The organism is Halobacillus rhizosphaerae (assembly GCF_046719735.1).
Taxonomy (GTDB): domain Bacteria; phylum Bacillota; class Bacilli; order Bacillales; family Halobacillaceae; genus Halobacillus_B; species Halobacillus_B rhizosphaerae.
The window spans coordinates 1-57,671 of the sequence record NZ_JAUTWQ010000024.1 but is presented as its reverse complement, the minus strand read 5'-3'; the positions used below and the strand labels follow the sequence as shown (position 1 = coordinate 57,671).

58 protein-coding genes, 1 tRNA gene and 1 pseudogene (1 of these 60 running past the window's edge) are annotated in these 57,671 nt (G+C 40.8%); 33 read left to right on the top strand and 27 right to left on the bottom strand.

Annotated elements, in window-relative coordinates:
- The 6 genes from Q7A53_RS18910 to Q7A53_RS18885 form a co-directional block, all read left to right on the top strand.
- On the top strand, positions 1–1,717 hold the 3' portion of the coding sequence (locus Q7A53_RS18910) for a heavy metal translocating P-type ATPase (RefSeq protein WP_411790766.1). Its footprint begins 833 nt before the window's first position; the window shows 1,717 of its 2,550 coding nt (coding positions 834–2,550); the start codon falls outside the window, past its left edge; it ends in the stop codon at positions 1,715–1,717.
- Positions 1,718–1,985: 268 nt separating this feature from the next.
- The gene (locus tag Q7A53_RS18905) at positions 1,986–2,210 is read left to right on the top strand and encodes a hypothetical protein (protein WP_411790765.1); all 225 of its coding nucleotides are present in this window, start codon (positions 1,986–1,988) and stop codon (positions 2,208–2,210) included.
- A gap of 575 nt (positions 2,211–2,785) precedes the next feature.
- Complete coding sequence (locus Q7A53_RS18900; protein WP_411790764.1) at positions 2,786–4,261, top strand: PTS mannitol transporter subunit IICB; 1,476 nt, start codon at positions 2,786–2,788, stop codon at positions 4,259–4,261.
- Positions 4,262–4,451: 190 nt separating this feature from the next.
- A complete protein-coding gene (locus Q7A53_RS18895; RefSeq protein WP_411790763.1) occupies positions 4,452–6,548 on the top strand; it encodes a BglG family transcription antiterminator in 2,097 nt (698 codons plus the stop codon).
- Positions 6,549–6,565: 17 nt separating this feature from the next.
- Positions 6,566–7,003 carry a PTS sugar transporter subunit IIA gene (locus Q7A53_RS18890; RefSeq protein ID WP_411790762.1) on the top strand — a complete coding sequence of 146 codons (438 nt, stop codon included), beginning with the start codon at positions 6,566–6,568 and terminating at the stop codon, positions 7,001–7,003.
- Between the two features lies 1 nt (position 7,004).
- On the top strand, positions 7,005–8,138 hold the full coding sequence (locus Q7A53_RS18885; protein WP_411790761.1) for a mannitol-1-phosphate 5-dehydrogenase: 1,134 nt from the start codon (positions 7,005–7,007) through the stop codon (positions 8,136–8,138).
- A 988-nt stretch (positions 8,139–9,126) separates the two neighbouring features.
- Here Q7A53_RS18885 and ade read toward each other — a convergent pair.
- Together ade and Q7A53_RS18875 are read right to left on the bottom strand one after the other, a co-directional pair.
- Complete coding sequence (gene ade / locus Q7A53_RS18880; protein WP_411790760.1) at positions 9,127–10,908, bottom strand: adenine deaminase; 1,782 nt, start codon at positions 10,906–10,908, stop codon at positions 9,127–9,129.
- An 87-nt stretch (positions 10,909–10,995) separates the two neighbouring features.
- A complete protein-coding gene (locus tag Q7A53_RS18875; protein ID WP_411790759.1) occupies positions 10,996–11,361 on the bottom strand; it encodes a PilZ domain-containing protein in 366 nt (121 codons plus the stop codon).
- A 254-nt stretch (positions 11,362–11,615) separates the two neighbouring features.
- On the opposite strand from Q7A53_RS18875, the gene Q7A53_RS18870 reads away from it, so the two are divergent.
- The gene (locus Q7A53_RS18870) at positions 11,616–13,403 is read left to right on the top strand and encodes a M3 family oligoendopeptidase (RefSeq protein WP_411790758.1); all 1,788 of its coding nucleotides are present in this window, start codon (positions 11,616–11,618) and stop codon (positions 13,401–13,403) included.
- Positions 13,404–13,428: 25 nt separating this feature from the next.
- Positions 13,429–13,728 (top strand): 4a-hydroxytetrahydrobiopterin dehydratase, encoded by a 300-nt coding sequence (locus Q7A53_RS18865; RefSeq protein ID WP_411790757.1) that lies wholly within the window; start codon positions 13,429–13,431, stop codon positions 13,726–13,728.
- A gap of 193 nt (positions 13,729–13,921) precedes the next feature.
- Here the strand turns inward: Q7A53_RS18865 and Q7A53_RS18860 are convergent, their stop codons facing one another.
- The 3 genes from Q7A53_RS18860 to efeO all read right to left on the bottom strand — a co-directional run bounded on the left by Q7A53_RS18860 (position 13,922) and on the right by efeO (position 17,960).
- On the bottom strand, positions 13,922–15,709 hold the full coding sequence (locus tag Q7A53_RS18860; protein ID WP_411790756.1) for an FTR1 family iron permease: 1,788 nt from the start codon (positions 15,707–15,709) through the stop codon (positions 13,922–13,924).
- A 37-nt stretch (positions 15,710–15,746) separates the two neighbouring features.
- On the bottom strand, positions 15,747–17,015 hold the full coding sequence (gene efeB, locus Q7A53_RS18855; RefSeq protein WP_411790755.1) for an iron uptake transporter deferrochelatase/peroxidase subunit: 1,269 nt from the start codon (positions 17,013–17,015) through the stop codon (positions 15,747–15,749).
- A 69-nt stretch (positions 17,016–17,084) separates the two neighbouring features.
- Entirely contained in the window at positions 17,085–17,960 is an 876-nt protein-coding gene (efeO, locus tag Q7A53_RS18850; RefSeq protein WP_411790754.1) for an iron uptake system protein EfeO, read from the bottom strand.
- 248 nt (positions 17,961–18,208) lie between these two features.
- Between efeO and Q7A53_RS18845 the strand changes: the two genes are divergently transcribed.
- A complete protein-coding gene (locus Q7A53_RS18845; protein ID WP_411790753.1) occupies positions 18,209–18,670 on the top strand; it encodes an SRPBCC family protein in 462 nt (153 codons plus the stop codon).
- A gap of 156 nt (positions 18,671–18,826) precedes the next feature.
- On the opposite strand, the gene Q7A53_RS18840 is transcribed toward Q7A53_RS18845, so the two are convergent.
- The 3 genes from Q7A53_RS18840 to Q7A53_RS18830 are packed head-to-tail and all read right to left on the bottom strand — an operon-like array spanning position 18,827 to position 21,227.
- Positions 18,827–19,750, bottom strand: a complete 924-nt coding sequence (locus Q7A53_RS18840; RefSeq protein WP_411790752.1) for an RluA family pseudouridine synthase — start codon at positions 19,748–19,750, stop codon at positions 18,827–18,829.
- A gap of 28 nt (positions 19,751–19,778) precedes the next feature.
- Positions 19,779–20,414, bottom strand: coding sequence for a response regulator (locus Q7A53_RS18835; RefSeq protein WP_411790751.1), 636 nt, complete (start codon positions 20,412–20,414; stop codon positions 19,779–19,781).
- Positions 20,415–20,420: 6 nt separating this feature from the next.
- On the bottom strand, positions 20,421–21,227 hold the full coding sequence (locus Q7A53_RS18830) for a sensor histidine kinase (protein ID WP_411790750.1): 807 nt from the start codon (positions 21,225–21,227) through the stop codon (positions 20,421–20,423).
- A gap of 193 nt (positions 21,228–21,420) precedes the next feature.
- Here Q7A53_RS18830 and typA point away from each other — a divergent pair, with 193 nt between their 5' ends.
- The gene (typA, locus tag Q7A53_RS18825; protein WP_411790749.1) at positions 21,421–23,262 is read left to right on the top strand and encodes a translational GTPase TypA; all 1,842 of its coding nucleotides are present in this window, start codon (positions 21,421–21,423) and stop codon (positions 23,260–23,262) included.
- Between the two features lie 62 nt (positions 23,263–23,324).
- Here typA and Q7A53_RS18820 read toward each other — a convergent pair whose 3' ends face one another.
- From Q7A53_RS18820 to Q7A53_RS18800, 5 genes are all read right to left on the bottom strand, one after another.
- Complete coding sequence (locus Q7A53_RS18820) at positions 23,325–24,086, bottom strand: FixH family protein (RefSeq protein WP_411790748.1); 762 nt, start codon at positions 24,084–24,086, stop codon at positions 23,325–23,327.
- A 348-nt stretch (positions 24,087–24,434) separates the two neighbouring features.
- Positions 24,435–25,094, bottom strand: a complete 660-nt coding sequence (locus tag Q7A53_RS18815) for a hypothetical protein (protein WP_411790747.1) — start codon at positions 25,092–25,094, stop codon at positions 24,435–24,437.
- Positions 25,095–25,399: 305 nt separating this feature from the next.
- On the bottom strand, positions 25,400–26,083 hold the full coding sequence (gene bshB2, locus Q7A53_RS18810; protein WP_411790746.1) for a bacillithiol biosynthesis deacetylase BshB2: 684 nt from the start codon (positions 26,081–26,083) through the stop codon (positions 25,400–25,402).
- Between the two features lie 174 nt (positions 26,084–26,257).
- Positions 26,258–26,581, bottom strand: a complete 324-nt coding sequence (locus Q7A53_RS18805; RefSeq protein ID WP_411790745.1) for a hypothetical protein — start codon at positions 26,579–26,581, stop codon at positions 26,258–26,260.
- Between the two features lie 118 nt (positions 26,582–26,699).
- On the bottom strand, positions 26,700–26,840 hold the full coding sequence (locus Q7A53_RS18800) for a hypothetical protein (protein WP_411790744.1): 141 nt from the start codon (positions 26,838–26,840) through the stop codon (positions 26,700–26,702).
- 571 nt (positions 26,841–27,411) lie between these two features.
- Here Q7A53_RS18800 and Q7A53_RS18795 point away from each other — a divergent pair.
- Positions 27,412–29,046, top strand: a complete 1,635-nt coding sequence (locus Q7A53_RS18795; protein WP_411790743.1) for a cell wall-binding repeat-containing protein — start codon at positions 27,412–27,414, stop codon at positions 29,044–29,046.
- A 46-nt stretch (positions 29,047–29,092) separates the two neighbouring features.
- On the opposite strand, the gene Q7A53_RS18790 is transcribed toward Q7A53_RS18795, so the two are convergent.
- The 4 genes from Q7A53_RS18790 to Q7A53_RS18775 all read right to left on the bottom strand — a co-directional run bounded on the left by Q7A53_RS18790 (position 29,093) and on the right by Q7A53_RS18775 (position 30,666).
- Positions 29,093–29,215, bottom strand: coding sequence for a hypothetical protein (locus tag Q7A53_RS18790; RefSeq protein WP_411790742.1), 123 nt, complete (start codon positions 29,213–29,215; stop codon positions 29,093–29,095).
- A 189-nt stretch (positions 29,216–29,404) separates the two neighbouring features.
- On the bottom strand, positions 29,405–29,719 hold the full coding sequence (locus Q7A53_RS18785; RefSeq protein ID WP_411790741.1) for a DMT family transporter: 315 nt from the start codon (positions 29,717–29,719) through the stop codon (positions 29,405–29,407).
- 11 nt (positions 29,720–29,730) lie between these two features.
- Positions 29,731–30,072, bottom strand: coding sequence for a DMT family transporter (locus Q7A53_RS18780; protein WP_411790740.1), 342 nt, complete (start codon positions 30,070–30,072; stop codon positions 29,731–29,733).
- Positions 30,073–30,075: 3 nt separating this feature from the next.
- Positions 30,076–30,666, bottom strand: a complete 591-nt coding sequence (locus Q7A53_RS18775; RefSeq protein WP_411790739.1) for a TetR/AcrR family transcriptional regulator — start codon at positions 30,664–30,666, stop codon at positions 30,076–30,078.
- A gap of 249 nt (positions 30,667–30,915) precedes the next feature.
- Here Q7A53_RS18775 and Q7A53_RS18770 point away from each other — a divergent pair, with 249 nt between their 5' ends.
- From Q7A53_RS18770 to Q7A53_RS18760, 3 genes are all read left to right on the top strand, one after another.
- Positions 30,916–31,131, top strand: coding sequence for a DUF3006 domain-containing protein (locus Q7A53_RS18770; RefSeq protein WP_411790738.1), 216 nt, complete (start codon positions 30,916–30,918; stop codon positions 31,129–31,131).
- 343 nt (positions 31,132–31,474) lie between these two features.
- Complete coding sequence (locus Q7A53_RS18765; protein ID WP_411790737.1) at positions 31,475–33,634, top strand: ATP-dependent helicase; 2,160 nt, start codon at positions 31,475–31,477, stop codon at positions 33,632–33,634.
- Between the two features lie 16 nt (positions 33,635–33,650).
- Positions 33,651–34,745, top strand: coding sequence for a mechanosensitive ion channel family protein (locus Q7A53_RS18760; protein ID WP_411790736.1), 1,095 nt, complete (start codon positions 33,651–33,653; stop codon positions 34,743–34,745).
- A 307-nt stretch (positions 34,746–35,052) separates the two neighbouring features.
- Here Q7A53_RS18760 and Q7A53_RS18755 read toward each other — a convergent pair whose 3' ends face one another.
- On the bottom strand, positions 35,053–35,520 hold the full coding sequence (locus tag Q7A53_RS18755) for a hypothetical protein (protein WP_411790735.1): 468 nt from the start codon (positions 35,518–35,520) through the stop codon (positions 35,053–35,055).
- A gap of 310 nt (positions 35,521–35,830) precedes the next feature.
- Here Q7A53_RS18755 and Q7A53_RS18750 point away from each other — a divergent pair, with 310 nt between their 5' ends.
- Complete coding sequence (locus Q7A53_RS18750) at positions 35,831–36,235, top strand: GNAT family N-acetyltransferase (protein WP_411790734.1); 405 nt, start codon at positions 35,831–35,833, stop codon at positions 36,233–36,235.
- Positions 36,236–36,625: 390 nt separating this feature from the next.
- Here the strand turns inward: Q7A53_RS18750 and Q7A53_RS18745 are convergent, their stop codons facing one another.
- The gene (locus Q7A53_RS18745; protein ID WP_411790733.1) at positions 36,626–37,399 is read right to left on the bottom strand and encodes an SDR family NAD(P)-dependent oxidoreductase; all 774 of its coding nucleotides are present in this window, start codon (positions 37,397–37,399) and stop codon (positions 36,626–36,628) included.
- Between the two features lie 351 nt (positions 37,400–37,750).
- On the opposite strand from Q7A53_RS18745, the gene trpE reads away from it, so the two are divergent.
- From trpE to Q7A53_RS18710, 7 genes are read left to right on the top strand one after another with little or no spacing between them, the layout of a single operon-like run.
- Positions 37,751–39,259 carry an anthranilate synthase component I gene (trpE, locus tag Q7A53_RS18740; RefSeq protein ID WP_411790732.1) on the top strand — a complete coding sequence of 503 codons (1,509 nt, stop codon included), beginning with the start codon at positions 37,751–37,753 and terminating at the stop codon, positions 39,257–39,259.
- Positions 39,256–40,275: an anthranilate phosphoribosyltransferase gene (gene trpD / locus Q7A53_RS18735; protein ID WP_411790731.1), complete on the top strand. Its 1,020-nt coding sequence runs from the start codon at positions 39,256–39,258 to the stop codon at positions 40,273–40,275. Before trpE ends, trpD begins: the two co-directional genes overlap by 4 nt.
- Positions 40,268–41,029: an indole-3-glycerol phosphate synthase TrpC gene (gene trpC, locus Q7A53_RS18730; RefSeq protein ID WP_411790730.1), complete on the top strand. Its 762-nt coding sequence runs from the start codon at positions 40,268–40,270 to the stop codon at positions 41,027–41,029. Before trpD ends, trpC begins: the two co-directional genes overlap by 8 nt.
- Positions 41,026–41,685: a phosphoribosylanthranilate isomerase gene (locus Q7A53_RS18725; RefSeq protein ID WP_411790729.1), complete on the top strand. Its 660-nt coding sequence runs from the start codon at positions 41,026–41,028 to the stop codon at positions 41,683–41,685. The genes trpC and Q7A53_RS18725 overlap by 4 nt, the downstream gene beginning before the upstream one ends.
- A complete protein-coding gene (gene trpB, locus Q7A53_RS18720) occupies positions 41,666–42,871 on the top strand; it encodes a tryptophan synthase subunit beta (RefSeq protein WP_411790728.1) in 1,206 nt (401 codons plus the stop codon). Before Q7A53_RS18725 ends, trpB begins: the two co-directional genes overlap by 20 nt.
- The gene (gene trpA / locus Q7A53_RS18715) at positions 42,861–43,661 is read left to right on the top strand and encodes a tryptophan synthase subunit alpha (RefSeq protein ID WP_411790727.1); all 801 of its coding nucleotides are present in this window, start codon (positions 42,861–42,863) and stop codon (positions 43,659–43,661) included. Before trpB ends, trpA begins: the two co-directional genes overlap by 11 nt.
- A gap of 36 nt (positions 43,662–43,697) precedes the next feature.
- Positions 43,698–44,279, top strand: a complete 582-nt coding sequence (locus Q7A53_RS18710; protein WP_411790726.1) for an anthranilate synthase component II — start codon at positions 43,698–43,700, stop codon at positions 44,277–44,279.
- Between the two features lie 170 nt (positions 44,280–44,449).
- On the opposite strand, the gene Q7A53_RS18705 is transcribed toward Q7A53_RS18710, so the two are convergent.
- From Q7A53_RS18705 to Q7A53_RS18685, 5 genes are all read right to left on the bottom strand, one after another.
- Positions 44,450–46,114, bottom strand: a complete 1,665-nt coding sequence (locus Q7A53_RS18705; RefSeq protein ID WP_411790725.1) for a peptide ABC transporter substrate-binding protein — start codon at positions 46,112–46,114, stop codon at positions 44,450–44,452.
- Between the two features lie 314 nt (positions 46,115–46,428).
- Positions 46,429–47,265 (bottom strand): alpha/beta fold hydrolase, encoded by an 837-nt coding sequence (locus tag Q7A53_RS18700; RefSeq protein WP_411790724.1) that lies wholly within the window; start codon positions 47,263–47,265, stop codon positions 46,429–46,431.
- A gap of 19 nt (positions 47,266–47,284) precedes the next feature.
- The gene (locus tag Q7A53_RS18695) at positions 47,285–47,710 is read right to left on the bottom strand and encodes a PH domain-containing protein (RefSeq protein WP_411790723.1); all 426 of its coding nucleotides are present in this window, start codon (positions 47,708–47,710) and stop codon (positions 47,285–47,287) included.
- Between the two features lie 119 nt (positions 47,711–47,829).
- Positions 47,830–48,825 (bottom strand): hypothetical protein, encoded by a 996-nt coding sequence (locus tag Q7A53_RS18690; RefSeq protein ID WP_411790722.1) that lies wholly within the window; start codon positions 48,823–48,825, stop codon positions 47,830–47,832.
- Positions 48,812–49,174 carry a PadR family transcriptional regulator gene (locus tag Q7A53_RS18685; RefSeq protein ID WP_411790721.1) on the bottom strand — a complete coding sequence of 121 codons (363 nt, stop codon included), beginning with the start codon at positions 49,172–49,174 and terminating at the stop codon, positions 48,812–48,814. The genes Q7A53_RS18690 and Q7A53_RS18685 overlap by 14 nt, the downstream gene beginning before the upstream one ends.
- A 149-nt stretch (positions 49,175–49,323) precedes the next feature.
- Between Q7A53_RS18685 and Q7A53_RS18680 the strand changes: the two genes are divergently transcribed.
- Positions 49,324–49,914, top strand: coding sequence for a phospholipase D-like domain-containing protein (locus tag Q7A53_RS18680; protein WP_411790720.1), 591 nt, complete (start codon positions 49,324–49,326; stop codon positions 49,912–49,914).
- Between the two features lie 135 nt (positions 49,915–50,049).
- A tRNA-Ala gene (locus Q7A53_RS18675) sits at positions 50,050–50,122 on the top strand.
- Positions 50,123–50,179: 57 nt separating this feature from the next.
- Here the strand turns inward: Q7A53_RS18675 and Q7A53_RS18670 are convergent.
- Genes Q7A53_RS18670 through Q7A53_RS18660 form a run of 3 tightly spaced genes read right to left on the bottom strand, consistent with a single transcriptional unit; the run spans position 50,180 to position 51,936 of the window.
- Complete coding sequence (locus Q7A53_RS18670) at positions 50,180–51,178, bottom strand: tyrosine-type recombinase/integrase (protein WP_411790719.1); 999 nt, start codon at positions 51,176–51,178, stop codon at positions 50,180–50,182.
- A complete protein-coding gene (locus tag Q7A53_RS18665; protein WP_411790718.1) occupies positions 51,115–51,414 on the bottom strand; it encodes a hypothetical protein in 300 nt (99 codons plus the stop codon). Before Q7A53_RS18665 ends, Q7A53_RS18670 begins: the two co-directional genes overlap by 64 nt.
- A 12-nt stretch (positions 51,415–51,426) precedes the next feature.
- On the bottom strand, positions 51,427–51,936 hold the full coding sequence (locus Q7A53_RS18660; protein WP_411790717.1) for an ImmA/IrrE family metallo-endopeptidase: 510 nt from the start codon (positions 51,934–51,936) through the stop codon (positions 51,427–51,429).
- Between the two features lie 231 nt (positions 51,937–52,167).
- Between Q7A53_RS18660 and xerA the strand changes: the two genes are divergently transcribed.
- The 9 genes and pseudogenes from xerA to Q7A53_RS18615 form a co-directional block, all read left to right on the top strand.
- Positions 52,168–53,010, top strand: coding sequence for a site-specific tyrosine recombinase/integron integrase (xerA, locus tag Q7A53_RS18655; RefSeq protein ID WP_411790716.1), 843 nt, complete (start codon positions 52,168–52,170; stop codon positions 53,008–53,010).
- A 229-nt stretch (positions 53,011–53,239) separates the two neighbouring features.
- Entirely contained in the window at positions 53,240–53,722 is a 483-nt protein-coding gene (locus Q7A53_RS18650; RefSeq protein ID WP_411790715.1) for a hypothetical protein, read from the top strand.
- A gap of 110 nt (positions 53,723–53,832) precedes the next feature.
- A complete protein-coding gene (locus Q7A53_RS18645; RefSeq protein WP_411790714.1) occupies positions 53,833–54,300 on the top strand; it encodes a DUF2691 family protein in 468 nt (155 codons plus the stop codon).
- Between the two features lie 171 nt (positions 54,301–54,471).
- Complete coding sequence (locus Q7A53_RS18640) at positions 54,472–54,882, top strand: hypothetical protein (protein ID WP_411790713.1); 411 nt, start codon at positions 54,472–54,474, stop codon at positions 54,880–54,882.
- A 183-nt stretch (positions 54,883–55,065) separates the two neighbouring features.
- On the top strand, positions 55,066–55,440 hold the full coding sequence (locus Q7A53_RS18635; protein ID WP_411790712.1) for a DUF2750 domain-containing protein: 375 nt from the start codon (positions 55,066–55,068) through the stop codon (positions 55,438–55,440).
- 99 nt (positions 55,441–55,539) lie between these two features.
- Positions 55,540–56,091 (top strand): GrpB family protein, encoded by a 552-nt coding sequence (locus tag Q7A53_RS18630; RefSeq protein ID WP_411790711.1) that lies wholly within the window; start codon positions 55,540–55,542, stop codon positions 56,089–56,091.
- A gap of 163 nt (positions 56,092–56,254) precedes the next feature.
- The gene (locus Q7A53_RS18625) at positions 56,255–56,761 is read left to right on the top strand and encodes a nucleoside deaminase (protein ID WP_411790710.1); all 507 of its coding nucleotides are present in this window, start codon (positions 56,255–56,257) and stop codon (positions 56,759–56,761) included.
- A gap of 112 nt (positions 56,762–56,873) precedes the next feature.
- Positions 56,874–57,314, top strand: a complete 441-nt coding sequence (locus Q7A53_RS18620) for an NUDIX hydrolase (protein ID WP_411790709.1) — start codon at positions 56,874–56,876, stop codon at positions 57,312–57,314.
- A 116-nt stretch (positions 57,315–57,430) separates the two neighbouring features.
- Positions 57,431–57,671: pseudogene (locus tag Q7A53_RS18615) on the top strand (hypothetical protein); the annotation flags it as partial.

Below are 57,671 nucleotides of genomic sequence, written 5' to 3'. Positions count from 1 at the left end.
GCGAAGTGCTTTTTATGCGATTAAAAGTGGATCTCTAGATATGAATGTTCTAATGGCCACAGCTGCGATTGGAGCGGCTATCATTGGAGAATGGTTTGAAGCAGCGACGGTCTTATGGCTCTTTGCCTTGGGGAACACATTACAAAACAAGTCGATCGAGCGTACCCGAGATTCGATTCGTAGTCTCATAAACCTGACTCCAGCAGAAGCTACTGTTAAATCTGGGAATCAACTGATCCGTAAACCAGTAGAAGAAGTGGGAATCGATGCAATTATTGTCATCAAACCAGGGGAGAAAGCGCCTTTAGATGGAGTCATCGTATCAGGCATATCCACTATGAATCAGGCTCCGATCACGGGAGAATCTTTGCCTGTAGATAAACAGCAAGGCGATCCCGTTTATGCTGGCACGGTTAATGAAAGTGGGTCTTTAGAAGTTAAGGTAACAAAGTTAGTTGAGGATACAACCATTGCAAAAATTATTCATCTTGTGGAAGAGGCTCAGGAGAAAAAAGCTCCGACCCAGGCATTTATAGATCACTTTGCCAGCATTTATACTCCTATCGTATTTATACTTGCCCTTCTTGTAATGGTCGTTCCGCCGTTAGCTGGGTTCGGATCATGGGGAGCATGGCTTTATAAAGGTCTTGCGTTATTGGTCGTTGCATGCCCATGTGCATTGGTCATTTCTACACCGGTAGCGATTGTATCGGCAATTGGAAATGCAGCTAAGAATGGAGTTCTTATCAAAGGAGGGACCTTCTTAGAAAAGGCAGGGGCCATTCAAGCGATTGCTTTTGATAAGACTGGAACCCTTACAATCGGTAGACCCAAAGTGACAGAAGTGCTCTCTCTTCATAACAATAGCGAAGAGCTGATTAGTATTGTACGAACGATTGAAGAGCATTCCATTCATCCGATCGCGCAAGCCATTACCACGTATGCTGAAGAACGAAGAATTCCGGCTAAGGAAGGGAAGGCCTTTAAAGCAATTCCGGGGAAAGGTGCGCAGGCAGAGATTAATGGTGTAGAATATTTTGCGGGAAATCCTAAGTGGTTTAAAGAGATGGAGGTTCCCCTACATGAATTAAAAGAACGGATGAATGAGCTGCAAGGAAACGGATCCACGCTAATATTAATAGGGTCTCGTGAGGAGATTTTAGGTCTCATAGCTGTGGCAGATACCATTCGTGATATCACGGTCCAGTCCATTCAAAAGCTCAAGCAAGCTGGAATAGATGAAATGGTGATGTTAACGGGAGATAATGAAGGTACAGCGAAAAAAATCGCGTCAGAAACAGGCGTGGATCGCTACTTTGCTGAATTGATGCCTGAAGACAAAGTGACGGCCGTGAAGAGATTACAGAATGAAGGAAAGCGGGTAGCTATGGTGGGAGATGGGATTAATGATGCTCCTGCCCTTGCAACAGCTGATCTTGGAATTGCCATGGGTGGTGCGGGGACAGACACAGCCATGGAAACCGCCGATATTGTCCTTATGGCGGATAATTTGGGAAAACTTCCGCATACCATTTCTCTGAGTCGCAAAGCACTAGCTATTATTAAGCAAAATATTTGGTTCTCTTTAATTACTAAGTTAGCCGCACTAGTCTTAATTTTCCCAGGAATTTTAACCTTATGGATGGCAGTACTAAGTGATACGGGTGCGGCGTTGATTGTTATACTAAACAGTATGAGGCTGTTAAGAAAAAAATAGGGGGAATTGCTCCCTCTATCTTTAACGGACCAGTGTATTTTAGAAAAATTTGATTATTTATAAAAATTAATTCGAATACAATTCTTTATGATAAAGAGGCACTTATCCAATTTGGATAGGTGCTTTTGTTCTAAAGTGGCAGGGAATAAGAAGGAAAAGGAAGTAATTTGTAGAAATAATCATATGAAGCGTCCGCTACACTTCTAAATTAAAGGTTATCAATCGTTTTGAGTTCCATTCTTAAAGTTGTCCATGAAGGAGGTCTATGGTGAGAAAAATAGGATTTCCATTATTGTCCTCGGTTGGAACGATGGGTCTATTATATTGGATTGGAAATATTTTTAATTTATCTCTTCTTACGTTTTCATTTGTTTTAAATGAACCATTGGAGAATGGATTCTTTTTTGAAGCGAATATTTCCATTCTTCCTTTTGCTGCAGGCTTATTAGTTGGGTTTATTGTGGAACGACTAGGTCAACTAAAAGGTGCATGAACTCAAGGTATACTTGAAGTCTATTTCTAGAAGGGAACTAACAGAGTCATACAACAAAAAGAAGCCTTCCGTGCCGTACTCGGAAGGCTTCTATGTATAATTCCATAAGATTAAATAATTACAGCATATAAATCATGACGTAAAGGATGCCAGCGAGAAGAGCAGAACCGCCAAATCCATAAATAAAGTCTGTTGTATCATACTGTGTACGTTTTCTCATGCTGAGAACCCCTTTCACTCATTTATTTTAAAAAGACCAAAGCAATGGACGATTTCCCACGAAAAATAGGTCTAAAACGAATTTCAATCTTCCTTATTTTTCTTATTCTACTAATTAGACGAATTCACCTTCCGAAAAGTTTCATTTTTATTACAAAAATGTATCATTAATATTTCAACAACGTTCGACAATTCCATTTTATCCAAAAAACGACAGCACAAAATTGTTTTTTTAAAAGTTGTCAACATCCTCTCTGCCAAACATGCATTTAGATTATATTGAAGAAGAGGATGTAACCGCTTTAAAATAAGAGTATAAGAAAAGAGAAACACATTATTGTGAAGGAGGATATAACATGTCAGAACAAAAATCGGGTAAAAGAGCAAAAGTCCAAAAGTTTGGCAGTTTCCTAAGCAGCATGATTATGCCGAACATTGCCGCGTTTATTGCGTGGGGGATTATTACAGCTCTATTTATCCCAGATGGATGGATTCCTAATAAGGATTTAGCTCAATTAGTCGGACCTATGATTACGTACTTACTGCCATTATTAATTGCTTTTACTGGTGGCCGGCTGATACATGGTTTACGAGGCGGTGTAGTAGCCGCTACAGCTGTAATGGGGGTTATCGTAGGACAGCCTGATACCCCAATGTTCCTGGGAGCCATGATCATGGGGCCAATCGCTGGTTATGCGATTAAACTGTTTGATGATGCCATAGAAGGTAAGATTAAATCAGGCTTTGAAATGCTCGTCAACAACTTCTCAGCAGGTATTGGCGGTGCCATTTTGGCCATCGTTGGTTATTACATCATAGGACCAGTGGTAGAGGGAATTACAGAGTTCCTTGGAGCCGGTGTAGAATATCTTGTAAACGCAGGCTTACTTCCACTAGTAAATATATTTATTGAACCTGCAAAAATACTATTTTTAAATAATGCGATCAACCATGGTATTCTCAGCCCGCTTGCTGTGGATCAAGCTGAGAATGCTGGTAAATCTGTATTGTTCTTGCTGGAACCTAACCCGGGTCCAGGATTCGGTGTGCTGCTTGCCTTTATGTTCTTTGGTAAAGGAATTTCCAGACAAACAGCTCCAGGCGCAGCGATCATTCAATTCCTTGGTGGTATTCATGAGATTTATTTCCCATATATTCTATCTAAACCGATGTTAATTCTCGCAGCAATGGGCGGTGGTGTTGCCGGTACAGCCACTTTCGTAGCTTTTGACGCAGGGTTATCTTCAACTCCTTCACCGGGAAGTATCTTTGCTCTCTTGTTTCTAACGCCAAAAGGAAATTATGTAGGAGTTATTCTTGGGGTGCTGGTAGCGACGGTCGTTTCCTTCGTCATCGCTTCTATAATTCTTAAATCTTCCAATCAGGAAGAAGAAGGAGATTTAACCGCAGCCACTGAGAAAATGGAAGGAATGAAAGGGAAGAAAAGTTCTGTTTCAGGTCAACTGTCAGGCGCTCAAAAAGAAGAAACGGGCACTAGTTCAGAAGCGGCCACTGAAAACCAGAATACGGATGAAGTCCCTTCAGTCAATTTAGAAGAAGTGGACAAGATTATATTTGCCTGTGACGCAGGTATGGGATCGAGTGCGATGGGAGCATCCTTGCTTAAGAATAAATTTAAAAAAGCTTCCATTGATATTAATGTTACCAATATGGCGATCAACGACCTGCCATCTGATGTAGATGTGGTAATCACGCATAAAGATTTAACAGAACGTGCGATGCAAAAGGTTCCAAATGCTTACCATATTTCTGTAGATAATTTCTTAAACAGCCCTAAATATGATGAGCTAGTAGAGGAATTGAAAAAATAAACCATTCCTTTGTAAAAGAGTCTGAGATTCCTCAGACTCTTTTGCTGTAAGTTATTAAAAGATGTCAAGATTCCCTGTGTCTAAAATGTAGTTTCTAATTATTGTATCTAGAGCTTGTGGGGAGTACGATAAAGATAGAGAAAACAAGCGAAGATATTGAGTTCATCGAATGGAAAGGGGGCGGTTAACAATGTACGTATCAGCACGTGAACGTAAAGTGATTGATCTGCTTCTCCAATCCCAGGATGACCTCCCCATTAAGCAGATTGCCGACTTATTAGAAGTGAGTTCCAGAACGGTTCACCGTGATTTGAAGGGAATCGAGGAAGTCCTTGAAACTCATCAATTAACCCTGCAGAAGAAAACAGGAAGCGGGCTTGCTATCTTGGGGAACGATGAAAATCGCCTCCAATTAAGACGAGCGATTAGTGATCAGAAAGCGCTGGATTATACGCCGGAAGAACGACAAGTTCTCATTCTTTCACGGCTGCTTGACTCAAGCGAACCTGTGAAACTTTTAACCTTTGCTAGTGAACTTGGCGTAACGGCCGCAACGATCAGTCATGACTTGGATAAAATTGAGAACGATATCACTGGTTATCAACTTGAGCTCATTCGAAAGCGGGGCTATGGAGTAGAAATTCAGGGAGATGAAGCTAATATTCGAGATGCGATCAGCCATTTGATCATGCATCATTTGGATGAACTGGATTTCTTAAAACTGTTAAGAGACCATATTCAAGGTCCTGCTTCCCCGACCCTGGATTCTGTCTCAGATCATTTGCTGGGCCTTGTGAATAAAGAAACGATTGCTACCATTGAGCAAACGGTCGAGTCAATCAGACCGATATTGAATTATCACTTGGCTGATAGTGCTTACATTGGTCTGGTGATTCATTTGGCTCTGGCGATTGAAAGGCTGCGTCAAGGGGAATTCATTCGTATGGAGGATAGTTATTTAGACGAACTGCGTCCTGCGAAAGAATTTGAGGTGGCAAGCCAGCTCATAAGAAAGCTGGAAGAGGTGTTTAACCTAAACATACCGGAAGCCGAAACCGGATATATCACCATGCATTTAATGGGGGCTAAAGTAAGGTACGACCAAACGATTTCTCTAGAGGAAAGCAGTCTTAGTATCGCCTTCAAAGCAAAGCAAATGATAGAATTCGTTTCTAAAGAAATGAATCAAAATTTACATCAATCCGATCAATTGTTAGGTGATTTAGTCGTCCATTTAAAACCTAGTGTGTATCGAATTCAGCAGAAGATGGATATTCAAAATCCATTAATGGACCAGATTGAAGGGGACTACCCGCAGTTATTTACTATCTTAGAAAATGCAGTGGAACAGGTCTTTCCTTCTTTGACTTTCCCTAAGGAAGAAACTGCTTTTCTAGTGATGCATTTTGCCTCCGCTTTGTTAAACATGTCGGAGACGATCAGGATCCGGGTGATGGTAGTTTGTTCCAGTGGGATTGGGACCGCCAAGATTCTCGCTGCCAAACTTAAACAGCAGTTTTTTGAGATTGAAGAAGTGGAACACAAATCCTTATTCGATTTAGAAAAAATTAACCTTCATGAGTATGATTTGATCGTTTCTACCGTTCCGCTTAGGGACCGGGATCAATACGTCCTTGTGAATCCAATGCTTCCTCAGTCCGATGTCCACAAGCTGGAGCATGCGATCCGGCGTGTGAAAATTGGGGAGCGGATGAGAAAAGTGGAAAAATCTCCTCCTCCTGAGGTGCAGACTCTGCAAGCGATCAAAGCTTCTGTTTCTAGTATTCAAAACTGCGCAGAGGTTATCAGCCAATTATTGAACCACTTGAAGGTTTTACCAGTCAAACCAATAGGGAAACAAGAAGTAATAACAGAAGCTTGTGAGCACCTGGAGAGAAAAGGGGCCCTTACGAATCCCAAGGAAGTGAAGCGGGCTTTGCTGGAAAGAGAAAAGGCAGGAGGTCTTGGGATCCCGGGGTCCTCAATAGCCTTGTTTCATACAAGACTTTCCGTCATCCCCGAGTCATCGTTTACAGTATTAACTCTTCAAGAGCCGGTTTCGATCTTGGGGATGGATGGGGATATGATGCCTGTTCGTACGATCATTCTAATGCTTGCTCCTGAGAAGGTGAAGCCAGAAGGTCTTGAGGTGTTAAGCTTTTTAAGTTCTATATTGGTTGAAGATCCAAAAAGTATTAGGGTTTTAGATTCACATGAGGAAGAGTCAATAACTCAGTATCTTTCCAATCAGGTCCATCAGTTTTTCCAAAAGAAAATGACTATATAAAAAAAGGAGAATGTATTATGTCAGAAAATATCTTAACTGCAAAAACAATCGAATTAGGTGCATCTTTTGATAACCAGGAAGAAGCGGTTCGCTATGTAGGCGGGATGCTTCGTGATCAAGGGTATGTCACCGATGAGTACATTGAGCAGATGCTTGAACGAGAAGAAGTAACATCAACCTATATGGGGAATTTTGTAGCGATCCCTCATGGCACTGAAGCTGGAAAAAAAGCAGTAAAAGAGACGGGGCTTGCGATTGTTACGGTTCCAGAAGGCGTTGAATTCGGAAGCGGAAATACCGTTAAACTGCTTATTGGTATTGCTGGTAAAGGTGATGAGCATTTAGAAATTCTTTCGCAAATTGCCATCGTCTGTTCAGAAGAAGAAAACATCGATACAATTTTAAATGCTCAATCAAAAGAAGAAGTCATTTCTCTATTTAATGAGGTGGAATAATATGAGAGCCGTTCATTTCGGAGCCGGAAATATTGGAAGAGGTTTTATCGGAGCCCTGCTTACAAAAGCAGGATATCAAACAACATTTGTAGATGTGAATGATGCTTTAATTGACGAGATTAATGAACAAGGCCGTTATCAAATTGAACTTGCAGGTGAAAATGAGTCGATTCAAGTCTCTAATATCTCCGGGTTAAATAGTGCGAAACAAAAAGAGGCCGTAGTAGACGCTCTTGCTCAAGCAGATATTATTACAACAGCTGTCGGACCGAACATTCTATCCATCATCGCTCCATTATTAGCAGAAGGTCTTGCTAACCGAAGCACTCCTGTTAACGTTATTGCTTGTGAAAATATGATAGGAGGAAGCGAGCAGCTTAAGAATCATGTTCTGGAGCAGGCAAAGAGTGAGCAGAAAGAAAATATCTTAGCTCTCGCTGGATTTCCTAATGCTGCAGTGGATCGAATTGTCCCCGATCAAACACATGATGATTTATTAACTGTGAAAGTGGAACCGTACTTTGAATGGGTAGTGGAGAAAACTGCCATCAAAGGGGATCAGCCCGAGGTCGAAGGGATGACACTTGTTGACGATCTTACCCCTTATATTGAGCGAAAGCTATTTACTGTTAATACTGGCCATGCTGCCGCGGCTTATCTAGGTAATTATTATGGACACGAAACTATTAAAGAAGCGATGGAAGACTCTAACGTATTAAGTAAAATGCAAGGAGCGCTGCAAGAGTCCGGTGCCGTACTGATTAAGAAGTATGGATTTACCGAAGCTCAGCATCAGCAGTACATTGATACCATCATCCAAAGATTTCAGAATCCAGATTTGTCTGACCTCGTTACCCGTGTCGGCAGAGCGCCGATTCGTAAGTTGGGACCGAAAGACAGGCTCGTCAGGCCGGCAGTTGAATATCTTGAATGGGTGAAGGAGACACCTGAACACCTGGCTGAAGTTATTGCTGCGGCACTGCTTTATAAAAATCAAGATGATGCTGAAGCGGCAGAGCTTCAAGCACTGGTTGAAAAAGAAGGTGCTTTAGGAGCACTTCAACAAGTGGCTGATCTCAGTGAAAATCATCCACTTCTAACCGCGGTGGATGAACAGCTTAAAAGTTTTGCATAGTATAATTGCCTTCCTTAAGTGATGCTTAGGGGAGGTTTTTTTATGATTGCCTCGAAGAGTAGATTGCTGAAGTTGAAGTAGGCCTAATTTGATGGAGGTTAATAGACAAACACAACCTAATAACGATTGTTCAATTGCTCTGTAAAGATTTTGTCTGTGTACTATGTTGGGGGAAAATAAAGAGATTCAAAAATTTGACCTTAAACTAACTGGCAGGATTGTGTAAGACTCAATTTCGAGGTGATTAAGGCCCGTAACCTGATTAAGAGTAAGGGTGTGGCATAGAAACGATTCGTCTTGTTCCATCGCCCAGACTCTCGAGACATAAGCCGCTCATCTTGATGGTCGGCTTATGCTGGTCGAGTCTATCGAGGCGATTCCACATTTGAACACTTTCCGCGGGCATGCGCTGAGCCTCCTCACACTTCGTCTTCCGGGGTCTCACCTGTCATTCGTCTCCCGCAGGAGTCTTCTCGTCCTTTGCCTCATGATTCTCTCGGAATCACTCCAAGTCACCACCTAATAATGAGTTGGAAATATAAAAGATTTCTTTGTTCCCGATTCTTCAGTAAAAAGGGATAGATCAAACAACGACTTACTCTTTCCTGTTTATAATGTTCATTTGATGGGACATAGAATATTGTTCTCGATGATTTACTTTCATTAGTGGGCTGCTTATTTTAGTCCAATGCTTTTGATATTTCCGTACCCACGTAATCATAAAGAGGTCGGGGAAATGGGGAGACTCCTATGGGAGGATAGGACAGGTGAGATCCCACAGGGCAATTTGCCCGAAGAAGCTCACCGGCCGCCCATGGAAAGCTAGCTGTTTCCTCGACCTCGACTCACTTATAACCGTAACGGAAATTCTCAAATATCTTAAAACTGAGTCTTTAAGTAACTTGAGCTTTAATTTAATCACATAATAAAAAAACAGAACGATTGGGATATGTAAATCCAACCGTTCTGTTTGCGTAGTATAGATATTCTATTGTTCGTTGATCTCCAAAGGCGTTAAAGCAAAGCTATCGACATCAGCCAATCCCCGGTTGGTAATCCGCAGCGATGGGATAACGGGCAGAGCAATTAATGAAAAAGTCATAAATGGAGCATGAATCGGGCAGCCGAGTTTCTTCCAAGCTTCTTCTAATTTCTCCACCTGGGCAGCTACGGTTTCCAACGGCTCTTCCGACATAAGCCCTGCAATCGGCATAGGTACAGAAGCTAATATTTGTCCATTTTCTACCGCTGCCATTCCCCCGCCAATCTCGGCAAGGTGATTCGCTGCAATCGCCATGTCTTCTTCAGAAACGCCCATAACAAGCAGGTTATGACTATCATGAGCAACGGTGGAAGCGACAGCCCCGCTCTTTAATTGAAAACCTCTCGCGAAGCCATGTGAAATATCTCCTGAACCATGATGACGATCGATACAAGTGAGACGAATGACGTCATTCGTCACGTCTGATTCAATAATGCCGTCTTTTACATGAAGTTCAGCTTTCCCTTTTTTAGTCCGCGCATTATTTTCAATGATATCAATAACCTGAACTTCCGTTTTATTCTTCTGCGCACTCTTTGGATAAAAGTCTTCTGCCTTCAGTGGTTCCTTGAGATGCACGGAATTCTTTGCTTTGTCAGGATAGCGGTATTCAGGAAATGATACGAGATAATTTCCTTGATCGTAGACCATTTTTCCGCCAATAACAACAGTAGAAGGCTTCATTTCCTCCAAATCGTCGATCATCAGAATATCCGCATGTTTCCCTGGGGAGAGACTGCCTAAAGTATCTCCACAGTTAAAGTAGTGGGCAATATTAATCGTAGCAAGCTTCAGGGCAACAAGGGGGTCTATGCCTTCTTCAATCGCACGTCTCACTACATGGTTTAAGTGTCCTTTGCTGACGAGCGTCTGAGGGTAAACATCATCAGTGATTAGTGAAAGATTGTCAGTGGGCATGTGGTCTTTGGTTATGATAGGAGCCAGCTGTTTCACGTCCTGCCAGGCAGAGCCTTCTCTAATCATGACGTGCATACCTAACCGCAACTTTTCAATGGCTTGTTCCCGGGTCACCGTTTCATGGCAGGAGGTAACTCCGGAGGCAATATAAGCTTGCAGCATAGCTGGATCTTCGGCGGGCATGTGTCCGGTTACCGTTTTACCTGCACGAATCGTGGCATCAATTTCTCCTGTCATCTTTTCATCTCCATGAATAACTCCGGGGAAGTTCATCACTTCTCCGAGCCCAGAAACATTATTCCATGTGAGACCTTCTTCAATATCTTTGATGGTAAGCTCTGCACCGGCATCCTCTAAATCTTCAGTAGCAGGTACACAGGAAGGAATGGTAGTAGAAACACGGAGAGGCAGCTGCTGCCCTTCTTCATGCATCCAGCGGACACCTTCTAAGCCGAATACATTTGCAATTTCGTGAGGATCCATAAAAATAGTCGTCGTTCCTTGCTTTATGGCTGATTTTGCAAACTCAGTTACAGACATCATCGTGCTTTCCACATGCATATGTCCATCAATCAATCCCGGCGTCAAGAAGCGGCCATGGGCTTGGATAACCTCGGTCGCGCTGCCGATGAGATGGGAAGCTTCCCCTATATACGCGATACAGCCCGCCTTAATTGCAATATCTATATCAGGAAGGGTTTCATTAGAGTGGACATTGATCAGTGTTCCTTTTTGTATCACTACATCCGCCTTTAGTTTTCCTAGTGCTGTTGCAGCAAGTTTTTTTCTTTGGTCCATGGTTATAATCATCGAGAATTCTCCTTTTAAACAATGATATAAAAACACCTGAGCCTATGCTCAGGTTAAAAAGGGGCTTATCCTCACCAGTACAGAGAATCATTCTCGCTCTTCTGGAGTGGATTTGCGAAACTTTTTTAATACCTCAACGACTTCTTCATGGTGGTCATTGATAAAACCCACGCCATAATGATAGCTGTCAGGGTTCTCTTTTGCCCAGAGGAGATCAGCCGCAAATTGGAGTTGAATATTAGCAATAGTCGTTCTTATGGATAATTGAATTTTACTCCTTAAAGGGATACGAAAGTTTGCTGATAACTTCAGTCCCCCGGGGCTCATATCCATAATCGTACCTGGTCCTTCTGAAGTATTTACTGGGGTGTTATCTACTTTAATAATTTTAAAATGAGCTGGAATGGGATCTTTAAATACATATCGTAAGGATTCATGACGCCGATATCGCATGAAATCTCCCCTTTGCTACTAAGTTATTTAATGAAAATACCAAAGTTTATTTAAAAAAGCAATAAACAAAAGGTGGATGCAGGTGTTGATAAGTTCTATTATCCCACAGGAATGAAAGAAGGAATAGGGGGAAGTAAGGAAGAGGATAGGAGACTGAATTTTTCTTATTTTGAGAACAATTTGATATAATACAACTGGTATAGAAAATCTGTTTGTGGCCAATTTAAGTGCATTTAAAAGAGAGGGGTAACACCATGAAACCATTAAATCCAGTTTGGGATTTAGACTCCATTTTCACAGGAGGAAGTGAATCAGAGGAATTACGGTCTTACGTGGAAAAGATAGAGGAAGACTTGGAAAGCTTACATAGACTAGTAAGTCAATTCACACCACCTCAGCATAGCGAGCAAGTTGACGCTCTTCAGGAACTTATCGATAGCATTCAAAATGTTTCTAAGGAATTAGGAGAATTTGGGGCCTTTGTAAGCTGTCTTAGTGCGCAGAACTCTGCAGATAAGAAAGCAGTTATTTGGATGTCCAAACGAAGTGAGATTGGGGCGAGATTTGCCAATATCATGACCGAGCTTGATCAAAAGCTGGTTCAAATTAAGAAAGACGTTTGGACCGGTTTACTCAAGGAGCAGCCTTTTACTGAAGTGTCCTTTGTCTTGAATGAAAGACGTCAGCAGGCGATGGATAAATTGGATTATGGGAAAGAGTCTTTAATCAATGATTTTGCTGTAGATGGCTACCATGGCTGGGGGCAAATGTATGATGCCATTGTTGGGAAGATGACGATTTCTATTGGTGGAGAAGAGCTTTCCGTTGGCCAAGCAGCAAATAAGCTGAGCTCATCCGACCGTTCCGTACGGAAGGAAACGTTTGAAAAGCTTCAGACAGCGTGGTCAGAGGAAGCGGATTTATTCAGTGAAACTTTAAATCATCTCGCCGGGTTCCGTTTGCAAATGTACAGCCAGAGGGGATGGGATAGGCTCCTGAAAGAACCCCTTGAACTCAATCGGATGAGTGAGCAGACGTTAAATACAATGTGGGAAACCATTGAAAAATATAAGCAACATTACGTGAAATATTTGAAAAGAAAAGCTGAGCTTATACACGTCGATCAGTTGAACTTTTATGATGTAGAAGCGCCCATTGGAGAAACGGAACAGACGATGAGTTTTGATGAGGGGGCATCCTTTATCATTGAACAGTTCCGTCAGTTTAGTCCGAAAATGGCAGATTTTGCTGAGATGGCTTTTGAAAACCGGTGGATTGAAGCTGAAGATCGTGCCGGAAAGCGGCCGGGAGGTTTTTGCACGAGCTTTCCCGACAGTGAACAAACGAGAATTTTCATGACTTATTCTGGTACGCCATCAAATGTAGCAACGCTTGCCCATGAATTAGGGCACGCTTACCATCAGCACGTGATGAATGATCTACCCGCTTTGAACCAGGACTACGCGATGAATGTAGCGGAAACCGCATCTACTTTTGCTGAAATGATTGTTGCAGATGCCGCAGTCGGGAAAGCGAAGAATGAAGAAGAAAAGCTCGTACTCCTTGAAGATAAGGTCCAGAGAAGTGTTGCTTTCTTTATGAACATTCACGCTCGTTTCCTATTTGAGACTAGCTTCTATAAAGAGAGAGAAGATGGAGTAGTGAGCGGAGAGCGATTAAATGAATTAATGGTCCAAGCTCAAAAAGAAGCCTATGTGGAGACGCTGGGAGAATATGACCCAACTTTCTGGTCATCTAAACTGCATTTTCACATTACCGATGTTCCGTTCTATAACTTTCCTTACACATTTGGGTATTTGTTCAGTCTTGGAATTTATGCGAAAGCTAAGCAGGAAGGCAGTGAATTTGAGGAGCAATACATTGCGCTTCTTAGAGACACAGGGCGCATGACTGTGGAGGAATTAGCGGAGAAACATATGGGCGTGGATTTAAGGAAACCAGATTTCTGGGAACATGCACTGGAACTTGGTTTAAAAGATGTGGAAGAGTTTATGAATCTAAGCTCTCAGTATTCATCATAATCCTGATTCGGAAAGGATGGTCTTTATGGAGAAGCGACTAACAGATGAAGAAAAACAGGAACGCGTAGCTGAACTAGATGGCTGGAAGCTTGAAGATGAAAAGTTTATTGTGAAACGCTATCGGTTCCAGGATTTCCTTACGGGAGTCCAATTTGTAAACTATGTGGCACAGTATGCAGAAGATATCCAGCACCATCCCTTTATCAGCATTGATTATAAAATGGTGACGATGAAGTTAACTTCGTGGAATGCGAAGGGACTTACAGAACTGGATCTTACTTGTGCGGAAAGATATGATGCTCTATATGAACAGATAAAGGAATAAGTTTTCCGAAAATATAGGGCAGTAGAAAAGATGAAGTACTATCATACCAAATCGGATATGATATGGTATGGATTACTTGTGAAGCTCCATTCTGCTCTGGATAAAGGGACTAGTTTAAAAGTTAAATGTTTAATAAATAGATATGATTTACAAACTGAAAGCCCTCTCTGAATCCAGAGAGGGCTTTCAGTTATTATGATGCTTTGCTTGAGGCATATTTCCGCTTTCTTCGGCCGGTATTCATAAATTGAGCGAGAATGATCACGCCAAGCAGAAGTTGAGTTATTGAAGTCTCAAAGGTTGGATAAATACCGAGCAAATCGATGGTCGGAATAAATCCAAGCGGGTGGACGGGGAAAATGTCTGTGATTTGCAGAGCGTGAATACTTACTCCGGTAAATTTAAAGGCTACATAGTAAATCATCAGGCTTGCTGCAAGGAAGAATGGGCGAATAGGGATTCGGACACTCAGCTTGATTAATAGGAAACCAATCACAATTAGTAGGAGTAAAGCTCCGCCCATGCCTAGCAACAACTGAGTAAGTTTAATAGAGGGGGCCATCCCTAAATAGAAGAGAATCGTTTCTGCCCCTTCCCGGAAGATAGCTATAAAAGTGACTAAGGCAAGCAGCCATTTTCCGCCTTTTTTCATTACTTTTTGGAGCTGGTGATTCACATATTGATTCCAGGCGAGGACATTGGATTGCTTGTGCAGCCATGCGCCAACTGTGATCATCATAACAACAGCTATCAAACCTGTGAAGCCTTCGATCATTTCCCTGTTGGTTCCAGCTTGAAATCCTGCAAACAACACGGTAAGCAAAATAGCTAAACCGGCGCTTAGAACGACTCCTGCACCTAGCCCGCTCCAAACCCAGCGCTGCTTGTCTTCATTTCCCGTTCTTCTCAAGTAAGCAAGAAGGGTAGCGATCACAAGAATCGCTTCCATGCCTTCACGGAACAGAATGAAAAAGGCATCCCATGCTGAATAATTACTTTGATTAGCAAAGGGTTCAAGGTCTGCTTTCATGTCTTTAAGAAGGCGAAGAGCCTTGTCTTTATCGGGGTGATCTGAACTGACAATCGTAAGGACTTCGGTCATTGAATTCTCAGTTTGAGTGTAGACTTTCTTAGACTTAGTAAGCACCTCGCCTTCTACTAGCGGCCAAGATTGGATGAACTTCTGGATTTGGTCAGCAGCTGATTGATATTCCTTTTCGTCAACTTCCGTTTGAGTCCGATTAAGAAGTTTAATTAAACTCTGGACCGTAACATTCTCTTGCGGAGGGGGATTAGTTGTGCTTATTTTTCCATTTAAATAATTTTGGATGTCTTGCTTGAGTTTGTCGATGGCTCCTATCGCTTGTTGTTTATCTAGAGGTGATTTATTTAATGAGACTCGTACCATGCTCATTTTTGTTTCAATAGAACCGTAGGCTTGAAGGTTAGTTTCTCGGATAGGTTTTTCAAGAGCTGTCCATTTATTTACAAAGGTTTGGTTCATAGCCCGGGCCTGATCCATATGACCTTGTTTAATTTGGGTCTGGATATCTGCTAAGTATTGAATTAAACGGCTGATCGCGACTTGGTCTACCTTTGCGTCTGCTCCTGAAGAAGAGCTGACATATTGGTCAGTAGCACGTGCTAGATTCACAATATGTTCGTATAATGCGTCTTGGTCTATAGAAGAATTCTTCAGCATTTGAAGAGCAGTATCAAGTTCTGTGGAGATTTGGTCAGCTGTTTCTGCCATATCTGGAATCTTTTCTGCGTTTTCCCAGTCTTCTCGGAAAGCTAAAAGTGATTGTTTAAGAGAGGAATAATCCTCAGCTCTTACTTCGACCAGGGCATCGCCGATCTTCGGCATAAGAGCAGATTTGCTGTCCCCTTCAGCTCCGTGAGTAACAGCCGTTCTGGTAAATAATACGAGGAGGAAAGCACATAAGAGCAAGCTTAGCTTTCCGAATTTCTTTGCATGCATGATGGTCATCCTTTCATACCTCAAATCCTATTAATGATTAGAATAATTGATCCCCAATATATCCGCCCCTTGCTGACCCTCCAGGGCAGGCGAATACGGCAGAACCAATATGCCGGATGTATTCATTTAACCGATCTGACTTAGCCATTCGCTTTTGGATAGGAACAAATTGTTTGAATGGATCTTTTTGATAGGAAATGAATAATAGGCCGGCGTCTAATTGAGCACGTGTTGGATCCATTTCACTCGTATAGGAATACGCTCTACGCAAGATCTTTTGTGAACCATCGCCCCGACCAAGTTTTACATGGGAATCTACGGGAATCGAGGGTTCGCCTTTTTCATTCTTTTTGTGAAAATCTGGTTCATCAAATTCATTCTGCTGCCCAAGCGGAGCTCCGGATACTTTTTCGCGGCCAAATGTGTTGTTCTGTTCCTTCAAATGGGTACGGTCCCATACTTCCAGCAGCATCCTGATACGGCGCATGACCATGTAGCTGCCATTTTTCATCCAGGCGGCTTCACTGCCGTTTGACCAGACGATTTGATTGAAGTCTTCCTCTGTACTTGGATTTACCGTCCCATCTTTAAATCCAAATAGATTTCTTGGAGTTGAAGGCTTCTTTTCCGCTTGTTTAGTTCGCTGAAAACCTGATTGCATCCATTTAAGAGTAACAACTCCGCGCCCAATTCTAAGTAAGTTTCGTACCGCGTGAAAGGCAACTTGCTGATCATTCGCACATACTTGCACACAAAGATCTCCACCTGACCATTCCTTCTCAATCTCATCTCCAGGGAAAGAGGGGAGAGAACGAAGCTGATTCGGTTTTCGGTTGGCTAAACCAAAACGATCGCTGCCTTCCTTCTCAAAGAAGGTTGGACCAAATCCATAGGTGAAGGTTATTTTAGATGCAGATAATCCAGCAGCTTCCCCTGTATCTTCAGGTGGAATATAAGGATTGTTTGAGTAATCGCCTAGAAGTTTCGCTTGTGCCATTTTTTCAGAGGCCATCGTCCATTCTTTAAATAAATCACGAACCTCTGAAATATTCTTCGTTGTGAGGTCTAAAGAAATGAAGTACATATATGTTTGAGGTTTGGTAGCAATGCCGGCTTGATGTTTTCCATAGAAAGGGACCTGGTCTTCTATTTGCCCTTCCTGCTCTTTATCGAGAGTTTTCCCAATGGCAGCAATGGACCCCACTCCACTTGCTCCTATAAGTAAACCGAGACCGCCTGCTCCCGTTCTATAAAGCATTTCTCTGCGTGTTAATTTCTTTCCATTAGGTCTTTGTTCATCACTCATTGCTTCCATCCTTTCTAGCTGATTTGCCCCTGTGATGTCCTGAGGGAGCGGTCACCACAAGAAAGTTAGTTATTGTTCTAGTACAATGCCTATTTTGGAAAGAGGTTCTGCTAGGGCATCAATTGCTTTACTTAATTTCTGTGTATCTTTGTCCGTTAGTTTGGTATAACTCTCATAATCCTGCCCGTGTCTATATTGGTTCAGTGCTTCGTAAACAGCGTCAAATCGTTTATTCAGGGTAGCAGCCAGCTCTTCATCTTTTTGTCTTAAGACAGGGTTAAGCAGGTCGACAATTTTTTGGGCTCCGTCTACATTTGCCGCAAAATCGTATAAGTCAGTATGGGAGTAGCGTTCTTCCTCACCGGTAATTTTGGAAGAAGAAACTTCATTCAATAGATCCACCGCTCCTGTTACTAGTGTCTGGGGAGTCACATCAGCTAGTTCAATCTTTGCTCGTAAAGATTTCACATCTTGGAGAAGCTGGTCTGCATACTTCTCAGTCCCATCCATCGTTTGATCTTCCCAAAGCATTTTCTCAAGACGGTGGTATCCTGTCCATTCCTCTTTAGGTACGTCGCCTTCTCTGGCATCAATCTTTGGATCAAGCTCCCCAAGGGCTTCCGCGATCGGCTCAATTCTTTCGTAGGGCATGCGGGCAGAAGGGTAGATTTCTTTGGCCTTTTCCATGTTTCCAGATTGAATGGCTTCGGTGAATTTTGAAGTATCATTAACGAAGGTGTCTGTTTGAGCTAAGCCATATTCACGGTAAGCTTTTACGGCTTCATCTAATTTTTTCTGTGTTGTTGAATTAACAGAATCTGTTTGGTCTGTACTCGTATCCGATGCATCCTGTTGTTCTGCCTCCCCGGATGAGCTGGAGCTGCAACCAGCAAATAATATAGTGGGTAGAATAAGTACGATAGGTGCTAATTTTGATAGATTCATATGTAAGAATCCTCCTTGAATTTTAATTGATAATGATTTTCAATCTCTGTTGTCTATTATACTGATAATCTTTCTCAAGTAAAGACAAGGAAGGAAAATAGATTCCTTAAATAGCTTTTTCTATTACATGATGAAAGGACGTCTCTTATTTAGATAGGTATGATAGGAAGGCAGATAGGGAACGTGTAAGAGAGTACACAGCAGGTAGTCCGAACAGCAGCTGCAGATTTCCTAAGGAGTGAGTGATTGTGCCAGTTATTAAGATTTCAATATGGATTGATTTAGCGGTGGAAGAGTGTTTTGATCTTGCACGGGATATTTCTGTTCATCCGCTGACTGTGCCGCATACGAAGGAACGGGCTGTCAGAGGAGTAACAGAAGGCCACATTAACGAAGGGGAAAGGGTCACCTTTGAAGGCGTACACTTTGGAGTGAGACAGGAACTATCCTCTCGTGTTCAAATAATGGAGCGGCCGCATCTATTTGTGGATGTGATGGAAAAGGGTGCCTTCCACTCTATGACCCATGTCCATTTATTTGAAGAGGAAAAAGGAGGTACAAGAATGACTGATATCATCGAATTTTATTCTCCGCTTGGATGGATTGGAAAGCTTGCCGATAAACTGTTCGTGGAACACCATATGAAATCTTTCCTTGTACGCAGATCCGTAAACTTAAAACGGATTGGAGAGGGAAGAGGGCAGGGATAATAAGGGTGGAAGAAACGTCTCAATCATGTTTATTTCTCATAAATAATAAGCCCGAGACACTTGAGGGTGCTCCGGGCAGCTTTCCTATAATTCCTATATATCCATCGTCTTGCCCGCCAATAAACAACCTACTGATAGGAAAAATCCTCCAGCAGCTTATAATTTGTAGACGTCTTCAGCAGTAAACAGCTGAGAGGCAGGATCAGGAGCAGCATAGCAAACAATGTTTTCTTCCGTAAACGGATGAACGAATGACAGTTTAGCTGCATGCAGAGCCTGCTTATGGTGCGGAAGTTCTTTCCCGCCGTAAAGGGTATCACCAAGGAGAGGATGCCCGAGATAGCTTAAGTGAACACGTATTTGATGAGTCCTGCCTGTTTGTAATTCGAGTTTAATTAGAGAAGATTTTTGAACGGGATCATATTCAATCACTTCATAATTCGTTTCCGCCTCTTGACCATTCGGAGACACTCTGCGCCTTACGGGGTGGTGGCGGTCCTTTCCAATTGGTTGTTGAATCTTCCCATTTCTTGATGGCAGTTTCCCTTCAACCCAGGCAATATAGGTTCGTTTTATGGTGCGTTTTTTTAGCTGCTCACCAAGCATGGCAATGGCTAAATCATGTTTCGCAAACAAAATGGCCCCAGAAGTATCACGGTCCAGCCTATGGACATATTTGGGTGACGCTTCTATACCGTTCATCTGGAAATAAAAAGCCACACCATTGACTAGAGTTTCCGTGTTTTCCGGAGCATTTGGATGCGTATGAATTCCTGCTGGTTTATTGACCACCAGCAAATGATCATCCTCATAAGCTGTATCAATCTCCATATAAGCAGGAGTAACTTCCATAGGACGGGATTCGAACAAGCGGATGCGAAATAGGTCATTGGTTTTCACGGCATCTGTCTTCCAATGGGGAATTTCATTATTAAGAGTGACACCTCTGGTTGACCTGAATCTGTGAAGCAGCTTTCTTGGGACATCCCATTCTTTCTTCATGATCTTTTCGACGGTAAGGCCGTTCCATTTCTCTGGGATTAAGATTTCCAGCCATTCCCCTTTGCGTGTGGTTTTCATGTTCTTCACCTGTTCTTTCTATAGATAGTTACACCCATTTCTTCTCATAGGCGAGTCTGGTAAGTTCTACTCTATTTTTCAACCTCAGCTTTTTTAGTACACTTTTTAAATGGTTCTTGACCGTATTCTCTGTAATATAAAGGTGGGCGGAAATTTCTTTATTAGTTAAACCAGCTGCCGCCAGCCTCATCACTTCGATTTCCCTCGAGGAGAGTGGAGGCTTTTCCTGTAAAGAGGGCTCATCATTGACTAATCTCTTCAAGGTTTGAAGGATAAAGTCTTTGGAAAACGTGCCATCTTTTAAGACTGCATCTATATAACTGTTCCAGTCTGTCGGGCGGGTGTTTTTCAATAAGTATCCTTGAGCTCCTTCTTTCAAAGCTTCAAATAGATGCGTGCTATCCTCCGACACGGTCAAAATAATAATCTTGCTTTGGGGGAGCTTGGATTTAATAGCGCGGGTGGCTTCAAGGCCATCGCATTCAGGCATATGGATATCCATTAGGATGACATCTGGCTCAAGCTTTTCGGCTAGTTCAATCGCTTCTAAGCCATTGGCAGCTTCTCCGACCACACGATAATGCGGATAGGGAAGAAGGATTTCGATGATCGCTTCTCGTGCATGCGCATGGTCATCTGCAATTAACAGGTTATAAACGGGCAAGCTTGATCACTCCTTCTCTTCCAAATGTAAATGAGTATGCTGATCTTTGCGGGAAAGAGCAAACTTCCAATCGACCGATTCAGCTCGCTCCTTCATCATTTGAATTCCATATCGCTTCACATACCGGCCCGATACTTTCCATTCCCGACCATTATCCAGCACTTTAATATGCTTTTTATTCTTTCTTGAATAAGCGATGATCTTTACTTCTGATACATCTTTCGCGTGTTTAATAATATTCATGCAGCCCTCATGTAAAACGGCGAGAAGGTTAATTTTTTCTTCCGTAGTGAATTCACTTTCTTCGAGCTCCCACGTTTGATCAAAATCAATGGCGGGAAGTTCTTTTCTTATTAATGCCTCTAACTCCTTAAGCGAATCTGTCCATAATGGCAAGTCCGGAGTACGGAGCTGCTTGATAGAATCACGTACATTAGCATGAATATCATCAAGGATTTGATTAATTTTTTCAAGTTTTTCTAATTCGGTGGTTTGGATTGTCTGGGTTTTGACCGATAATAGAAAAAGGGATTGAGAAATGGAATCATGAAGTTCTCGAGAAATGGCTTGCCGTTCCTTCATAATTACTTGCTTTGTTTTCTCTTCCTCAAGCTCTCGTTGGTTTTTTTCCAGCAGTTTAAACAACCGCTGATTTACAATGAATGTAACGGCCAGAACGATCAGGGGAGAGAGCCAATTTCCTGCGTCCATGGAGATATAATGGAGAAACCATTTGTGTCTGACATATTCCCAGATACCTATGATAAGAGCGGGGGCAATAAAAATTGCCCATTTAATTTGGTGGTATGACATTTTCTTCCTACTTCCTGTCCATATAAACCTTTTTATCTTATTGTACGGGTATATGCAGGAAGAAAAAAGTCGATGTAAGCGTTTATTTACATTAAGATCATGTAAATAGGCGGATAAAGCCTGTTGACAAATATATTGTTATGTTATACTAGATAGGTTGAATAATTTGTAATTTGAAAGAGGTGTGTGCTTCATGCAACACAGAAATGACATTCGTAACATCGCGATTATCGCACACGTGGACCACGGAAAAACAACACTTGTAGACCAGATGCTTCATTATTCTGGCACATTCCGTGAGAACGAACATGTTGATGATCGTGCAATGGACTCTAATGACTTAGAAAAAGAACGCGGCATTACGATCTTAGCGAAGAATACCGCGATCAATTATAACGATTCACGGATCAATATCCTGGATACGCCAGGTCACGCAGACTTTGGCGGGGAAGTTGAACGTATTCTTAAAATGGTTGACGGTGTATTGTTGGTCGTTGATGCTTATGAAGGCTGTATGCCTCAGACAAGATTTGTGTTAAAGAAAGCTCTGGAAGAGAAATTGACTCCAGTAGTAGTCTTAAACAAAATTGACCGTCCGAATGCTCGTCCGAATGAAGTAGTGGACGAAGTTCTTGATTTGTTTATCGAACTTGGTGCCGATGATGAGCAGCTTGAATTCCCAGTTGTTTACGCTTCCGCATTGAACGGTACATCTGGTGAGGAACCAGAAGATCAGCAGGATACGATGGATCCGATCTTTAAATTGATCATGAATAACATCCCTGCTCCTGTTGATACCACTGAGAATCCTTTGCAGTTTCAGGTAACACTGCTTGATTACAATGATTATCTTGGACGTATTGGAATTGGACGCGTATTTAACGGTCGAATTAAAGTCGGCCAACAGGTATCATTGATGAAGAAAGACGGTTCAGTGAAGAATTTCCGAGTTTCTAAGCTATTTGGTTTCATCGGTCTAAAACGTATTGAAATCGAAGAAGCGAAAGCAGGCGATATTATCGCTCTTGCTGGTTTAGAAGATATCAACGTTGGAGAAACGGTGTGTACTCAAACCAATCAGGAAGCTATGGAAATCCCTCGTATTGACGAGCCGACCCTGCAAATGACTTTCCTAGTTAACAATAGCCCATTTGCCGGCCGTGAGGGTAAATACGTCACTTCCCGCCAGATTGAAGAACGTCTAATGACTCAGTTGGAAACCGATGTAAGTCTTCGTGTAGATCCAACAGATTCCCCGGATGCCTTTACTGTATCCGGTCGTGGAGAACTACACCTTTCTATTCTTGTAGAGAACATGCGTCGTGAAGGCTTTGAACTTCAGCTTTCTAAACCGAAAGTTATCTTAAAAGAAATCGACGGCGTTACTTGTGAACCAGTAGAACGCGTGCAAATCGATACGCCGGAAGAATATCAAGGCGGAGTAATGGAGTCGATTGGTTACCGTAAAGGTGAAATGCAGGATATGGTGAACGATGGTAATGGCCAGGTTCGTCTTGAATTTCTTGTTCCATCTCGCGGTTTAATCGGATACTCTACGGAGTTCATGACTCAAACCCGCGGTTATGGTATTCTTAACCACACGTTTGATGGCTATGCTCCATTGACGAAAGGTCAAGTTGGCGGACGACGTCAAGGAGTGCTAGTTTCTCTTGATAAAGGAAAAGCCTCCACATATGGAATTATGAACCTTGAGGACCGTGGAACGATTTTCGTTGAACCAGGTACAGAGGTTTATGAAGGCATGATTGTCGGAGAACACAACCGTGACAATGACCTTACCGTAAACATTACGAAAGAAAAGCATTTAACTAACGTTCGTTCTGCAAACAAAGATACTACAAGTACGATTAAGAAAACACGTACACTTACACTTGAAGAAGCGATCGAATATTTAGATGACGATGAGTACTGTGAAGTAACTCCAGAAAATGTACGTCTTCGTAAGAAATATCTAAATAAAAACGAACGTGAAAAAGCAGCTAAAAAGAAAAAATTGCAAAATGCAGACGTTTAAATAAAAGAAAAGCCCTTCAAAATCTTTGGATCTTGAAGGGCTTTTTTGTAATTTTTATATTCCTATTTTTTCACATTCACGTTACTTTCCTGATGTCCATGTATTTCCTTCTCGGGTTTTTCATAATGAACTTTAACGGTGTAATCACCGGCAGAAGGGAAAGTATACTTCGCTTGATATTCTCCAGCTTCTCCTTCTTTGGCATCGACGAAACTATGTTTTTCCATCAGGGAAGAGCTAATTTCAAACCTAACCTGCGCACCAGAAAACGGTTCTTCGCCATGTTTAATATGGGCGGTTAGTGTGGATTCCTTTGATGCCTTAAATTCTGTATCATTTACGAAATGAACCGTGTATTCCTCGCCACTTGCATGATCATGGCCATTCTCGTCAGCGGATTCACTATGTTCCTGTCCTACCTCGAAATGGACTAATGGCATCACGTGTACGTCATTAGCTGTGGTATGGGCATAAAGGGTATATTTTCCTTCAGATTTAAATGTATAGGTAATAGAATAAACTCCATCTCCTTGATTATTTGCTTCGATCATATCGGAGTTATCTTGGCCTTCAGAATCCTTCCAAATTTCGAATTCTACTTTCTCAGCATCCTCAACATTCTCCCCATCCTGAGTTACTATTGCTTGAATCATGGTTTTCTTATTCACTGGTAAAGGTTCTTCTTCAAATTTCACTTCTACTTCAGGTTTTGTAACGGCAGAGTCACCAGCATCACTGGTCTGATCTTTCACTTCTTGAGAACCGCAGGCAGCAAGAAGGCTGATCAAACTAATGAGTAATCCGGTCAATATCCATTTCTTCATTATAATACCCCTTTCAATTATGGTCACTTCTTCTAGAATAGCATGGACCATCTTTCTTCACTATGACCCGAGTGGGCTATTCGTGTGGACAAGTGGTGAACAATTCTATTTTATCAAGAACTGTTGGTTGAGGAACTGTTTTAGTCTGGGCTGACTGATTGAGATAAGAACTTTTCAATACTCTTTGCCATTAGGAAGGTTTGGCAAGACATGTGGAATACTAATTCTAACAGTTTTATAAAGAGTTCATAAAACCTGAGATTGTAATATCAATAAAAAAACACGAATCTTAAGCGGATTCGTGTCTTTTTATTGATATATTTTATTAGAAAAAATTTGAAATGATAGTCAACTATTATTTTTTTCGATAGTATGATATAAGTTTTTTACAGTCTTCTCATAAAACTCTTTATCTTTATCACTATCTGGGGTGATATACGTAAGTACTTTTTCATTGTTTCCATTCCACCACATCATACTAATTTCTCTTACTTCAGAGTCGTATCTTGTATAAACGGTTTGGTGGCCAATGCTTTCTTCTTTATAAGAGCCAAAAGATCCTGATTGTTTCTTCTTAATTAAATTCTTTGAATTGGTTATATTGTACTTGATCATTTCACCATTTACACTGTTTGGTTTTTGGTCATCAACATTTATATTCTCGGCGTAATAATTTAATAACAAAGTTTTTTCTTCTGTGCCATCTATATTTTTCTTGAAAATGTATCCAACTTTCTTCCCTAAATCAAAGGGGAGATCACTATCATTCGGTACATTTCCTTTATACCCGAAGGACTCTATTGCTTTATCCTCATTCAAGGGTCCAATCGTGTCCAACTCTTCTGAGACTTGTTCTTTAGCTTTCTCTAAAGCCTGTTCTTCAACACCTTTGACGTCCGATTTTGCATCCCCGTTATTACAAGCGGTTAAAAAAACAAAACATAAAATAAAAAGCAAAACCTTTCTAATACTGGACCCTCCTAAGAGTAACATCTTTATTTCTTTCATATTAGAATGTGTCTTCCAGGGACTTGCTTGCTACTCTGAAATTTCGCTTTTTCTTAAAAAAATTTCGAGTTCCGTTTTTTTGCAAATGGCGGAGGGAGACGGTGAGATTCCTGAGGAAATTGCGGAAAAGATTAGACCTTACTGCTCTGCTTGAGGAAGGTCTGCGCCAACCACTCGGAAAGCGAACCTTTTACTGTAGCTACTAAAATCCCAACAAAGGCTTATGGAATTATAATACGGCCATCTCTTGTATTTATCTATTCAAAGAAAGTGAACTGACCGGATGATAGCGGTCAGTTCACACTTTAGACAGGGTGCTTATCCCATTTGTAGGTATAGAACCTTTCACTAGTTACCCATTTCATTGCTTCAGGATCATTAGCTTTGATACCCTCATCCAGCATTTCCAGCATTCGGGCAGTTTGAGAGATATGAGCCCGCATCGCATTTAACTTTTCCTCTTGGACCGCACGAATGTCATTATGAACATCAGGTTCACCAAGATTTTCATCCGTATTATTTGCGAAAGCTAAAGCATGCAGTTTCGGACGCTTAGAGGGTTCAATTTCTCCAAGAGCTCGTACTACGGCTCGGGCAGTTGCTTCGTGATCAGGATGCACAGCATAGCCAGGATAGAAACTAATCACAAGAGAGGGTTGAAGCTCTTGAATAAGATTGCGCACGATTTGCGTCATCTTTTCATCGTCTTCAAACTCCAACGTTTTATCTCGAAGGCCAAGCATACGTAAATCTTGAATGCCCATCGCCTTAGCTGCTTTTTGTAGTTCGCTGCGCCGGATTTCCGGGAGCGTTTCTCTGGTTGCAAATGCTGGCTTGCCAAGGTTTCTTCCCATCTCACCGAGAGTCAGACACGCATAAGTAAGCGGGGTGCCTTGCTTGATATATGATGTAATAGTCCCGGAGACGCCAAATGCTTCATCATCTGGGTGCGGAAAAATGACCAGGACGTGGTTTTCTTGCTCAATCATTATTGTCACTCCTCTTAAAGGATTTCTATTTGTATATTATTACGCAGATGAGATTGATTTTAAAGCTATTTGTTTGGGAGTATGCAGGAGGCTCATAGCACAGAGGACTGCTGAGGCATTAAGTTATGGAATATGTAAAGAACCCGCTCGGAGAGGAGCGGGTTCTTGGAGGAGTTACTCTTTCTTACTTTCTTCTTTCTTATTCTTAAAAGCTTTTTGCGATAAATGCTTAAAGGCCTTTGCCGATTTATCAACCGTTTTACCTACAGCATCTGTCCCTTTATCGGATACCTTCTTTACAATATTGCCTGAAGAATCCAAGGTTTTGCCTACAAGACCGCCTTCACCAGTAATGGACTTAATTATTTTTCCTGAGGCATCGACCGTATTGTGAACAAAGTCATTCGCTTCTTTAGCGGTACCCTTGATTAGTCCCTCGCTATTCTTTTCTTTACGCTCTTCACTTTGCTGAGAATTTCTCTTCTCTTCGTAACTCAAAAGAATCACACCCTCCTCAAGAAATTTACTATACTTAGATGATTATGCAGCAGCCTCACTTGTTATGAGGGAGGGAAAGGAAGACAGGCCTATAGTCCACTCTTGATTAGTTTAGTTATTAGCGATCATTGGATAGGGATTCATATTCACTAGGTCTGTACTTTCCGCAGCGTAAACAGCGGCGTGTCACCACGTCGATTTTGTGGTAGCCTTTCATTGCACAGCGAATTCTGCCAAATAGAAATTTGATTTTTTTCACTATTTTCGCCTCCGTTTTATTAATAATTAATTAATATCATTATTAAGGTTCTAAAGGATCTTGATTTCTTTACCATGTTCTATTTAAAGGACGTATTTCCATATTTAGACATAGGCTTTAATACCCTTATGCATATTGATCGTCATGCTTTTACCTTATTTACTAATTATTCTACATAAAACGAAAAGAGTCAATATGTTCTCTATAATGAATTTATTTTAGACAAAAACTGACAAAATATTTGAAAATATGATTTTAAGTTTTACGGAATCATCTTAATTTTAAAAAACATTATAGAAAAGTATCACTCTATATAACCTGTGTAAAGAAGTGAAGGTTGTCACGTCAGTGTTTTAGAGGAAGAAAGAATGAAAGGTTGGTGAGGATCAGAGAATGTGTTAAAGGCATGCAGAGGTGAGGAGAATGGAAAGAACAAGGGAAGACATCTACAGCTAACCTCCAAAATATATTTCTTACTGCTTTAGATTAAAAGAGGAATTTCCCAGTTAAGTGTCTAATAATATACATGACGTTCTTTATTTAGAACAAACCTTATAGAGGAGGAAAACTAGTGAAGCGGAATAGAAGGAATAAAATGAGTAGATGGGCAGCAGTAACTGCTTTCATTATCATGCTTACCTTGCCATCCATGGCTATGGCAGAAACAACGACATTAAGTCAAGCGTCAGAGCAGTGGAGTTACGTGGCTTTAGGAGACTCGCTTGCCTTCGGAATCCAGAATGATGGAACGATTGGAAAGAGTTATGCTGATTACATATCAGCAAATTTAGATGAAGAAAACGTTCAGCATGACTTTACGAAACAATTTGCGATTCCCGGGGCTTCTACTGGAGATGTTCTGGATCAACTGAAGAATGATCCAAAGGTGAAACTTGCTGTTTCAAAGGCAGATTTACTAACAATAACCGTAGGGGCCAATGATTTTCTTAATGTATTGAAATCACACCCTGAGGATTTGCAGGATCCTTTAAAAGTTCAGGAACTGATGAAGAATGCGATAACGAATTATTCTCAAATCTTAGGGATGATCCGCCAGGCGAATCCTCATGTTCAGATCTACATCATGGGTTATTATAATTCATTCTATGCACTTCCGGCAGAACAGCAGCAGCCGCTGAAGAGCTTGCTGCTAGGTCTTAATCAATCGATAGAATTGCTCGCGAATCAGCCAGGGGTCTGGTATGTTCCTACTATTGATGCCTTTGAAGGACATTATTCTGAGTACCTTCCTAATCCGCAGAATGTCCACCCTAATCAGGATGGATACAAGACGATTGCCTCACAGTTCTTTATGAAAATAGAAAATCATCTGCCTGTCCAAATCCATCGTATTGCCGGTAATACACGTTATCAAACTGCAGTAGAAATTTCAAAAAATGGCTGGGAATCAGCAAATACAGTGGTCATCGCAACAGGTAACAACTTTCCAGATGCCCTGGCAGGTGTACCGCTTGCGTACAAATTCGATGCTCCCATTTTACTGGCAAATAAGCGGCTATCCGCTTCCGTTATCAGTGAACTTCAACGCTTGCACGCCAAAAAAGCAATTATCCTTGGTGGACCTAACGCGGTATCAGGTTATACTGAGGATCAATTGAAAGGAATGGGAATGGAAATTCAAAGAATTGCTGGAGAAGATCGTTTTGAAACCGCTGCTTTTATATCTGCTTTTCTTCACTCAAAGTCTGATACGGCAGTTGTGGTAAATGGATTGAATTTTCCTGACGCATTATCTTCCGCTTCTTATGCTGCTGAACAAGGATATCCGATTCTATTAACGAGATCGCAGAAGTTATCGGAGGATGTAGAGAAAAGTTTAAAGAGCTTTAAACGGACGATAGTAGTCGGGGGAAGCGGTGTGGTATCAAATGAGTTAGTCACACACTTGCCTAACCCTGAGCGATATGGTGGCAGTAACCGTTATGAAACTTCAGCGATGGTTGCCACGAAGTTAAATCCATCTCACCACGCCTTTATGGCTACAGGTGAGAACTTTGCAGATGCTTTGACAGGGTCTGTGCTGGCAGCAAAGAGAAGTGCGACATTTTTACTGGTGCCTCCAAATAAAATCGATGATTCAATCATCGCTGCTTCTGAGAATTTAGGCATTCATACTTTTACGATTCTGGGCGGGGAAAAAGCTGTTTCTCCTAATGTGGAAAAGAATTTAATGCAGCTTAAATAGTCCCTAGACAAGTAATGCCCCAGGCCATAGGGCCTGGGGCATTTTTTTAGTACTCATCGTTTTGTTCTGAAGATGGAGCATTAAAGCTGCTATCATCTAAGTTTGTGTAACCTACGTAACCAAAACCAACAACAATTAATAAAAGAATTGCAAATAATAATTTTCTCATTTTTGCAGCTCCCATCATTATATTTCTTTACTTTCATAGATGGCAAGCTTATCGCTGCTTCCTGACAAATGCACAGGAAATGTGAAAAGGTTTGAGTAAGTCTTAATGCATCTATTTCGTAAATTTCCCTATACTATTTTACTTATTAATTGGAAAAATTTCAATGCATATCAAGAAAAATTGGGGGATTTATGACACCATTTTCAACCCCGCGACTCCGATGATAATCAATGTTACATAGAAAATTTTTTTGCGGCTGGCTTTTTCCTTAAATATGAAGATTCCCAGGAAAACTGTACCAACCGCACCGATTCCAGTCCATATGCTGTAAGACGTTCCAATAGATAAATCCTTTAACGACAAAGAAAGAAGATAGAAGCTCAAACTAAAAGAAAGGATCGCCAGGAAGGAAGGCTTTAGCTTCTGGAAGCCTCCCGAAAGCTTTAAAAAGTACATTGCCGTCATTTCGCATAATCCTGCAGTAAATAAAAAAACCCATGCCATGACTTTCCCTCCTATTCAACAGCTGTTTCAACAGTTTGACCGTCTGATAATTTCAACCCAATAATCCCTATAATTAAAAGGGCAATAAAAAAGACTTTCAAAGCGCCAATCGTGTCGCCAAGAAAGATCATGCCGATGACCGCGGTACCTGCTGCTCCAATGCCTGTGTAGACAGCGTACCCAGTTCCAACCTCTATTTGCCTGAGTGCTTTTGTAAAAAAGTAAAAGCTGATCAATAAACAAATGACAGTGATTAGTGAAGGGAGGGGCAGAGTAAACCCTTCCGAAAGCTTCAAACCTACTGCCCAGCCAATTTCAAATATGGCCCCCAGGATTAAATGTACCCATACCATCTGTCATTCCTCCCTTGCAGGATATTGAATTCCTAACCAGAAAATCTCCCAGCTTGCTTGCTGACGCTTCTCAAATACATCACGATCGTAAAAGTTCTCCTCCAGAAACAGACCATCAATTAAAGTGTAATAGGCGGATGTTAAGGTTTCGGTTGGGAGAGAACGTAACGCCTTGTCTTTCTTTCCCTGTTCCATAATGGGGCAAAGCAATTCATTCATTTTACTTTCTACCTTAGTAAACATCTGTCTTATATCCTGAGCAAATTCCTCCGGAGGAAAGAAGGTTACCCGTTTAAAAAACAGACCTTCCATCGATTCAGACAAGTGCTGGATATAACGCTTATATAACTGGTGCAGCCGTTTTTCAATTGATTGCTGTTCTGCTGTCGCTTCCAGTGAGGATAAATAATCAATTTCTCGATCGCCTACACTGGCTAATACGCTTAAAAAAATATCGTTCTTACTATTAAAATGATTGTACAGGGAAGGCTTTTTAATGCCGACTTCATCAGCGATATTTGCGAGAGAAGTATGAGAATAACCATAAGAGGCAAAGCATTTGAGTCCTGCATTAATAATAGCTTCCTGTGTCATAAAATCACCTCATCCATTTCACTAACTAACGTTTGTTAGTCTAATTTTAGCACGGGATTTTTTTAATGTCCAGACGTGAACTTTGAAACGAAGAATAGTAAATAAAGGAAAAGGAATTCGTGATATAAAACGAGTTGCAGATTCTCCCTTTGTTCGACACGTTTAAACAATATTAAATAGGGTAATAAATGTAATAATAGTCTTAATTCATATTTTTTGGCCAAAAAAGTGAGAAGGAGACATTCATCTGTGAATAAATACAAATTAGATCGTTTTGAAGGAAATTATGCTATTTTGGTTCAAGAAGATAAGAATGAGCTGTCTGTACTTAAAGAAAGACTGATTGCCTTTGCAAAAGTTGGAGATCTATTGGCGATTGATTTTGATACCATTGGAAATTTGAAACATGTCGAAATACTTACGAAAACGATTCAGCCTGAAGTGAATAGTATGGAAAAGGCATGAGCTTTTAACCTGAGGACACTATGGTCTTCAGGTTTTTTTGTGGGAAAATTCAGGTGTTTCTTATACCCTGATGCCAGGCGTTTTTTCCAGGGGGAAGCAAGTTGCGCGGTTATGAGACCCGCGGCCATCCATTCCTCCTATGACCCGATTCGTTTGGAACTAAATGGGTATTGTTAAGGTAGAGGGAGCTTTTTAGAAATGTTCGGAGAGGGGCATCGGTTGGAACAATGGTCTCGGAATATTTTAGAGGTTTGTGGATAGTGAGAACGGCTCAAAGCATTTCCTTGCTCTTGAATTATGCTATAATAAAACACAAACAAACGTTCTTTTAGGGGTGAGGATTATGGAAGAACTACTGGACGGACTAAATGAATCTCAGCAGCAGGCCGTTGTTTCTACGGAAGGATACATACGGGTTATCGCCGGAGCGGGTTCTGGAAAAACGCGGGCATTAACAAACCGCTATGCTTTTATTGTGAACGAACTGGGAGTTGACCCTTCGAATATGCTTTCTGTTACCTTTACAAACAAAGCAGCCAATGAAATGAAGCGGCGAGTTAAGAAACTAGTCGACGGTGAACAGGACACAGGATTCATCACGACTTATCATGGATTTTGTGTGCGGGTTTTACGTGAGGATATTCACAGACTTTTTTATCCGAAGAACTTTATTATTTTAGATGTAGAAGATCAGAAGATTTTATTAAGAGAAATCTTTGAAGATATGAATTTGAAAATGAATGATAAAACCTTTAAAAGAATTCTCGATAAAATAGGGATGTTAAAAGGAAACACACACTACGTTCAGCAAATGATACTGCGAGGAGCAATGCCTGATGCGGACGATTCTGGAGATCTGGACAGCCAGATTATTCAGCGTTATTTAAAAAAGCAGAAACGGGTATATGGCCTGGACTTTGATGATTTGCTTAATTTCACATTTGTATTATTTGAACAATACAAGGAAGTTCTGGAGAAATGGCAGGAAAGACTCTATTATATTCAAGTCGATGAGTTTCAGGATAGTAGTTTAAAACAATTTGAACTAGTGAAAATGCTCGCGGCACAGCACGGGAATTTATTTGTCGTAGGAGATCCTGATCAGACCATCTATGAATGGAGAGGAGCTGATCCGAAATATATGGTCGAATTCGACAGTTACTTTAAGGATGCGGAAACAATCTTCCTTAATCGAAATTACCGATCTACGCCAGAGATCCTTTCCTTGGGAAATTCTTTAATCCAAAAGAATTACTTTCGTGTGGATAAGGATATGATCACTGAAAATCCATCAGGGGTAAAAGTGGTGCATTATCACGGCAAGGATGAAAATGAAGAAGCTAAATGGGTCGTTCAGCAAATCCAAGAAATCGTCAGCAGGGATGGGGCAGAATGGAAAAATATCGCCATTATGTACCGAGCTAATTACTTATCCAGGTTTATTGAGCAGGAGCTGATTCGCGAGAATATTGATTATACGATCTTTGGCGGTTTTAAGTTCTTTGATCGGAAAGAAATTAAAGATGCCCTTGCACACCTGCGTATGATTGCTGTTGCGGACGACTTATCTTTCTCACGGATTATTAATGTTCCGAAGCGCCAAATTGGAAAGAAGCGGATGCAATTTCTTCGGGCGAAGGCAGAGGAGGAAGGGTTGAGTCTGTATGACGCATTAAAGAAGTACGTGGACCATGAGCGCTTGCTTAGAACCGGTGCCCAATCGTTCATTGATGCAATCGAATCCTTAAAGGAGCGGCAGGCAGAGCTGTCTGTTTCTGAACTTCTGCAGGAAGCCATGCAGCATACAGGGTATGAAGCCTATATGCGTGAAGATGGCGATCAGGAAAGGCTGGATAATCTGACTGAGCTGCTTCACTCGATTGTCCAATATGAACAATCGCTTGGCGAAGATATACTACTAGATGAATACTTGCAAATGATTTCCCTGTATACTGATGATGACCGGGATAACCAAAAGGATTCGGTAAAATTGATGACCATTCATACTGCGAAAGGTCTTGAATTTCCCTATGTCTTTGTCGTCGGAATGACGGAAAATGTTCTTCCTAATGTTCGTGCTCTAAGACAGAGAAAAGAACGAGCACTTGAGGAAGAACGGAGGCTTGCTTATGTAGCAGTCACGCGGGCGGAGCGGGAGCTCTATCTTACGGAATCAGAAGGATTCCAAAATGGCGGCCAGCGAAAATATCCATCACGTTTTATTTTTGAAGTTAATGAAGATTTATATGAGAGAATCGGGCAAATTGATGAAGCTTTGCTGGAAGAGGCGAAAGAGTATATCCGCGCATCTCATCATGAGAAACCTATTGGGATAGGGGATAGTTATGCCAAAAATACCAGAGTGCGGCACCCTGTATTTGGTGCGGGGACTATCCAGGAGATCGATGATAAGAAAAATACGTATCTAGTGTTTTTTGATCAATTAAAAGCACCAAGACCCATCAGCAGAAACTTTAAAAAACTCGAGAAACTAGAAGAATAGGAAAGCAGGAATATAAATGAATGATTTCCTTACAACTGCATGGATGAAATCCTTTTTAGTATTCGCCCTCTGGGTCGCAGCTATTTTACTTGTTCGATGGATCCTATTGTGGTCGTTTAAAGGCTGGAGTCTAAAAAAAGACACTAAAAGAGAAAAATTCTATCAAATCTATCGCAGCATTTTGAACTGGCTGGCTTTTTACGGGATCATCATCTTTCTACTCCTGTACTTCAGAAGTGCTGAGTGGATGTTCGGGCCATTGTTTAAGATTGGGTCAGAGGACGTCTCCGTCGTACTCATGGTGATTGCTGTACTTATTATATCTTTATCGCATAGGATTTCGAAATTAGTCCGTGGGTATTTGTTTCCCAGTATCTATCATCGCTATGAACTGGATCAAGGGATTCAGTTTACTTTAAATAAAGCCTTTCATTATTTAATTATGATTCTAGCAATCATTGTTAGTCTATCAACAGTTGGTTTCAAACTGAGTGCCCTTACGGTATTTGCAGGAGTCGTTGGGGTAGGAATTGGTTTCGGTATGCAAAATATTGCGTCCAATTTTATTTCTGGCGTTATCCTGCTATTTGAGCGGCCAATCAAAGTGGGAGACCGGGTAGTCGTTGATAACATTATAGGTGATGTTGAAAAAATTAATATGAGGGCAACAGTTATTAAAACGCTGGACAATGAGCACATTATTGTCCCCAATTCATACTTTCTTGAGGAGCATGTGATTAACCGTTCATACAGTGATAAGGTGATGCGTCTGGTTATTCCTGTAGGGGTCGCTTATGGAAGTGATGTCCCGCTTGTCCGCCAGCTGCTTTTGCAAGTAGCCGAAGACGAAGCTGCAAGTTCGCCAACGGTCAAAAAGCATCCTGAACCTTTTGTTTACTTTAAGGAATTTGGATCCTCTTCTCTGAATTTTGAACTGTTTGTCTGGATTTCCAATCCGGAACACGTGATTCGAATACGAAGCAACGTAAATTTCCGGATTGATGCTATATTCAGAGAAAACAAGGTGGAAATTCCTTTTCCTCAGAGAGATTTGCATCTTAAAAGTTTGGATGAAACGATTATTCAGCAACTTAAACAAGAACAAGAATGAGGCAGGGATAGACAGTCAAGGACTCAATCTCAAGCCGGACCAAAGGAAAGTTAGAGGTATGCTTTATCGCCGCTACTGAAATGGCTGCTATTTTCATTTTTTCTTCCTTGTTCCTAAGTGGATACAGTATTTTAAATGGAAAACGAGCTACGTCCTGTGGAACCGTCTAGTAATCTTTAGTCATGCAAGACAAAAAACCCGAACGATGAGGGAAATGTTAACGACATTCCCCTCATCGTTCGGGTTTCATTATGGCTTAAAGACTACAATCCGCTGTCAGCCTTAATGTTACTGACAGCGGATTGTATTAAATAGAATTAGCAATCTCGAGAGCTTCCTGGGTGCGTTTATCACTTTCTGGTGTCTGGTATTTTAATTGGTATAGAATGTCATCTTTGTTGTTATACCATTCCATGTACACAAAGTCATCCTTTTCCTGGACGCCAGCCACTGCTCCTGAATTTAAGGGAATTTGTAGTTCGGCTTTCTTTATCGTGTTATCGGGATGAAAGATCGTACGAACGAGAACTTCGGCTTTTTTAGAGGACGAATAGTTCATTTCTACTTGATCTTTATCTACATTTGCTTTTACGTCATCTGCAGTAAATGGTAGTTCATCTGGCAGTCCGATCAGTTCCTGTTTCTCTTGTGATAGGTCTTCCAGTGGTGCTGCAACTTGGTCTGGATAAGCCTCTTTCAGGTCACTCAAACCCAAATGATCAGAAGAACATCCTGCCAATATAAGGAAAAACAATAAAAAAACTATTTTTTTCATAATGTAATAACTCTCCTTACCTTATCAATAGCGGCTTTTAAGCGATTTCACTCGTCTTTATATTTTAGCATAAATTCGTTTTCCTGAGGGTTGAGGTGCTTATTTTTGGGGAACTGTCCGACTAGAGGAGAATAAAGAATTTTCTTAAAATATGAAACTTTTTATTCACCTCTACCGTCTTATAAATAGAGATAAATAAAACGACGTAGGAACCCATACAAAAATGACTTAAAAGAGCCGGCAAGAATAAGAGGGAATTGGTGCACATAGTCTTAACTACACAAATCTGCAACGAAGAAAGGAAGATAACATGGAGACTATATTCATACGTTCTTTTCAAGAGAGTGATTTTTCTGCTGTTCAGGAGATGAACGAAAAGGAAGGATGGCACGGTCTTGCAGGAAGAAAGCAGGATACGCTGTACTCGTGGATCAATTCTGAGCCTGCTCTTATTGCTGCTGATGGAGATCAAGTGGTAGGGTATTTGAGAGGTCTGACTGATGGACTAGTCACACTTTATGTGTGTGAAGTGTTAATTAAAGAAGAGTATCGGAATCAGGGAATCTGTGAACAACTTATTAATGCTGCCCATGAATGTTATCCAAGAACCCGGGTAGAGATGCTTGCTACCGGTGATTCTCAAGAATATTATACAAAGAAAGGCTATAGACCTTTCTATGGTTTTAGAAAATCAGCTGAAGAAGTAAAGGCTTAGTAAAAATTAAAACCGCCAGAAACCTGTTACACACAGGTTTCTGGCGGTTTTTTAAGTCTCGTATATTAAGTCAGAGGGGGAAGGTCCCCCCTCTTGCAGCCGCTTGCTTAGCCCGGGGGATCTAACCGCTCCTCTCCGCTTTTGTTCATCCAGCTCCAGCGCCTAGCTGCTCGTGACATAAGCCATCCCATTCTGTGGCAAAAACCGCCACGGCATGGTTTTGCTTATGCATGTCGCAGCTTCCCAAGGCGCTTCCGCTTTTGTATCATCCAGCTGCGAGTCGCAGATCCACACGGTTCTAAGCCATCGACTTCCAGAGGGGGAAGGTCACCCCTCTTGCAGCCGCTTGCTTAGCCCGAGGGATCTAACCGCTCCTCTCCGCTTTTGTTCTTACGGTCGGTCTACGTAGTGGGCGAGTTTTGCTCCGATGGAACGGGGGATGATTTTGGCGGCATAGGCCATGGATTGATTTGCTTTTCCTGGAATGACGACGCGTTTGCCTTTTACAAATCCAAGGAATCCTGCTTTGGCTACGTCTTTAGGTGACATGGTGCTGTTCACTAACTTAGTATTTTCCGCTTTGGCAGCTTTGAAGAAGTTGGTATCCGTTGCTCCTGGACACAGTGAAGTAATGGTGATTCCTGTGCCTTTCAGTTCCTCGACTAAAGCTTCTGTCAATGACAGGACGTAAGCTTTGGAGGCATAGTAGACGGCCATTCTTGGGCCTGGCTGAAAAGCTGCTGTGCTTGCTACATTAATGATTCCTTTAGGAATATCATATAATGGAGCAGCTTTCATATCTTGCAGGAAGTGATGAGTTAATTCGGTTAATGCGTTAACATTCAATTGCAGCATTTTTTGCTGCTCAATCAGAGGAAGTTCATCGAACGGTCCATTCAATCCAAAGCCTGCATTGTTGACCAGGACTTCGACCGTCTGACCGTTATCCTTCACCTTGTGGTATAATTTCTCAGCTGCTCCTGGCATGGATAGATCAAGAGGAATGATGGTTACCTCATGTTCGCTAAGTTCTTGCTTGAGTTTTTCTAGCTTTTCTTCCGTTCGGGCAGTGACAATGAGTTTATATCCTGCTTTGGCAAATAAGTGAGCGAATTCGTAGCCGATACCGCCGGAAGCGCCTGTAATGAGGGCTGTTGGTTTCAATGTAAATCTCTCCTTTACTATTCGTGTAATCTTGGACTTAATTTTATACATAAATGGCGGTGGGAACAAATATTTACATTCATCTGCCTGGAAATGGATGTAGGAAACAAGAACGGTTGACAATGTTATCTGAATTATATACACTGTTCAAAAGCATTGAGATTAGTATAGAGCAGAGAATGAGAATAGCAGAGTTGAGGCAAGGGATGAGCAGAGCTAAGTGAGCACAGGGAGAGATGGACGAAGGAGCCGTCGGATCGCCTGGGCCGGTTTCTTCTAAATTATTATCATCCACCCATCATTTTACCCCTCAACATCTCATTCTCCATAACATTATGGAGAGGTGAGCCAATGACCACATATCAATCCTTTGTACGTGCGGCAGATTCGTATCGTACAATTCCCGTAACCCAATCATTTTTCACAGATACCTTAACCCCTATTCACATGTTTCATGCCTTAAAGGATGAAGCGGTTTATATGCTTGAAAGCCAGGACCCTGAATCGCCATGGTCTAATTTCTCATTCATTGGACTTGATCCCATGGTTGAAATCAAGCAGCAAGGCGAACATTTTGCTATTCAAGATCTTCACAACCAGGAAGAACGGTATGAATCTTCTTTAAAGGAAGCATTTGAGAACGTTGTGGAGCATCTACAAGTGAAAGAAGCTGAGGTTCCCCTTCCATTTAAGGGCGGCGGAGTAGGGTACATTAGTTACGATGCAATTTCAGATTATGAACCTGTACCGAGAGCAATAGAGGATGATTTGAAGTTATCCAATTATCACTTCATCTTCTGCCAAACCTTAATCGCCTATCATCACAAAACGAAAGAAACAACCATTTTATCGTTCGCCCGCCTTAATCAGCAAGTCAATTTAAACGAGCAGTATGACCAAGCGAGACAGCGGATCAAAACGGTTCAGAAGAAATTGACGCAGCATAGTTTTCTTCCGGATCTTATGCTTTCGGACGAGGCGCCTGAAAATAAGGAACCATTGCTTAAGAGTAATTATGAAGCGGAGCAGTATAAAGCAGACGTAGAAAAGATAAAAGAATACATTCGATCCGGTGACATCTTCCAAGCGGTCCTTTCTCAGAGGTTTCAGGCAAATACGAAGCGGACAGGGTTTGAACTGTATCGGGTTCTGAGAAAAGTGAATCCATCGCCTTATATGTTTTATTTGAAATTTAAAGATGTAGAGGTCATCGGAAGTTCTCCGGAGCGTCTGCTTGAAGTTCAAGATGGAAAGCTTGAGATTCATCCGATTGCCGGCACCCGAAAGCGGGGGGCGACTCCTGAAGAAGATTTAGAGCTTGAGAGAGATTTACTTGCTGATGAAAAAGAGCAGGCAGAGCATCGCATGCTCGTAGATCTTGCTAGAAATGATGTTGGACGCGTAGCAGAATTTGGTTCTGTGACCGTACCTGAATATATGACGATTGGTCTGTTTTCAAAAGTGATGCACATTATTAGTAAAGTCACAGGTGATTTAAGGGATGGTATCTCTCCAATAGAAGCTTTAATTTCTGCTTATCCGGCAGGGACCCTTTCAGGAGCACCGAAAGTTAGAGCGATGCAGATTCTTAGAGAGCTTGAGCCGACCCCTCGTCATCTGTATGGCGGCGGTATTGTATATTTAGGATTTGATGGAAATATCGATTCCTGTATTACAATTCGGACGATGACGCTAGTCAACAATCAAGTATATATTCAAGCAGGAGCAGGCATCGTTGCTGATTCTGATCCCGAAGCAGAATATCAGGAAACATTAAATAAAGCGAGTGCGTTAAAGCGCACGATTCAGTTAGCAGAGCAGGTATTTGAGCAGAGCAGAGAAGGAGTGGAGACGAGATGAAAGAATTGTTGAGCAGAGTGGTAGCAGGAGAGAAGATGAGCGAGCAGGAAGCATTTGAAATGATGGATACGATTATGAATGGCCAGGCAACAACAGGACAACTGATGAGCATGCTTAGTGTGATGCGCTATCGTGGCGAAACGGTCGAAGAAATGACCGGTTTCGTTCAGGCCATGAGAAAAAATATGACACGGTTATCTGTGGAAGACGATGAAATCGTAGATACTTGTGGAACGGGAGGAGACGGATCCTCTACTTTTAATGTATCCACTGCCGTTTCTATCGTTTTAGCAGCTATGGGCGTTAAAGTTGCCAAGCATGGCAATCGTAAAGTTTCCTCTAAAAGCGGGAGTGCAGACGTGCTTGAGCGTCTTGGAGTTCCGATTGATACGACTCCGGAACAGGGAGCAGAGGCACTGAGAACTAAAGGAATGACATTTATGTTTGCCCCGCTTTACCATCAAGCGATGAAGCATGCCGGCCCGGCTCGTCAAGAATTAGGCTTTCGCACAGTATTCAACTTGCTTGGACCGATGTCTAACCCTGCCAATGCTAAGCGTCAGCTGATTGGAATTTATGATACGTCTTATGCTGAAAAAATGGCAGAAACTCTTCATAAACTGGGTTCAAAGCATGTCCTGTTAGCGACCGGCCGTGATGGGCTTGATGAAATTACAATGACAGGGACCACCGATATCGTCGAACTCAAGGATGGTGAAATCAACCGTTTCACTGTGACTCCTGAAGACTTAGGTCTAATGAGAGGGAATCTGGAAGACATTCAAATTACTCATACGGAAGAGAGTGCAGCCATCATTCAGCAAGTGATTGATGGAACAGCGATAGAGAGTGCAACTACGATTGTAACGATGAACGCTGCTGCTGGTTTGTATGTTGCCGGTAAAGTGAATAACCTTAAGGAGGGCGCCGAACTTGTTCAAGAAGCTCTCAAGAGCGGAAAGGTTAAGCAATATTTCGAAACCATCACAGTAAAGGAGAATCGTCAGTATGCTTGAGACCATCTTAGCTGTTAAATCACAGGAAAATCAGCGTCTTTATTTACCGGAAGAGCAAGAAGTTACTCATTATTCCCTAAAGGATTCTCTATTATCAGCTCCATACATTGCTGGATTAATAGCCGAGGTAAAGAAAGCTTCCCCCTCCAAAGGGATTATCCGAGAGGACTTTAACCCTGTTAAAATTGCTCACAATTATGATCAAGCCGGGGTCCAGGCGATTTCAGTGTTAACGGACCAGCATTTCTTTCAAGGTCATCGAGATTTCTTAACAGATATAAAGAAAGTGGTAAAAGTGCCCGTGCTGAGAAAAGATTTTATAATCGATCCCGTCCAAATTGTGGAGAGTGCCTATATCGGTGCAGATGCGATTCTGTTAATCGGAGAGGCTCTTGAACCGAAGAAGCTGCATGAATTTTATCTGCAGGCACGCGAGCTTGGGTTAGAGGTACTGGTAGAAGTTCATAGTGAAGAAACGTTAGATGGAGTGCTCAATGAATTTACACCGCAAATTCTGGGAATCAACAATCGTAATCTTCATACCTTTGAGACGAAGTTATCGCAAACGGAACGGATGGCTTCTCTTGCTCCTAAAGAATCCCTGCTTGTTTCAGAGAGTGGTATTTTTACTCATGATGATATCCAAGAAGTTGTCAACTATGGGGCCAAGGCTGTCCTCGTTGGAGAATCATTAATGCGACAGGACCATTTAGGCCGCGCAGTTGAAAAGTTGATGAGTGGGGTGAGTGTATGATCAAGGAGCCAGTGGTTAAGCTTTGCGGGAACCGGTCTCTATCAGACTTGACTAAGAGCAGTTCCTCAAACGCCTCTCATCTTGGATTAATTTTTGTAAAGAAAACCAAACGATATGCAAGGCCAGAACGTGTGGGACAATGGCTCAAAAGCATTCGTCCAAAGCAAAAGCTAGTCGGTGTCTTCGTTGAACCTTCACTGGCAGAGCTTGAGGAAGTGATGACGTTTGTACCGCTTGATGTGATCCAGCTTCACGGGAATGAAACGGTCTCTGATCTGTTAAAAATCAAAGAAAGCTTCGGGCTGCCTGTATGGAAGGTGATTCATCATCAGCAGGATGGTCTGGACAATATGAAGCTGTTTCAGGGAGTCGCAGACGGATACGTGATCGATTCTAAGGTGGAAGGTGCTTACGGAGGTGCCGGGGTGAGTTTTGATTGGCAAGCCATCGATCAGTACCGTGAAGCGGCACATGAACAAGATGTTCCTTTCTTAATTGCTGGAGGGATTAACCCCGGTAATATTAAAGATCTCATGAACTACTCACCTGAAGGAATTGATATCTCAAGCGGAACCGAGACCAATGAACAAAAAGATTTAGCAAAAATACAAGCCATAATGAAAGAGGTGGATCGCTATGCAACAAGTGTTTCCTGATATGAAAGGACGATTCGGTGATTTTGGAGGTAAATATGTACCGGAAACGTTAATGGGTCCGCTTCAAGAACTGGAAGAAGCGCTTGATGATGCAATGAATGATTCAGCATTTATAGAAGAATATCATCATGTTCTTAAGGAATATGGCGGACGTCCAACCGCACTTTCTTTTGCTAATCAAGTAACAGAGCACTTCGGAGGTGCAAAAGTTTACTTGAAAAGAGAAGATTTAAATCATACCGGTGCTCACAAATTAAATAATGCGATCGGCCAAGCCTTGTTAGCGAAACGAATGGGAAAAAAGAAGATCATCGCGGAAACGGGAGCCGGTCAGCATGGCGTTGCCTCTGCTACTGTGGCTGCCAAATTCGGTTTGGATTGCCAAGTATTTATGGGAGAGGAAGACATTCGTCGTCAGGAGCTCAATGTGTTTCGGATGAAACTGTTAGGAGCTGAAGTGTTCCCAGTATCGAGCGGAAACGGGACATTAAAGGATGCGACCAACGAAGCGATTCGTTACTGGGTAGCGAATTGTGAAGATTACTTCTATTTAATTGGTTCCGTTGTCGGACCGCACCCTTATCCGCGTATGGTCCGCAATTTCCAACGTGTGATCGGTGATGAGTCGAAGGAACAATTTCTGCAAGTAGAAGAAGAGCTTCCGAATCGGATTTACGCATGCGTAGGCGGAGGCAGTAACGCAATGGGAATGTTCTATCCTTTTCTCGAGGACGATGCAGAACTCATCGGTGTGGAAGCAGCTGGGAAAGGCATTGATACACCGGAACACGCAGCTACGTTAACGAAAGGTACCCCGGGTGTTATTCACGGATCTCTTACGTATTTGATGCAAGATGAAAATGGCCAGATCACGGAGCCGTATTCGATTTCAGCTGGGCTTGACTATCCGGGCATTGGTCCTGAACATGCCCACCTCTTTAAAACACGCCGCGTCCGGTATGAATCGGTCACAGACCAGGAAGCGTTAGATGCGCTTAAACTATTAACCGAACAAGAAGGCATCATTCCAGCGATTGAAAGTGCTCATGCACTGGCGCAAGCGTTTAAGGAAGCGGGCAGTATGGGGAAAGAAGAGACTATTCTTATTAACCTTTCCGGCCGCGGAGACAAGGATATGGCAACATTAATGGAGCACTTTGATGAGGAGGCCGAGCATGCTGACTAAAACATCTTTCCAAGGAAAATTAACCAAAACAGAAGATTTATTTATTCCTTTCGTGATTGCAGGAGATCCAACCCCTGAACTAACGATTGAATTTGCTCTTCGCTTGCAGGAAGCGGGAGCGGATGTCCTTGAGCTCGGTGTTCCCTATTCAGATCCTTTGGCAGACGGACCGACGATACAGCGGGCAGCTAAGCGCGCGCTTAAGGCAGGAATGTCTTTGCGTGAAGCGATTAAGTTAGTGCCGAGACTTCGTGAAGCTGGAGTAGAGATCCCGGTGGTTATTTTCACTTACTATAATCCTGTTCTTCAAGTAGGTCATGATGAATTCTTTGAATTGTTAGCCGAGAATGGAGTCGAAGGAGTTCTCGTTCCTGATCTTCCTTTTGAAGAAAGTGGGGAATTCCGAGAACAGGCAGCAGCCAATGACGTGGAATATATTTCTCTTGTTGCTCCTAATTCAGATCAACGGATTAAACAGATCGCCGAGCATGCAAAAGGCTTTCTTTATTGTGTTTCCACGCTTGGAGTCACAGGCGAGAGAAATGAAATGTCTAAGGAAGCTCTATCATTCATTGAAAAGGTGAAAGAATTCAGTCCTGTTCCTGTAGCGGTAGGATTCGGAATTTCAACGAATGAGCACGTAAAATTAGTGCGGGAATATGCCGATGGAGTTATAATAGGAAGTAAGATTATCCGTCTTATAGAAGATAAATTAGACGAGTTAAGTTCTAATCCACAGGCGGCATTACAGAAATTCAGTGAGGAAATCAATGAACTTGTGAAAATGTAAAAATATTAAGCAGAGCCATAGAGGAGCTGAGTAGAGTTGATTTATATGATTGATCACTACGACTCTTTCACCTACAACCTTGTTCAATATTTAGGCGAGTTTGGGGAAGAAGTACTCGTTCGGAGAAATGATGAAGTTACCTTCCAGGACATTGATGAGGTACGCCCGGATCTGATCTTTTTATCTCCAGGGCCCTGTTCTCCAGATGAAACAGGGATCACCATGGATGTTATTCAGCATTATAAAGACAAGATCCCGATTTTCGGCGTGTGCCTCGGTCATCAGGCAATTGCTCAAAGCTTTGGCGGCAATGTCGTCCGAGCGGATAAGCTGATGCACGGCAAGTCCTCGCAGATTTTCCATGATGGACTCGGCATTTATCATGGACTGAATAACCCAATGGAGGCTATGCGCTACCATTCACTTATTGTGACGTTAAAAGGATTGCCGGAATGCTTTGAAGTGACAGCTGCCACAGTTGAAGGAGAAATTATGGGCATCCGCCATTTAGAGTATCCGATTGAAGGCGTTCAATTTCACCCGGAATCCATTGGAACCAATGATGGCAAGCAGCTATTGAAAAATCTAATAGAAGAACGAATTAAAGCCTTGATTTAAAGCTGACTCCAGTGAGAGTCGGCTTTTTTTTATGCGATCGAATTGGATAGCCAAAGTGAAATTTGAGTCATCGTGGTCAACAAGAGGAAGTCGCAGCTAAAAAGTCCGTCACCGCCTAAGGCGCATAAAAAAGGATCACCCGCTCCTAAGAGAAGGTGATCCTCGTTATATTACTTTTCAATATAAGCATATTTATAGGTGTAGTCAGGTCCCATTGGATTAGCAGTCACGTTCTTCACGTAAGGCTTCCATAACTGGGCCTTAGCTCTTTGATAAAGAGGTGCGATGACGGCATCTTCCTGGACAAGCATTTTCTCTGCTTTTAAGAAGGCCTCAAATCGTTCTACTGGTTTTTGAGCAAGCTCATCTCCAGCTTTCTTGATAAGCGCATCATACTCCTTACTTGAATAGCCGGTTTTATTGTTTCCTCCATCCGTAACCCAAAGGTTCAGGAAGGTGTTAGGGTCAATATAGTCAGGGCCCCAACCATAGTTTTCAATATCATAATCCATTTCTTCATCCCGCTTCAAGCGGACTTTAAATGGCACACTTTCTACTTTAACAGTTAATCCATCAAGCTGCTCCAGCTGATCTTTAATGTAAGCATCTAGGTTCTTAGCGACTTCAGTATCACCGCCGAGGTATCTCAAATCAGCTTTCTCAATGCCAAGTTCTTTCTTGGCTTTATTCCATAGTTCCTTAGCTTTATCAACGTCTGATTGAACAAGATCGCCGTTGATTTTACGGAAGTCTTCTCCGGATTCAGGATGTTTAACGAAATTCTGCGGCATATATCCATTAGCGGCAATAGAACCATTGTTTAAAATAACATTGGCCATGCTCTCACGGTCCACTACCATTTGAATCGCTTTTCGGGCGTTAAGATTGGAAAGGACCTTGCTGTTTTGATTCATTTTTAAGAAGAAAACGGTCGGTTCTTCTTCAACTTTAAATTCATCCGAAGAACGATATTCGTCCACAAACTCAGAGGACAAGCCCACTCGGTCGACCGCATCTGTTTCATAAAGATTAACGGCAGAAGCGGTATCCTTGACTACTTTAACCGTGATCTTATCGAGTTTGACTTTGTCTGCATCCCAGTAATCAGGGTTTTTCTCAAGTGTCCAACCTTCTCCATGATTCCATTCCTTCATAATAAAAGGGCCATTGGAGAGCAGTCCGTCTGCTTCCATTGCATATTGGTCGCCTTTATCTTTTACAAATTTCTCATTAAGCGGAAGGAAGGTGCCAAAAGCAGTCATGGATTCAAAATAAGGAATCGGCTTCTTAAGAGTGACTTCGAACGTATAGTCATCCACCGCTTTCACTCCCAATTTATCAACAGGCATATCTCCTTTGGAAACTTCTTCTGCATTCTTAATCACGCCGTCCATCATATAAGGACCATATTCAGAACCGGTGTCTGGATCAATCGCACGCTGCCAGGCGAACACAAAATCTTTTGCCGTAACTGGATCCCCGTTGGACCACTTAGCATCGTCACGTAAATGGAAGGTCCAAGTCAAACCATCATCGCTTACATCATGATTCTTAGCAATTCCTGGTTCTGTCTCCCCATCTTTCCCCAGGCGATAAAGACCGTCTTTTGTAGAACCTAACCATTGTGCCGCCAGAGCATCAATGGTTAAGGAAGAATCCATAGTCGGAATCTCGGCTCCTTCTGTCAGGTGCAGCACTTGTTCTGCGCTTCCTGAGGAATCATTTCCTTCATTTTCAGATGAACTCGTATCTGAGTCACTGCTTCCTGAGCAAGCCGCAAGAAACAAACTCATCATCAGGGTAAAAACTAATAACAGCCCATTAGTTTTTTTCATGTAAAAGCAACCTCCTTGAAAAATTTGAATTTTATGTATATTACAAACACGTTAAAAATTATACATTCAGTTGATAGATTCTGCAACTTCATGACTACGCTGGAAATAGCCATTACTAGTTTGCTATCTGTGGTTACTTACTAATAATGAATCAAAAGTTTTAAGAAAGCGCTATCATCATTGGGGGGTTGGTAGGTCTAAAGTGGTGGTGAATTCTATTTATAGAGGACTTTTATACGAAAAATAAAAAGATCTTACCTATTCAATTTTGCAGTGCGCAGAACACTAATTAGATTTCCTTTTATTAGAGACCTCTAAGGATTCACAGGCCATAGTTCAATAACCGTCTCTGCGACCAATGCCGGCTTGTCCCAATGAAGAAGGTGGGTAGTATGCGGTACAGTTCTCATTTCTGCACCGGTTTGTTCCACGAACCTCTGCCGGGTTTCTTGGTAATAAGAGTTCTCATTTTTCGGGGTAAGGAGAAGGATATTCTTCTTCTGAAGCAGCGAGTAGATGTCTGCGGTTTCGTGCTTGTGCATGGCTAGGATAATATGTTTAGCCGTTTCTCCAGAGGCGTGCCAGATAATTCCCCCATTTTTTTCACGGCCAAGATCTCTCACTGCTTTTTCAAGAAGAGGAGACCACCTTGTGTAAACAGCTTGCTCTGCTGCTAAAAATTCCTGCCAAGCTGCAAACCTATATTCATTAAAATCTTGTTCGTAATGAGCGATTTCTTCCTCCAGTGTCTTCGTCATTCGATGCTTTGTCTGATAGCCGCCATCGATCAGCAATGAACCCTTAACCCGGTTGGGGAAGAGGACTAAATAATACAATGCCGCGAAGCTACCCCAAGAGTGAGAGAGAAAATAGAAATCTTCTATTTTCAGAAGATCGAACAGCTTATCAAGCCAGACGGCCATGTGCGGCAGTTCATAACTGACTGAAGAGTTGAAGGGAGGAGTATTTCCGTGACCAGGAGCATCGATGGAGATTAAACGATACTTATCTTTCAGTTTTTCAGCGATTTCTATGAAACTAAGTCCTGTACTGCCCAGCCCGTGTAGGCAGAAAACAACGGGAGTATTCGCGCTTCCCCATTCCGTTACTTGGACGGACATTTCCTTATGATTTAACACATAGCGGCGCAATGTCACCTCTCCTTTCTATTCATTTTTCAATATTTGCATCAGGGCAGTAATCATCCAATTGCTTTAGAAAATCTTCTCGGTGTCTTGGAGACATGATTGCCATCCCATAGTTTGTGAGTAAAATTTCAATCCGTTGTAAAGAAAGAGCCGGACTGGACATGGGCGTTCGTGTCCTTTTAGCTGCCTTAACATTCTCCAGGTCAATGGTCTTTCGAAAAGGGCCGGAGCGAATGATGATATGCTTCTCGGTTAAAAGGTAGTAAGTAGAATTCCACACCCACAGAAGAATCCCTGGAATTCCGGCGATTAATAGCATTAAAATGAATCCTTCCAGCTGTCCTGGATTCGTAAAAAAGAGAGCATGCACCCCGCCATAAGACGTAGACAGTATACCTAACCAAATCACCAGCGTAATCCACAAGTCTCTCTTTGAAGCATACTTCACCGCCCTCGCTCCTTTCCTCTGATTTGTCTTCATTTACGGTTACGCCATGCAGAAAGTTTCAATTAGGATCACCTTCAAAAAAAATCCTTCCAGAGTCACGCCGGAAGGGAAAGAGAATACTATTTTTTGTAGGTGTGATAAAAGGCAATCGCTGTATCAATGAGCAGTGTCAGGACAAAACCGATCAACGCCCATTTCTTACAATTTTCCCAGATGCTCTGTATTTTAGCGTAGGTTTCACTCTGCACGTCTATATCTTTGTAATGACTTAACTGGACCATGAAATCAGGGTTCCAATGCAAAAGGAACAGAACAACTACTAAGGTTAGTCCATTTATGAATAGTGTCCACAGGGCGATTTTTTTCGTCCAGTTTTTCTGCATTAATTTAATCGCATCTTTTAGAATGACCATTCCCAAGAGAAAATAAATGACTGGAAGAAACCCTGGAAAGCCATCTGTTTGAAAGAAGGGGATAAAGGCCATGGAATCCTCTTCTTGGGAAATAGGTAGACTTAGAAAATGATTTGAATTACTGACAAATACAAGGACCGCCACAGAAAAAATAATTCCGGCAATGGCATCTCCCTTTTTAATTTTTCTTTTCCGATCGGGCAGAGGCGGGAGAGAAGATGGTTTCCAATTTGTCTTTCTGCCCTTTTTAACTTCCTCTGGCAGTGCCCCTGTATATTCAGCAATGGCAAATCCGATCGTTACCCAGGCAAATAGTTGAGCTCCTGTTGAAATTAATAAAAAAATATAATCAATGAACTGACCGATGATATCGTGAGGATCCAACATGGTTTTCACGATCCACACGACTGTCATTGAGACTGCCATAGAAATAAGCACAATCTTTAAGATCCATCGATAAGAATAAAATAGCTCCGGACTAATTAGATAATTTCCAGGAGCTCCATATTTGATTGCCAATTCATTTGGATTTCCAAGCTCAAACAGTACACCTTCTACATCAGCCTCCGTCCATTCCCAGCCGTCCGTTCTCTCTGTGAGCATATCTTCAATTAATCCCCGTAATTCCTCAGCAATGTCTTCCCGCTGATTTTTCGGAAGTCGCTGAGTGACTGCATAAATATAGCGTTCAATCATCTCCATCTGATGGATCCTCCTTTGGTTCGATTAATTCTTCCATACTACGGGCGATCTTCCGCCATTCGATACAAAGCTGGTTGTATACTGTTTTTCCTGTAGAACTTAACAAATAATATTTCCGTGGCCGTGCTTCATTTGTGTCCCACTGGCTCTTGAGCAGCCCTTGTTTTTCAAGTCTGCGAAGCAAGGGATATAGGGTACCAGGTTCCACTTCGATCCCTTTATCTTTTAAAGTAGTAACCAGGGAATACCCGTAATGCGGTTCATAAAGCTGGCTTAAGACCCCGATCGTTATCGTGCCCCGCCGCAGCTCTTGCAGCAATTTATCGACAAGTTCATTTACGTCGCTCATCACATCAACTCCTAGTTTTATTATACTGTATGACGCACACTATTGTATATAACGACATATTGGGTGGTGAATGCATTCTTTTAGATAAATGAAAGAATAGGACAAAATGTAACAGGCATATAGTTAATTATTCAGAAGGGGGAGTACAGATGGACTTGTTATCAGGCGGTGCTGCGACACTGATCATCGGCTCAATCACCTACACAGTCTACCTCATGTCTAAAAAAGAAAAGACGGTCATTTTAGAACCCAATAAAATCAAATACTTTTTCTCCAGGTCAGATCAATCTCCGAAACAGAAACTTATTGAGGTAATCGACAAATCCAAGCATACCCTGGATGTAGCCATCTTTACCTTGACGGAAAAGGACATCGTTACCCATATGTGCAAAGCCACCAAACGAGGCGTGAACGTACGGGTAATTACCGATAAAAATCAGACCAAAGACATTGAAAGACAGAAAGAAAATGTGGAGAGACTCGTGCAGGCAGGAGTACCCGTGAAGGTGAACGAACATGATGGACTTATGCATTTAAAGATCACGATTTCAGATAAACGCACCACGACTTCAGGATCCTATAATTTTACTTACACAGCAGAAGAGAAGAACGATGAAGTAATGCTGGTCATTAAGGATAAAGAAATGGCCGAGGACTGGACGAAGCAGTTTGATAAAATGTGGAACGACAACGCACGGTTCAGCAATGTTTCAGTAGAACCTGAAGAAAAAACAGCATAGAAAAAGGATTCTCCTGATTAAGTGAGGCAGGAGAATCCTATGAGTAATTTAATTAGTGATAAAAAAAGAGATTAGAAGTCTTGCAATTGAAAAAAAAGGGCGGTATAATCATTTTTGTCGCAACTAATTACATACGGGGCATTAGCTCAGCTGGGAGAGCGCTACACTGGCAGTGTAGAGGTCAGCGGTTCGAGCCCGCTATGCTCCACTAATAAAACCCTTGCGCTGCAAGGGTTTTTCTTATGTCTATGAAATGTATAAGAATCTATATTTTTCTTGTTGTTGACGATTTGTTGACGAATTTATCAGAAGGGGCATATTTATCGAATTGACTTGCTGTTTGCTTTGCTCTCTTTTTAGATATATGTCCGTAGATATCTGAAGTGATTTTAGAGCTAGAATGCCTTGCTCTTCTCTGAATAGCAGGTAAGTTCACGTCATCTTCTTCCATTAACAAAGCAACCATAGAGTGACGTAAATCATGTAATCTAATTATCTTTAAATTGTACTTCTTAATTATGCGCTTCCACTTAGTAGTAGGGGTTGTAAAATACAAAGCTTTTCCTGTGCCATGGTGAAAAAGGTACTCGTGATCTTCACCCTCCCAAAATTCCATCATCTTCATTTTTTCTATCTTCCATTGTTTGTGATAATTTTTTAAAAGTTGCATATACCATTCTGGCATAACTACAGAAGCTTTTGAGGATTTTGTTTTCGGATCCTTGATTATAGGCTTTCCCTTTTGGGTTCCTACAATGTTATTAACCACTTGAATTTCATTAGTATCGAAGTTAATATGACACCATTCTAGCGCAGTGAGCTCACCTCTTCTAAATCCACCAAAATGAGCCCCTAAGTAATAAATTCTCCACATAAGAGGCTCTTTATTAAGTGCTTCAATTACATCTCCGAGATCATCACTACTATAATATTGCATTTCTATTCTTTGTACTGAGGGTTTTTTAATTCCATCCATCGGATTATCTTTAATTATTTTCCATTCATAGGCTCTGGCGAAGATATTACATAAAGCATCATAGAACTTCCGAATTGTATCATCAGATAAATTATCTGGCTGTCCGTCTTTACGCTCGGTTTCTCCTGTACTTTTATCATCTAGGAATCTAATGATTTGAATGGTCTTAATGTCTCCAATTCTTTTTGGCCCGAAAACAGGCAATTTGTGATTCCTTAAGCTGCTCATGTAATTTTTAACGACAGTGGGGGAGAGTTCCTTAGTAGCATAACGATCATGCCATTCCAATACGAAATCACTAAGTATATTTTTTCGGGAGCTATATATTCTCCAGCTTCTACTTCAATCTGGAACTTCGCCAATTCTTTTTGTAAATAGTTTTCGAGTTTTCGATTAGTTTTTAGTAAGGCTTTATCGGTGATCCTAATAGTTTTAGTTCTCTTTTTTCTTTTCCCGTTGGCATCATAACCAACTTCCACTACCAATAAAAAGGAATTATCTCCACGCCTTTGGTAACTTGCCATAGCTTTCACCTCCTACTTATATCTTAAAGAGTCTCTATTGAATTGTTGGTACAAAAAGGTTCGTCGGTGTATTTGTTCTAATCGATATTTACAAAGGTGGTAAGAAACATTAAAGTCTTCTCTCCATTTTTCAATTAGGTCAGGATCGTTTAGGTTATATCTCTTTATCATGTGATACGTTAATGATGCATACAAGGTGAAATATTTTGCATCACGTTCTTGTAATTCTCTAAATGCTTTTGGCATCATCGTCTGTTTTCCAACATGGCGCACGGCTTGGCAAAGCTCATGAAAAAAATGCTCTCTTTGTGTGACATTACGCAAAGTGGAATTAAGAACTATTTCCTTATACATTCCAAATCTAATATAGCTTGACTCTACAGGTTTGTAGTCAATAAAGATATCATATCTCATGGCTATAAATTTTATATTGAGATCAGCAGGGTATTGAAAATTACGGCTAATGTACCAACTAGATATCCAATCTTCTAACGCAGTGGTATTGTACTTATGAAAATCCATACCAGTCACCTTCCTTGGTATGATTATGCGAACGTTCGTTCCGATTATCAACATTAAAAAACCATTTAGAAAAAAAACTTTAAAAGAGCCTATTGAATAAAAGGAGAGATAAAGCGGAATTAAAAGTAACAGATATAATCGGCATTTTAGCCTGTGGAAACTAAAAGTATATAACTTTATCTCCAGAAGCATAATGAGATTAACATTTATAGTTTTGGAGAGTGATAGAAGATGCTACTATCGGAAGCTTGGGAAAAGTATTATGTCGATAAAAAGATTGAGGGTTATTCATTACTGACATTGAAATCATACTGCTTACAATTCAATATGTTGGTGAGATACTTTGGAGAAGTTGATACAGAGGAAGTCTCTATAGATCAATTGAAAAGTTATTTGATTGAGGTGGGAGACCATTTGAAACCATCTAGTTTTGGACATAAGGTTCGTTTCCTTCGGTCTTTTTTTAAATGGTTATATGAACAAGGTGTAATCATTGATAATCCAGCAATCAAACTGAAAGAACCTAAGGTTGGTAAAAGAATCCCTAAATTTCTTACGGAGATGGAGATTGAACAACTAAGGGACTCATGCTCAACTCCTATGGAGAAAGCTTTATTCGAATTTTTTTATTCAACTGGTTGTCGTATCGGAGAAGTAGTAAAGCTGAATAGAGAGGATATTAATTTTTCAGCAAGATCGGTTATTGTAAGAGGAAAAGGAGATAAAGAAAGAGAAGTCTATTTCAATATTCGATGTTCGCTCTGGTTGAAGAAGTATTTAGAGGAGCGCAGTGATGAAGATGGTTGTTTATTTATTACAGAAAGAAGACCTAAAAAGAGAATGAGTGTAGAAATTATTCGATACATTATTAAACGGATCTCCAGCCGAGCAAATATCAATAAAGAAATACACCCTCACCAGTTAAGGCATAGTTATGCTACCCATTTGCTAAATAATGGAGCACCAATTGAAGTCATCCAAAGCTTGTTAGGGCATGAAAAAAGTGAAACCACAAAAATATATGCTCAATTAAGTGGTAAGTTAAGACAAGATTTCTACAGTAAATATTTTTAGGAGGTGTACCTATCCAAACGGTGCTCCTCCTATTTATTGTAAGAAAAGCTTGTGGAAAAGAGAGGGATTTGAAATAATTAATAGTAATTACAAACACAAATATCTCGAAACTGAGTCTTCAACTATAGGGCAGGTTAGTTGAAGACTCAGGTTCGAGATAATTTGGACATGATACAATAAATTTGTAGAGAAGCAGCCCTTTAATGACTTAGTAAAGGTAGGGAATAAAATGGATTATTTTTCACCTATAAAAGAAGAAGATTTAGCTGTAATAAGAACCGATAGAATGTCATTTGAACAGTATAATTGCGTTCATTCTTATCCAGTTCATAATGTTCATTCTTTTAAAAGAGTAATCGATGAACTTCCTTATGAAAGAATCCTTTTAGGAGTGGAATTGAGCAAAAATAATTACATTGGTGAAGAAGTAGATATTAAATTTGAATCAAAAGAAACATATCCTTTGAATAAATCAAGGAAGTACCTTGAAATGATTTACCATAAGAATGAATTCATCAAAGAGTCCGATTTAATTAATAATATTTACTTATCAGCTGAAGTAAATGATTTTGTTTTTTTGATTTTAAATCCAATAAAAGGTAAAAAATACTTTGACGGGTTAAGTGAAAAAGTTAGTGTTGATATAGAAGGAGAGCGCGAAAGAATCCTGTGGTTTGAATATGATGCCACTGATATCTATATTGTAAGTTGACTTTTCACTTTCTAGATTTATACCAGTTTCGATTAATCTGTAAACGTAGTGGATAGCTATGGCTTTTGCTTAATGAGCTAACAGAGCAGAATAATTAAAGAGGTGAAGTTGTGTTAAGAGGCATTCGTTTCGAGATACCAAATAAAATTGGAACTTTACTTGCGGATATGTTACAACCAATTGACATTACATTATATAATTGGATAAATCAAAATGAGGAGGCTTACTTTTTAACGGATGGTCAAATTGATAAACCGTTATTTCTTGAAGGTGAAAATGGTTTGGATGGAAACTTTCTTGAAAAAAGAATAAGAGACAATCTATATTATATAATTTTTGCAGACTTAAAGGCCTTTCCTAAAGGGGAGAAGGTTAATAATATTGATACATATGAAGAGTTTTTAGATAGTAACTGTAAACTAGTTTTATTAGTAGTTGACTCAGTTTACTCAACGATTTACTGCAAGGATAAAGAAAAAATAAAATTATTATACAGTAACGCAATAGAATGTAGCTTCAAAGATGTTCAATATATAACTGATGATAATGATGATAGAACAGGATTATCTGTTTGGTGATATTTTACTTATTACTTCTATAGTCTGTTATTCACTCCCAAATATCTAGATATCGAGTCTAAAACAATCGAGGGCGATTACTAATAGAGTAGTTGCAATTTCTTTAACTTACTGTAGATTATATGAATAAGATAATGGTAGTAAAAATTATAAACAAGTTGAGGGGATTGGATGGATAGAGAACTTGAAGAAGTAATTGTTAAAGCATTTTTTTCTAAGAGAATTCAACAGAGAGTTTTATTCGAATTACTTTCTCCCAAAAAACGAATGGATGCTATGGATAGATTATGCCATAATTATTTGTCTACACTACAAGAGGAATTTATGATTGAAATACCAAAGCCAAACTCCAACCCAAAAGAAATAGAGAAGTTATTGAAGAAACAAGGCTCTAGCAATGAATGTTATGCAATTTCTTGGAATGACTCTATCGATGGTAAGCATTTATCCTTAACTTCAGCTTTAGAAGTAGCAGTCGGTGAGGGATTTCCATCAATCATTTCGTGTATCCCTGGGAAACTAGCCTATTTTGAAGCAGAACAAGAATATGGATCCCCTCCAAGATTTATTTTGAAAAGATAAATTTATATGTGCAACTCTAGGGTGCTAAAGTAAAAGAATTGCAATAAATACCTCGACTTCGAGTCTTCCACAAATAAGGGCAATTCTGTAACAAAAGAACTGTCCCTCTTTAATCTTCGGGAAACATAGTTTAGATGTAGTGTTAAAATAAATGTAAACACCATCTAAAAAGGACTGTTGTTGATGAATAAGAGGGAATTTGAAGCATTAATCAATAAACCACCGAATATTAGATATGAGTATTTCATAAAGAAAGTTGTTGATTATGAAGAAGTGTGGGGCTTGTATGATGATGGATGGGCAACTGCTCTTGACGAAGAGAGTAATCTACTTATTCCTTTCTTCCCTAAAAAAGAGTTTGCAGAAAATTGTGCAAAAAATGAATGGGAAGGATATAAGCCAAGAGTGATTGATTTAACCGAATACATAAATGATTGGCTATCTGGAATGAGTAATGATGGAATTAAGCCTTCCATTTTCCCGAATGATGATAATACTGTTATGTTAAATATTGACGTACTTCTTGCGGATTTAGAAGATGAACTTGATAATTATTAATATAACGGGTGTTTAAGTAAAAGCACCAAACATATATCTCGAACTCAAGTCTTCCACAATATGGGGCGTTTCTTAATTGAGTGCAGAAAGGGGAGTACTATGAGAAAAGTCGAAGTACATTCATACGATGAAAGATGGTCCTTAAAATTTGTAGAGGAAGTTGAGAAACTTAAATACATTTTTGGAAATGAAATTGTAGATGTCCATCATATTGGAAGCACATCAGTTCCAGGTTTAAAAGCCAAACCAATAATAGACATTATGCCTATTGTTAGAGATATTGATCATGTTGATCTGTACAACCAAGACATGCTAGACATTGGATATGAACCAAAAGGTGAGAATGGAATAACTAGACGAAGATATTTCCAAAAAGGTGGTGACAATCGATCCCATCATTTACACATATACCAGGCCGGAAATTATGAAATAAAGAGACACTTAGCTTTTCGAGACTACTTAAGAGAACACCCAGGTGAGAAGAAGAAATATGGGGAACTAAAAGAAAAATTAGCTAAACAGTATCCCTATGATGTTGAAGCTTACATAAATGGTAAGGAAAATCTAGTTAAAGAGATAGAAGCGAAAGCGTTGCACTGGTTAAAAAAATTTAACGGTAGGATAAAGTGGAAAGTTTTTGAAATGAAATAACGTTAAGAATAATATGGCCAAAGAAGTATCTCGCATTCAAGTCTTCAAGATATGGGGGCGATTGCTCTATAAAGGGATCGCCCTTAATACATAAAAAGTATGTATTTACACAAATGGTGAAGATTATTTCGATAAAAAATGTTATCTGGAGGGAGTGGAATTTATGAATGTCGATAAGGATAGATATTTTTTAGAATTGGCAATAGAAGAAGCTGAAGCAGCTTTGAATGAAGACACTTATCCAATAGGTGCAGTAATAGTGGATGATAATAATAATTTAATCGCCAAAGGACGAAATCAAGTACATCCACATCAAGATGCCACAGCTCACGCTGAAATTGATGCAATACGAAATGCTGGTCAAGCTATTCTAAATGCAAAAGTAAGTCGTCAAAAATTCGCAATATACACTTCTTTAGAGCCTTGTCCAATGTGTACAGGTGGAATTTTATTTGCAAATATAAAAAAAGTAGTCTGGTTACTAAATGACGATTTAGGGTTTGGAGGTTACAGAAAAATAAAAGGAACAAATGTATTTGATGAAAGGTTTAATGAAGTTGAGTTAATTGAAGAACCATATGCTGATTTAAAAAATAGGCAAATGAAACTTATGACTAAATGGTCCAACAATCGAAACAACATTGTTAATTTAAGAAGTGCTGAAAAGTAGTCAGTTCATCTGCAACTAAAAGGTGCGTAAGTGAAAGTTCTGCTTTAATTATCTCGAATTCAAGTATTACGGAAACGGGGGCAACACTTAGATTAATGAAAAGAGGTGTCTGATGTATCCACGAGCAAAGTCTTTGGGATTAGTAATTCATAATGACTTATTATTACTCGAGCAATATAAAGGTAAGCATTCTAATGGAGAAGGAAATTATTATCGTCCTTTGGGTGGGACAATAGAATTTGGTGAGAGGTCAGATTGGACAGTAAATAGAGAATTTAAAGAAGAATTAGGAACCGAAGTAATTATTCAACGTTACATAACCTGTTTAGAAAACATATTTAAGATTAATGGTGATGTTGGGCATGAAATATTTCAAATTTACCTTGTAAATCTTAAAGAAGAATGGATGTATGACAAACCTTATCTTGAAGTGAAAGAGGGGACAAGGTCTTCTAAAGCTCTTTGGGTTCCAATTAGAAAGGTACTAGATGGAAATGAATTTATTTATCCAGAAGAACTTAGTCAAATAATTAGAAAGTATGTGTTATCTTGAATTCGAGTCTTACGTTAACTGGGGCGATAGATTAAATGTACTTTTCCTGCAATTTTTAATGGAAATTGATATATATTAGTTATGAAAATCACCTACATGGATCGGGGTAGTAAAGGATGTTTTTAAAAATTAAAAATGGACTTTTTAGAAAGAAAGATACAAAAGATAATGATCCTTATATTGCTGTTCCACAGAAGGATATTAACAGAAGCATGAAAGAGAAAATCAGGGATTTAGAAGAGCTTGCGGAAGAATTATGTCCAGATTTAACAAAGAAATATGAATTGGAATTCGAACATCATCAAATGAAGAATCTTAAAATTTGGGTTGTAAGAGACATTGACGGTGATGAGTTGG

Bases quoted from the DNA above. Each gene is read 5' to 3' on its own strand.
- Q7A53_RS18900 (WP_411790764.1), top strand. From the start codon at position 2,786: ATGTCAGAACAAAAATCGGGTAAAAGAGCAAAAGTCCAAAAGTTTGGC.
- Q7A53_RS18895 (WP_411790763.1), top strand. From the start codon at position 4,452: ATGTACGTATCAGCACGTGAACGTAAAGTGATTGATCTGCTTCTCCAA.
- Q7A53_RS18890 (WP_411790762.1), top strand. From the start codon at position 6,566: ATGTCAGAAAATATCTTAACTGCAAAAACAATCGAATTAGGTGCATCT.
- Q7A53_RS18885 (WP_411790761.1), top strand. From the start codon at position 7,005: ATGAGAGCCGTTCATTTCGGAGCCGGAAATATTGGAAGAGGTTTTATC.
- ade (WP_411790760.1), bottom strand. From the start codon at position 10,908: ATGATTATAACCATGGACCAAAGAAAAAAACTTGCTGCAACAGCACTA.
- Q7A53_RS18875 (WP_411790759.1), bottom strand. From the start codon at position 11,361: ATGCGATATCGGCGTCATGAATCCTTACGATATGTATTTAAAGATCCC.
- Q7A53_RS18870 (WP_411790758.1), top strand. From the start codon at position 11,616: ATGAAACCATTAAATCCAGTTTGGGATTTAGACTCCATTTTCACAGGA.
- Q7A53_RS18865 (WP_411790757.1), top strand. From the start codon at position 13,429: ATGGAGAAGCGACTAACAGATGAAGAAAAACAGGAACGCGTAGCTGAA.
- Q7A53_RS18860 (WP_411790756.1), bottom strand. From the start codon at position 15,709: ATGCATGCAAAGAAATTCGGAAAGCTAAGCTTGCTCTTATGTGCTTTC.
- efeB (WP_411790755.1), bottom strand. From the start codon at position 17,015: ATGAGTGATGAACAAAGACCTAATGGAAAGAAATTAACACGCAGAGAA.
- efeO (WP_411790754.1), bottom strand. From the start codon at position 17,960: ATGAATCTATCAAAATTAGCACCTATCGTACTTATTCTACCCACTATA.
- Q7A53_RS18840 (WP_411790752.1), bottom strand. From the start codon at position 19,750: ATGAAAACCACACGCAAAGGGGAATGGCTGGAAATCTTAATCCCAGAG.
- Q7A53_RS18830 (WP_411790750.1), bottom strand. From the start codon at position 21,227: ATGTCATACCACCAAATTAAATGGGCAATTTTTATTGCCCCCGCTCTT.
- typA (WP_411790749.1), top strand. From the start codon at position 21,421: ATGCAACACAGAAATGACATTCGTAACATCGCGATTATCGCACACGTG.
- Q7A53_RS18820 (WP_411790748.1), bottom strand. From the start codon at position 24,086: ATGAAGAAATGGATATTGACCGGATTACTCATTAGTTTGATCAGCCTT.
- Q7A53_RS18815 (WP_411790747.1), bottom strand. From the start codon at position 25,094: ATGAAAGAAATAAAGATGTTACTCTTAGGAGGGTCCAGTATTAGAAAG.
- bshB2 (WP_411790746.1), bottom strand. From the start codon at position 26,083: ATGATTGAGCAAGAAAACCACGTCCTGGTCATTTTTCCGCACCCAGAT.
- Q7A53_RS18790 (WP_411790742.1), bottom strand. From the start codon at position 29,215: ATGAGAAAATTATTATTTGCAATTCTTTTATTAATTGTTGTTGGTTTT.
- Q7A53_RS18785 (WP_411790741.1), bottom strand. From the start codon at position 29,719: ATGGCATGGGTTTTTTTATTTACTGCAGGATTATGCGAAATGACGGCA.
- Q7A53_RS18780 (WP_411790740.1), bottom strand. From the start codon at position 30,072: ATGGTATGGGTACATTTAATCCTGGGGGCCATATTTGAAATTGGCTGG.
- Q7A53_RS18775 (WP_411790739.1), bottom strand. From the start codon at position 30,666: ATGACACAGGAAGCTATTATTAATGCAGGACTCAAATGCTTTGCCTCT.
- Q7A53_RS18765 (WP_411790737.1), top strand. From the start codon at position 31,475: ATGGAAGAACTACTGGACGGACTAAATGAATCTCAGCAGCAGGCCGTT.
- Q7A53_RS18760 (WP_411790736.1), top strand. From the start codon at position 33,651: ATGAATGATTTCCTTACAACTGCATGGATGAAATCCTTTTTAGTATTC.
- Q7A53_RS18755 (WP_411790735.1), bottom strand. From the start codon at position 35,520: ATGAAAAAAATAGTTTTTTTATTGTTTTTCCTTATATTGGCAGGATGT.
- Q7A53_RS18750 (WP_411790734.1), top strand. From the start codon at position 35,831: ATGGAGACTATATTCATACGTTCTTTTCAAGAGAGTGATTTTTCTGCT.
- trpE (WP_411790732.1), top strand. From the start codon at position 37,751: ATGACCACATATCAATCCTTTGTACGTGCGGCAGATTCGTATCGTACA.
- trpD (WP_411790731.1), top strand. From the start codon at position 39,256: ATGAAAGAATTGTTGAGCAGAGTGGTAGCAGGAGAGAAGATGAGCGAG.
- trpC (WP_411790730.1), top strand. From the start codon at position 40,268: ATGCTTGAGACCATCTTAGCTGTTAAATCACAGGAAAATCAGCGTCTT.
- Q7A53_RS18725 (WP_411790729.1), top strand. From the start codon at position 41,026: ATGATCAAGGAGCCAGTGGTTAAGCTTTGCGGGAACCGGTCTCTATCA.
- trpB (WP_411790728.1), top strand. From the start codon at position 41,666: ATGCAACAAGTGTTTCCTGATATGAAAGGACGATTCGGTGATTTTGGA.
- trpA (WP_411790727.1), top strand. From the start codon at position 42,861: ATGCTGACTAAAACATCTTTCCAAGGAAAATTAACCAAAACAGAAGAT.
- Q7A53_RS18705 (WP_411790725.1), bottom strand. From the start codon at position 46,114: ATGAAAAAAACTAATGGGCTGTTATTAGTTTTTACCCTGATGATGAGT.
- Q7A53_RS18690 (WP_411790722.1), bottom strand. From the start codon at position 48,825: ATGGAGATGATTGAACGCTATATTTATGCAGTCACTCAGCGACTTCCG.
- Q7A53_RS18685 (WP_411790721.1), bottom strand. From the start codon at position 49,174: ATGAGCGACGTAAATGAACTTGTCGATAAATTGCTGCAAGAGCTGCGG.
- Q7A53_RS18680 (WP_411790720.1), top strand. From the start codon at position 49,324: ATGGACTTGTTATCAGGCGGTGCTGCGACACTGATCATCGGCTCAATC.
- Q7A53_RS18665 (WP_411790718.1), bottom strand. From the start codon at position 51,414: ATGGCAAGTTACCAAAGGCGTGGAGATAATTCCTTTTTATTGGTAGTG.
- Q7A53_RS18660 (WP_411790717.1), bottom strand. From the start codon at position 51,936: ATGGATTTTCATAAGTACAATACCACTGCGTTAGAAGATTGGATATCT.
- xerA (WP_411790716.1), top strand. From the start codon at position 52,168: ATGCTACTATCGGAAGCTTGGGAAAAGTATTATGTCGATAAAAAGATT.
- Q7A53_RS18650 (WP_411790715.1), top strand. From the start codon at position 53,240: ATGGATTATTTTTCACCTATAAAAGAAGAAGATTTAGCTGTAATAAGA.
- Q7A53_RS18640 (WP_411790713.1), top strand. From the start codon at position 54,472: ATGGATAGAGAACTTGAAGAAGTAATTGTTAAAGCATTTTTTTCTAAG.
- Q7A53_RS18635 (WP_411790712.1), top strand. From the start codon at position 55,066: ATGAATAAGAGGGAATTTGAAGCATTAATCAATAAACCACCGAATATT.
- Q7A53_RS18630 (WP_411790711.1), top strand. From the start codon at position 55,540: ATGAGAAAAGTCGAAGTACATTCATACGATGAAAGATGGTCCTTAAAA.
- Q7A53_RS18625 (WP_411790710.1), top strand. From the start codon at position 56,255: ATGAATGTCGATAAGGATAGATATTTTTTAGAATTGGCAATAGAAGAA.
- Q7A53_RS18620 (WP_411790709.1), top strand. From the start codon at position 56,874: ATGTATCCACGAGCAAAGTCTTTGGGATTAGTAATTCATAATGACTTA.